Source organism: Agaribacillus sp. DX54 (assembly GCF_056858335.1).
The window spans coordinates 115,343-173,013 of the sequence record NZ_JBXEQE010000005.1; the positions used below are offsets into that span (position 1 = coordinate 115,343).

Consider the following 57,671-nt stretch of genomic DNA (forward strand, 5'->3'; position numbering starts at 1 on the left):
GAAGCCATGAAAAAATCAGGGGCGGTGATTGAAAATGGACTGCTGGGCGCCCTTTGGAGCGAAGATGAGGTAATCGTGGATCCCCGTCAGGCTATTTGCCACCTTGCTGAGCTTTTAGCCCGGAATTATGGCGTCGGCTTTCACTGGAACACTGCTGTCACGGAAGTTACCTACCCGAAAGTGAAAGCAGGTGGACAAACCTATGAGGCGGACCTTATCTATGTTTGCAGTGGAGCGGACTTCGAAACCCTCTTTCCCGAAGAATTCAAAAAGACCGACATCACCAAGTGTAAGCTGCAAATGATGCGCCTGGTATCTCAGCCTGAAGGGTGGAGAATTGGCCCGGCTTTATGTGGAGGCCTTTCATTGGTGCATTACGGTTCATTCCAGGCGATGGATTCACATGCAGCTTTGCAACGGTATTATGAAGAAGAACATCCCACCTACCTTGAATGGGGGCTCAACGTGATGGTATCACAAAACGGCCTCGGGGAATTGACAGTCGGGGATTCGCATGAATACGGATTGAATCTTACGCCCTTCAATCAAAAAGTTATCGACGATATGATCCTGCAGTATCTTTCGACATTTGCGCGGTTCAAAGACTGGACTGTCGGCACACACTGGAACGGGGTATACCCAAAGATGAAAAACGGATCGACTGAAATCATTCTCACTCCGGAAGAAGGGGTGACAATCGTCAACGGACTCGGCGGGGCCGGAATGACCTTGTCATTTGGCCTTGTGGAGGAGGTTACTGCCGCTGTTTAGAGTTGGGAAACAAAAGCAGTTTTAAAACTTATGAAGGAATTATCTAAATGAAAACATGCCTATGTAAAAATATTATCAAAAAAGAAAGAAGTGCCTATCAGGCACTTCACAATCGGCCATTAAAAGCCAGGTAATCTTTGGACGGATGCTATGGCTTTCAATAACCTTAATATTTCACCAAAACATTACGATTTAGTAAAACACGTAAAATTATGAAAAATTGTTTAAAGAGGGTGCTCTGTTCGGGAGTTCTTGCATTTCTGTGCTTGTTATTCACGCAGGTTTTTGGCATTGAAGCCCTCCGGGCTGGGGAAACTCCTTATTCTAAAAAGCACCTTGAAAACTTTACCATAACCGGAAAAGTTACCGACGCCTCTACCGGTCAGCCATTGCCTTTTGTAACTGTAACTGTCAAAAACACTACCATTGGACAGGTCACCGATGTTAACGGTGCTTACAGCCTGACGGTTCCGGATGAGGCGGAAGCACTGATATTCTCTTTTGTCGGATACGTCAACGTCGAGGAAATAATCGGCAACAGAACTGTCATTAACGTGGCCATGAAAGAAAATGTCACCTCCCTCGATGAAATTGTGGTAACAGCCCTGGGCGTTGAAAGAGAGCAAAAGGCATTGGGCTATGCTGTACAGGAAGTGCAGGGTGATGAGTTGACCGAAGCCCGCGAAACCAATGTTGTTAACTCACTTGCCGGCCGGGTAGCTGGTGTACAGGTGGTAGGTGGGAGTTCTGGTGTAGGTTCGACTTCATTGATCACCATCAGGGGTGAAAGCTCATTGATACCGGGCCAAAACTCACCGCTTTTTGTCGTCGATGGTATTCCGATCAGTAACAGGACTACCAGTAACCAGGCCGAAGGAAATCTGGAGACCGACTACGGAAATGGTGCCCAGGATATTAATCCCGATGATATAGCATCGATTTCGGTTTTAAAGGGCCCCAATGCCACAGCTTTGTATGGGTCACGGGGCGCTAACGGTGTTATTCTGATCACCACCAAATCTGGCAAAGACAGTGGGGGGTTCAGGGTAGATATCAATCAAAATGTCACTTTTGAAAGACCCTTGAGAATACCCGGATACCAGAATGAATACGGTCAGGGAGCAGGCGGGGAGTTTGCCTTTGGCGATGGTTTTGGAGCAGGTATTAATGACAATATCGATGAAAGCTGGGGCCCCAGGTTTGAAGGCCAACCGATTGTTCAGCATAATAGCCCTACTTCTTCCGGTTTCAGAGCGGGTGACTTTACACTGCGTCCCAGGGATGAAGAAGGTAACTTTACGGATGAAGCAACGCCTCTGCCCTGGACTGCCAGTCCCGATAACATTGAGGATTTCTTCCGAACAGGATACACCAGTTCCACCAACATAGCGATGAGTGGTTCTAACGAGAATGGCAATTTCAGGACTGCCTATACCAGGCTTACCAGCGAGGGTATTCTTCCCAACACAGATTACAACCGGGATAATTTCGCCCTGAGTGGCTCCTATCATATAGGTGAAAAAGTTAAAGTCACCGCCTCGATGAACTATGTCAACAGTAATAGTGATAACCGCCCTAACAACTCTTATGGTACTGAAAACATTATGTACTTGTGGGTGTGGTTTGGCCGGCAGATCGACATGAGTACCCTGCGCGACTACTGGCAGCCGGGAAAAGAGGGAATTCAGCAGTTTAACTATAATTACAACTGGCATGATAACCCGTATTTTACTATGTATGAAAATACGAATGGCTTCGATAAAGACAGGCTTTTCGGTAACCTCAGGGTAGATTTCCAGCTTACCGATGAATTGTCTTTCATGATAAGGTCAGGGCTTGATTTATTTAATGAATTACGTACGGGAAGAAGGGCTTTTAGCACGCAGCGGTTTCCAAGAGGTCAGTACCGGGAGGATGACATTTACTTCAGAGAGCAAAATACGGACTTCCTGCTTACATACAATAAAGACCTCGATGGCATCTTCCAGGTGGGTGCGTCTATCGGGGGTAACCTGAGACAAGATGAAAACAGGTACAAGCGAGTCAGCGCTAATGCCCTTTCCGTACCGGGTATCTTTAATTTTGGAAATGCGGCTGAACCGCTTGCAAAAAATCAATTTAATGACGAGCGGGAGGTGCAGAGTCTATATGGTTTTTTCAACCTTTCATATAAAAATATCCTCTTTTTGGATATTACAGGTCGAAACGACTGGTCCAGTACCTTGCCTTCGGACAACAATTCCTATTTCTACCCTTCAGTTGGGTTAAGTGCCATAATTTCTGATATGACTGAATTACCCTCGTTCATTTCCTTTGCCAAGTTGAGGGCAGGATGGGCCATTGTGGGTAATGATACTGACCCCTATTCGTTAGTAAATACTTTTCCATTTGAGGAGCCGTTTGGCGACGTAGCACGGGTAAATGCCTCAGAAGTACTAAGAAATTCCAACCTTAAACCCGAAGAGTCTAATTCATTTGAGTTGGGCGCAGATATCCGGTTGTTTAAAGGCAGGATTGGGCTGGATGCTACTTATTATCAGGCTAATACCAAAAACCAGATTCTCGAACTTCCGGTGTCATATACCTCCGGTTATAGATCCAGAATGATTAATGCCGGTGAGATTGAGAATAAGGGAGTAGAGCTGGTTTTGAATGGACAGATACTACAGTCCGAGAATGGATTTAGCTGGATGTCTACGGTGAATTTTACCAGAAACCGGGGCACTGTAAAAGAGTTGATCGACGATCTGGATGTATATACTATTTCAGATAACTACATTGAAGTTCAGGCGAGAGTAGGAGGTAGAGTGGGGGATGTTTACGGAACGGGTTTTAAAACTGTCGAGGATGAAAATAGTCCCTTCTTCGGCCAGGTAATCCACGATGAAAATGGCTTTGCTATAAGGGACCCAACGTTGAAAAACCTCGGTAATTACAACCCGGATTTTATGATGGGCTTCCAGAACACATTCACCTACAAAGGTATCTCCCTGGGTGTCTTATTTGATTGGAGGCATGGCGGTGTGGTGAATTCAAGAACCGTTTTAATTGGAGGTACCTCCGGTATGATGGATTTTACTGCCGAAGGCAGGGAAGAAGGCATTATCTCTGAAGGGGTGGTTGAAAATGCAGACGGCTCCTACAGGCCCAATGATGTGCGGCTAAGTGGCAGGGATTATTACTGGTGGCGTTACAACAGGGGCAATGAAGAAGTGGGTATGTTTGACGCTTCTTTTTTAAAGCTCAGAGAAGTAAAGATATCTTACAGCCTGCCTCAATCAATGCTGCAGGGAACTCCTATACGCACGGTTACTATTTCTGCCGTAGGCCGGAATCTGGCATTATGGACCGAAAACCCTCATTTCGATCCTGAAACCCTATCTTTTAATGGGGGTACTATCGTTCCCGGGGTTGAAGATATGGCAACACCCAGCTCGAGAAGTATTGGATTTAATTTGAATGTTACCTTCTGATGATTTTGACAGTAACCAAAAATATTTTGTAATGAAAAGAATTACTGCTTTAATAACAGTTTGCCTCCTGATTTTGGCAGGCTGTACGGATGATTTCGACGAAATCAACACCAATAACAACGAGCCTGAGTCGGTCACACCTGACTTGTTACTTTCTACCGTAATCTCCAATACACTGACCGATCTGGTTAATACCGGCTGGAACAACGGGAATATTGTCTCCCAACTTACCGCCAAGATTAACTTCACCGGCTTCGACCGCTACAACTGGGGATCTGAAAGCGGTAAATGGAATAACTTCTATGGTGATCTTACGGAAGTTGAAATGATTATAGCGTCAGCCCGTGCTGAGGAAACAAGAAATGCCAGTTATGAGGCAATAGCGCTGGTTATGAAATCCTACATCTATTCAAACCTTACGGATAGCTGGGGCAGTGTACCTTATTTAGATGCTATCAAAGGTGCCACCGATGGAGCGTTTCAACCGGGTTATGATTCACAGGAAACTGTTTATACGGGAATTCTTTCCGATTTGGCGCAGGCCAATGATTTGCTGACCCAGGGTATTCCCATTTTAGGAGGCGATTTGTTGTATGAAGGTAACCTTGTTGCCTGGCGGAAGCTGGCCAACTCTCTTCGGCTCAGATATCTGATGAGAATATCCAACAGGCGTGATGTATCTGCCGAGATGCAGCAGATTATTGACAATGAACCCATTTTTGAAAGCAACGAAGATAACGCTGTTTTGCTCTTTCCGGCGCAGAGTGTGGCCACTTCCTTTCCTATCAGTCGTAGCAGAATCGGAAGTTTCGATGAACACCGCCTGAGCCAGACCAGCGAGGCGGTCCTGAAGCAGTTTGGCGATAACAGGCTCGACACCTGGTTTCAACCCACTGACAACCCTGATGATGACCCCGCCCTGTTTGTGGGCCTGCCAAACGGGCTTAGTGAAAACAACGCCTCCACCTTCAATGGGGGTGCTTCCAATGTATCCAGGCTCAACGAGGCATTGTTTTTCAGGTCTCCCGATGCGGTGGGATCTTCCCTGATGCAATATGCAGAATTACAGTTTATCCTGGCCGAAGCAGCCCAGAGAGGATGGATTACCGGCGACGCAGCAACCTATTATGAGAGCGGTATAACTGCTTCCTTTGCGTATTGGAATACTGAGCAGGACATGGATGCTTATCTTTCCCAGCCGGGTGTGGCCTACGATGGTGCGTTAGAAACCATTATGAGACAAAAATGGCTGGCCTCCTTCATGGTTGGCCTGGAGGCTTGGTACGATTTCAGGAGAACAGGCCTGCCCTCCATCATCGTGCCGGGTCAGGACAACGTAAATAATGACCAGGTACCGGTCAGGTTTTTATATCCCGATCGCGAGCAGTCATTAAATGCGGATAGCTACCGGCAGGCGGTAGATGCCATCGGTGGTGACGATATTAATGCAAAAGGTTGGTGGGAGAATTGAGATAACTTAATGCTTAACCTGGCGCCAGCGTTCTGTGGGTGTTGTACAACTTAAGACCGTGCCTCTGTTTTACAGGTAAAAACCTCTGTGTCTCTTTGTGTCTTGGTGCCTCCGCGGTGAAAAATGGTTAACCACTAAGACACCAAGACACAAAGAGACACAAAGAATTTTGTCGAAAACGTTGTGCAACAGCCACGTCCGCCCGCGCTATACAAGTGCGTGGGCGGCAGGGGGATGTTCAACGCCGATCCTAACACAAATTTTTTTAAATTGCGCAAACTAAACACTGCAAAACACGCGAAATCAAATGAACAAACTAATTATTTTTGCACTCTTTGTATTTATTGCCCTTCAGGGATGCGCCCAAAAAACCCGAACGGAGCATGTCTTTTTGATCACATTGGATGGCCTGCGGTGGCAGGAGGTTTTTGGTGGGGCAGATTCTACATTAATTGGCGACAAAGACTACGTTGAAAATCCGGATGAACTGAAGGAACTGTTCTGGTCAGTTGGTGCAGAAGAGAGAAGGATGCAGCTAATGCCTTTCTTTTGGTCGGTCATTGCTGAAAAAGGTCAGCTATACGGTAACCGGTGGAAGGGGAGTAAGGTGAATACCACTAACCGGATGTGGTTTTCATATCCTGGTTATAACGAGATCCTCTCCGGATTTGCTGACGACTCCAGGATTGACTCTAACCACAAGGTTCCCAATCCGAACGAAACGGTACTGGAGTACATTAACAAACAACAAGATTTTCAGGGAAAGGTAGCCGCTTTTGGTTCATGGGATGTATTTCCTTTCATTATCAATGAAGAAAGAAGTGGTATACCAGTGAATGCTGGTTTTGAAAAATCAGCAGACCAGCCCCTTACCGAAAAGGAGGTTTTTCTGAATAAACTGCAAGATGAAATTCCCAGCCCCTGGGGATCAGTGAGGTTGGATGCCTTTACTCATCACTTTGCCATGGAGTATGTTAAAAAGCACCGACCCCGGCTGCTGTATATAGCCTACGGCGAAACGGACGATTTTGCGCATGATGGTGAGTATGACCAATATCTGAAATCTGCGCATCAAACCGACCAGTTTATCAAAGAGCTTTGGCAGTACATTCAATCCACGGAAGGCTACAAAGATAAAACTACGATGATCATTACTACCGATCACGGCAGAGGCACCGAACCAAAAGATACCTGGAAAAGCCACGGAACAGAAATCAATGATGCAGATCAGATCTGGATCGCCGCATTGGGCCCGGATACTGAACCGCTTGGTGATAACATTAAAGGGCAGTTCTATCAGAATCAAATAGCAGCCACCGTAGCCCGGGCTTTAGGGATTGAGTACAAGCGCGCTAAGTCAGGAAAACGAATTACCATGATCACTGATAAATGAAAAACCGATTGCGCGAATGGTACCGAATAAGTGTTGTAAACCCGATGGCGCAACAATGAATCATCAATAGTTTTACATGTACCGGAAAACCTTTATCATTCATCCCAAGCCATTCAGTTAAAAACCTTTAGCTGAGTGGAACAAATATTTTGTAGTTACGTCAAATTGCTAAGAAACAATCGGTCACAGACTGACTGGATTTGTCATATCGGCACAAAATGGCATTAACAAGCGCAGGAATATTGATGTATCGTTTTAGCGACACTTCCATGGAAGTGTTGCTGCTTCACCCTGGTGGCCCCTTCTTTCGAAAGAAGGACGAAGGGGTCTGGAGTATTCCCAAGGGAATACCGGAAGAAGGTGAACCCCTCTTAGAAGCTGCCATCCGGGAATTTCAAGAGGAAACAGGCATTAACGCACAAGGGGAACTGTTGCCACTTGGTTCAATCAAACAAAAAGGCGGTAAAATAGTCCATGCCTGGGCGATGGAGGGAGACCTGCCGGAAGGATTCATCTTGAAAAGCAATTTTTTTGAGCTGGAATGGCCTCCCCGTTCAGGAAAAAAACAGCAATTTCCCGAGATGGATAAAGGGGAATTCCTGCCGATAGAACTCGCAAAAAAAAAGATTAACTCCGCCCAGGTTCCCCTTATCGAGCGTCTGGAAGAAGCAGTAAAAACACAAGACTGACGAATGCCTCTGATTTAAATTTTAAAAAATATACCTGACTTCAATCTTAGGTTTGCCCTTATGATGTTTCAGGATTTAGCGGTATTACCTTACTTATTACACAAAAGCCCTTCCCAAATTCCCTATAACTTCAAAACAACGTGTTTTATCTTCTCCCTATGCCATGTGTAAGTGATGTGCATCAAACCATCACTTGTTTGGACCATCGCCGGATAACTAAACTCACCACGTTGCTGATCCTCGAGTCGGTAAACATCCCTCCAGCTTTTACCATCACCAGAAATAGCCAGGCTTAATTTTGCCCGGTCATTCGGCCCGTCTTCGGTAGGATTATAGACCAATAGATGCGCACCGTTGAATGTTGTGACAGCATCGATCCCAGCACTTGGATTAGGCAGGGAAGTAGCACTTAATTTTCCCCACGACCTTCCATCATCCTCAGACCAGGCTTCTACAATCCTGTTTTGCTTGCTGCGGCAGAGAATTTGTAACCGCGTATCCGAATGCCGCAGGATCGTAGGTTGAATCACAGCGAATTCAGAATCCCGATCCACCATCATTTTGTCCCAGGAATTGGTTCCAGGCTTGTAAATCTCCATCTGCACCCTCCAGTTGCTATTGGTATACTCAATACTTGACGGGCACAACAAATCACCATTGGACATTTCCATAGGCTTTGCCCGGACAGGCCCCAGTTGATCTTGCGGCAGCTTTTCTAAGGCAGACCAACTTTTCCCATCATCAGAAGAATAACGCATCTCCCCCCACCATTCCCTTGGGTTTGGTCCTACTTTATAAAACAAAAACAGCTTACCGGAGCTATGTTTGAACAGCACCGGATTCCAACAGGGATAACGCAGGCTTTCATTTTGAATACCATCTGCGATTTGACTGATTTCGCCCCATTTTCCATTTTCAAAGACCGATAACCAAATCGTCACGTCCGGATTTTTTTCTTCTGTCCCACCAAACCATGTGGCCATCATTTTTCCGTTACCTAACTCAACAATAGAGGAGGCATGACATTCCGGAAAGGGGGCTTTTTCATATATAAAACTTTCCCGGACTATGGTCACTTTTGTATCGGTGTTTTGGTTCGGGAGTTGTACAGAAGTAGTCTCATCCTCTGAAACCGGTTTGGTACGGTGGCAAGATAGAATAAAAAAGGAAATGCTTAAGAGCAAAGATATCTTTACAAAGGCATATGGCAACAGGTGAAGATTGGTGAAACAGTTGGGCGACATTATCTGAAAATAGTTTGAGTTGCAAAAATCTTTGTATACAAAGTATCTAATAAAAATGATCTTGTCAATGTTATTTCAGAAAAAGCTGATTTGCCCCCATACCATCTGAAGTCAAGTTGCTTGAAAGGTTTTTTAAAGATTCAATGTTTTCTCTATGATTGAATCCACACCGAAAGATTAACCCCACGTTAAGTTTCAAATCTTAATAGTAGATGAGTAGCACATTGTCTGTCTTTTAGATAGCCAACTGATAAAAATAGTAAACTTACAAAAATGTCAGACAGGCTTTGGATGTTAATACCGGACTATTTACCCATTGAAGCTTCCAAGCTGTGGGAGGAAGCCCCACAGACTGAGGCAGTAATTAATAAACAAGCGGAAAGGACTCCCGAAAAAGGAAAGACCATCATTAGCTCTGTATTTGACCAGACAAAAAATCAATTTTAACCATAATTAAAACTATCATGAAGTTAAATTTATTTTTCTCAACCACATTAGCGCTTTTCTTTCTTATGTTATTTTCTTGCGAAGAAGAACGAGTCGAGCCACAAACGGCAGGGAACCAGTTGATCCCTGCAAAAAAAGAACAGTTGACCCCTGTAAATTTCACACTTACCAACTGGATGTCTGCGATCGATGGTAGTCTTAAACTCTCAGCTATTTCGATACCGGGGACGCATGACACCGGGGCAAGATATGATCCGCCACTTTTGTCCGGAACGGCCAAGTGTCAGGATCTTACCATCGGGGAACAACTGAACGCCGGCACGCGGTTTCTCGATATCCGGTGCCGACATATCGATGACGCGTTTACCATCCATCACGGGGCGGTTTATCAATACCTGAATTTTAATGATGTCTTGAATGCCTGTTTTAATTTTTTGTCCGGCCATCCATCGGAATGTATTATTATGTCTGTGAAAGAAGAACATACCCCCCAGAATAACACCCGCTCTTTTGAAGCAACCTTTGATGCTTATGTACAGGCCAATCCCGGAAAATGGGTTTTGGCAGACGCCGTGCCGACACTCGGTTCAGTAAGAGGTAAAATTGTACTTTTCAGGCGTTTTGGGGTAGTAAACACACCTAAAGGGATCAATGCGACGGCCTGGGCCGATAATACTACGTTTGAAATAACCAATACTTATGGAAACATCAAAATTCAGGATAACTATGTGGTGCCTGATAACAATGTAAAGTGGCATGCTATTGAGGGCCTTTTAAATGAGGCTTCTTCTTCCAGTGCAGACAAATTGTTTATTAACTTTACCAGCGGATACAAGCCAGGGATGTTTGGCATTCCAAACATCCCTGCTGTATCCAACACCATGAATCCCCAGGTTGAAAGTTATTTTACCCCCCAAAAATATGGTAGGTTTGGAATTGTGGCCATGGATTTTGCCAATTCTACCAGGAATCAATTGGTTGTCAACTCGAATTTTCCTTGAAATAAAGCGGTTGACTGAAGGTTTTTATAAAGATGAGGGAACCGGGTTTTCCGGTTCCCTCAATTTGTTATTTGTTTTATTTGTAGATACCGGAGTAATCAATAGCTATTCTAGCTAATTGAAGTAATTGCCGTTAAAGCCATCGATTGACCAAATAAGGAGTTTTTTAACGCGATTTTCCATAAAACTACTGTAATCACTTCTTTCCAGTGTTGATTTCATCCATTCCAGCATTTTATCCTCCATGATTTGTTTTAGCATTCCATCCAGCAATATCAGGTTAGAAATTTTATCCGGGTAGAACCGGTAATATTCCTTTGCAAAAATTACTCCATTGCTGTGGGCCACGATGCCAACTTTATCTACACCTTCGCTTTCCAGTATCGAATGAATTCCTTCAATCCAGTTGGTGAGGCTATAGCCACTATCCGGCTTATCACTTTCTCCATAACCCAATAGGTCCACAAATATATTCTTATGGTCTTCCAGTGATATATCATACTGATTTCTCCAAATATTTTTGCTTGAGCTGGCACCATGGATAAATAGTAGCGCATTCTTTCCACTATGAATCACCAGGTACCTCCAGGTACCTTGAGGTGTTTTCAACACTTTTTTTTGCATTTCAATCGGGTTTTGGTTCAATTCCATGTTATAGCCGGTAAGCGGAAGGACAAACAATAATTGGAAAGATGTAATTATTGTTTTTTTCATTGGCAGTAGCGCTGATTAAGCATTTTTTAATTCAACAATGCAAAGGAAAACTATGACGTAACGTTAGTGTCAATTTTTTTTTGCATTTTTTGCACTTTGGCCACTAAAATATGGATAGATGATCCAACCAAAAGTTTAAAATAGCCTGTAAATTCTAAATCAAATGAGAGGAAAGGAAAGGTCGATTGGGAAATTAGATCCTGATTATTGGCTGGAAATATCCCGATTATTTCGCACTTTAAATATTTCTAACTGTATTCCATCAGGATCTTTGAAGTAAGCAAATGTGGCACCCATCACATATTGCGCTTTAAAAATCATCCTAACCCGCCACTCTTGGGAGTGACGGGTTGGTGTAACATGACTAATTGTTAAAATACAGGTCTTATTTTGTATTGAACTGTATGTAGCTTGAGTTATCTTTTAAATAGTGTAACAGATTTCCCAACAATTACCGCCCCCGGATAAATCACATCCGAGGCCGGATCCAATAAGAGCATTTCATTATACTCTGCCGCCGCTTCATAGCTTTTGACAGAGCATTCATACCCATCTCCAACAGCAGGCTCTTCTACTACTTCCAACTCCTTGGGCTCGGTCAATGGCTCAGGTTGGTCCAAAAAAGATAAGCTTCTAACGCTTGCGTCAAAGGTCTGATCAGTTGCGTTGTTATCATCATAAAAGCCGTTTCTTACACAACAGCAAGTATTACGGATAGCTTATCTGGCGAGCTAATTTCCTGCTAAAGAGACCGAAAGATACCTTAAGAGGGGCAATCAAGTCAAGAAACTTCAATGGACAATTGAATGGACAACGTAAAGTTGTATTGTAAATATCTGATATACAAATACTTATTGAATTTGTGCGATAAATTATAGTAGTATGTGTGATTTTTAAAGGCTGTTTTTGTTTTTCTTTGGTGGAAGGTAGCATATCAACTATTAATTTGCACGGAATCATATTCCGATGTATCTGCAAATTCCCTGTTCTTATTAAGGGGGCTAAGTCGTTTATCCTCCATGTACTACCTCCAGGGCGAGGGCTTGGCAGGTGTGTGATACTAACGAATGGATGGTATGGAGAAGTTGGTATCCTGGGTTGGATGCTCATTCTCTTATTCCAAAACCTTGAATGATGGGCGCAAACATTTCTGACATAAGTAAAACTATGAAGCCACGATTCAAATGTTGAATCGTCCAGACCAAAATAATGGGCGATATTTCGTTTGTCCCTTCCAGGGTTTAAATTTTTATATAAATTGGACAAGTTACCAAATGATGAGATTTCCAAAATCATCCAGCTTGGCGGTAGCGGGTCTGCGTATTTTCTTTTAAACGATTTTATAAATTCTTCATCAGATCTGTCGGCCTCTTTCTTGAGTTTTCGAATAGATAAATGCTGTTTTCTTCTATTTAAGAAGATAGAAGGTTTGCTAAACCAAAATGGACTGTGACTATGAGCCAAAATGTAGATCATCTTTGCCCTTACTGCAATTTCAATTTTTTCAAGTTCACCAGATATTAGTTTTCTTAATTCCCGATCGAAGCAATATAACTTAAAGGCTTGATCAAATGAGGCATTTGGCTTAAAGATGTGTGCGCTTTTTGGGTTGGAAAGCATTGGAAACCAATAGGCACTTAATCTTTAGTAGCTAATATTTTCAAGAATATGTAATGCCTTCTGTGTGTTTTCTATTTTGAGCCCTCTATCTTTTAATTGTCGCAGTTGGTCGACATAGTTGAGTGCCGATTTTGTATATGGCACTTTATACATAGCGATAAATAAAAAAAGTCCACTCTGAGCGCCCTGTTCTAATGGGAAGGGGGGTAGACATGTTGCCAAAAGTGATTAATACCTAATAAGTTAAAAATAAATATATTTTCCCGGAATGCAAATTAGTCTTAAGACTAAGTTTGGCCGGCTCAATCCTAATGGATTGCTTATGGGTTTTTAGGGCGTTTTGGAAACAGTTTAAGATTGATGTAAATGACAATTGCTTACTTGTTCGTTAACCAGCAAGGTGAAAAGTGCGATTATGGTTCATTGAAAAATTTTCATTTGATTGATTTTCAGCTACATAGTTAAGCATAGAGGTTGTGTTTAATAGTAGTTTATTAAAAATAGGGATTCCTAACTATCTAATACACAATATGCTTTGGTGTAGGAAAATAGGCAATATCCAAACTTGGGTATTTTATAAATGAATAAGTCCATAATTAAGTAATTCAGCAATTCTTATTCCTTTCTATATAGTATTTGGGATGTAGGAGACCGGAGAAAGCCTTTGCAGTTTCAGATAACTTTGGGGATGGGGTTTTAATGCAGCCAATAATAAGTTGGAAAATATTTATTTAACTTCACAACAATTTCAAGGCCCAGCACATTAATTTCACTTTCAAGGTTAGTTAGCTGTTCAAAATTTCCTTGTCTGAGTCCAACCATTCATGATAGATAATATTGTATTGGCCGGAATGGACTTTCCCAAGTCAGGATTTAAGTAGAAAAATACCCAAGATTGTGTTGTGTATTGACAGCATAAACTATTTTATTCTGTTTTCACAACAGGTGATGGACTTTCAAGCAAATTTTTAGTATGGTCAGACATATATATAAATTTGGATCAACAATATACCAGTTAGATATAATATCAACCCGTAATAAATGAATTTCAATAAAAGGTTAATTTTGTTTTTCAGGTTGCTCCTTAATTCATCTGTAAAATGGCTAGTAATTGGAGTTAAGGAACCACTCTGAACTTTTAGATAAAAATATTTATTGGACATCAAAAGTGTTAAAAAGTAATCTTCGTCTTCATCAATCTTTCCGTCTTCGGTTATTCGCAAAAGCTTATAGTGCAGAAAAATTTTTCTGGCATATAAAGCTAATAAAATGGTGGTGCTAATCAGAAATAGTACGGCCATTTTGATAGCCAAAAATTAGAATAATAACAAACCTCAAACCACCAAATCCCCAATTGACTTCACCCATTCCTTGATGCCATCATCCATCTCCGCTACAAACTCCTGGCCTCTCCCCACAGATTTGATACTATATTTGTCACCGTTCCGCTTCCCAACTTTTTCTTGGTGATGCGTAAGTTTGCACTGACCATCCTCCTCAAAAAAACACTTAGGCAGCAGCCATTGAGAGCGGTTCTCACCATCTTTAGTTAATTGCAGCCTTTTATCAAACTTAAATAATCCGGCCATGCTCTTATAAAAAGTAGGGGTCCCCTTACCAATGAATAGCCCATTTTGACCTACTTGGGAATAGCTGTCTTTTCGTCTATGATGGATGTGTTTTTGTACTCTTAGGTCTTCGTGGGCCTTTCCTTTGTAGGCATCAAAATATTCCCCTACCTCTAAAAAGCCATATATCACATGAAGGTCGGGTTTACCTTTTTTATACCTGAAATTTCCACCTTCCAGTTTTTCAATTTCCCGAAACCAGCCGAAAAATAAAAAGAGATCACCTTCTTCGACTCCCTTTTTAAGTAGGTGGCTTAAGGCGTTATCGGCCTGACCGAATATTGGGAGCTACCCATCTTTACGGTCGTTTAATATTTCCTTATGAAGGTCCGGATCGAGATGGGCTTCGGAGTATTGGGTGATGCCGACATCTTCCATAATATCCCAGTAGGATATATTTTCCTCAATTTGTAAATTTTGGTAACATACCCCTGAATAAGCTTGAGGTATAGGAATACTATATAACCTGTTATTCCAAATAAAGCTAGGTTTCCCTCCGGCGGAGGAGTCGAAGCCTTTGCGGCTTAAGATGATTTTGGGCATGGATTTTTTGTGGTTAATTATGATTACTTAAAATATTGAGATGAAAAAAGACAATAATTTTTCTTTCTCCCTACAAATTTAATAAATTTCTCCTCCTTGCCGCTCTACAAATGTATGGATGTATTCAGTATTTTATCTTTTTCCCATCCTTCTAAAAGCGGCAATGGTTTGGTATATAAGAAATCCGATGATAAATTCCACCTAAGACATTCTTTATGAAATGCCATGATTCAGCTATTATTCGACAAAGATCATTCTATGGAGTCAAGGTATTACCGGATCAAAATCATTCCGGATAATACTTGTCTTGATAATAATATAAGGTATATAACCTGAATTTAAACAGGTTATTAAATCCAATATTGGTTCTTGCCTCTTAAAATTTGTAAATTCGCTCCATGTATTATAGAAGAAAACTTTTGTTGAGTGTGCTGGAGGAATTTGGGGAGTCTTTGACCACCACCAGCCTCCAAAAGATCCTTTTCCTGGTGACAAGAAAGCAGGATAACAAATCGTTTGACTTCGTTCCCTATAAATTCGGTAGCTATTCATTTCAGGCCAACCAGGATTTGATGACATTGTCCAAAAAGGGTTTTCTTAAAGATACCAGTACCAGTAACGGTATTAAATGGATGCTAAAATCAAAGGATAAATTCTTTCAGCAGTTAAAGAAGGAGGAACAGTCGGCCATTAAAAGCACAAAAAGGGAAATTAAAGGCTTGACACAAAAAGAATTGGTTAAATACACCTATATACAATTTCCGTACTGGGCCATTAAAAGCCAGATAGCGGATGATATCCTTGATAAAAAGGAACTTGAAAAAGTGATTTCCCAAAAAAGAAATATAGATAAGCCCGGATTTTTTACTATTGGCTATGAGGGGGTAAGCTTGGAAAGTTATTTGAACAAGCTTATCATCAATGATGTGAAGCTTTTGTGTGATGTGAGGAAGAATCCGCTAAGTATGAAGTATGGCTTTTCAAAGAATCAACTTAAAAATGCCTGTGAGAGTATCGGTATTACCTATAAATATGTTCCGCAATTGGGTATAGATTCTGAAAAGCGTAATGGTCTGAAAACCATGAACGATTATAATAAGCTGTTTGACGAATATGAAAAAACCACGCTTGTTGAAAATCATGATTTTTTAATTCAAATATCCAATTTGGCCACAGAATATAAAAGAATGGCCATTACTTGTTTTGAGAAAGAAGCCTGCATGTGTCATAGAAGCATAGTGGCCAAATCACTGAAGGCATTGCCCTCGTGGAGCATCGAGCAAAAAAACCTATAAATGGCTAAGGAAAAAGTATTGATCACCGTTAAGACTTATCCTTCCATCTCAGGTAAGTACGATGAACTGGTGTGTACCGCCGGATTTAGATAGGATGGTAGCTGGGTAAGGATTTATCCGGTCCAATTCAGAAAAAAGGCATATACCCAACAATATTCCAAATACCAGTGGATAGAAATTGACTTGGTTAAAAATAAAAGCGACTTTAGAAAGGAAAGCTTCCGGCCGAGAACCCACGATACCGAAATCAGGATTATCGGAGAAATAAAACCGGATGGTGATGCTTGGAAAGACCGGCGCGAGATTGTGTTAAAAAAAGTCTACACCAACTTAAAAACACTGATATCAGAAGCTAAAAATGAAGAGATAGGTACTTCACTGGCAGTCTTTAAGCCTGCAGAAATACTTAAATTGGAGATAAAAAATACCAAACGGGAGTGGGATAAAGATAAATTGGAAAGACTAAGTCAGCTAAATTTGTTTGAAACCAAATCAGAGGGTAAATTGGAAGTGTTGAAGAAACTTCCGTATAAGTTTTCGTACAAGCTCAAAGATGAGACAGGAACTGAAAGCTCCATGATGATAGAAGATTGGGAAATTGGACAGCTATATTGGAACTCATTGAAACGGCATAAAGGGGATGAAAAGAAGGCCTGCCAGGATGTGCGCAAAAAATATATCGATGATTTTGCGAAAACCAAAGATAAGGGCGTTGCTTATACCGGACGCTTTGAGTTTTCCTAGCTTTTGTTCAACAAATCCCATATTTGCTTTTTAAACATTGTGGTTGGCTACTCATCTGTATTAACGAGTCAAAACCATGATCTGAAGATATCTATTGGATAGAACTAAAATACCTGCATAATTCCATTATATGACCTGATAATGCTGATCATAAATCGGCATTTATATGTTGTCTCACCCATATACCATCTCCACTCGCATCCATGTACGTTGCTTTTGGGGCCGCCTGGCCAACGCACCCTGCAATTCCCAGGATCGGAAATTGTTCGATTTTTTCATATATCTGGCGCGCAAAAATAATTGGCAAAGTATGGACAGTACTGCAACCATTGTATTAGTAATAGCGCTTTTCATCATCATGATTGGTATGGGATTGTCACTTATCGTGTACGATTTCAAACTTAAATTTCCCCCTGGCAGTATTTGTCGGTTTTCTTAACCAGATCATACTATTACCTGTCATTGGCTATATACTTATTGTCTTGCTGGATGTGGATACCAATATGGCTATGGGCATCATGATTCTGGCTGCGGTATATAGTCTGATTATGTATGCTACGGCCCTATTACCGGTCAGTATCGGTATCAAAAAAGCGAGAAAGCCAGAGGCAGATCTGTTTCAGGCTTGACCATCCTGCCACAAGTTACAAGGGTTGGATGCAGAGGGTACATATTGGCATGGCTCTGTACCCGGTAGCTCCCTTCCAAGCACAGGGGAGGAGATGGGTAGCGAGGCAGCAGGCTTCTCCGACGATAAGTAATGAAATCCGGCTTTTTACTTTGACTCATTGGGCTGAAACCTCACCCTGAGGTACTGTACTTTCGGATCCTGCTCAGAGGTGAGGGTAAAAAAGATGTCAATGTCACCGTTTTCTGCCAGGAGTTTATAACTCCCTCGTAGCTGGTTGAGTGGTTGTATGTCGCCTTCACTTTGAATAGCGCCGGCATTGTTCAGCACCTGTTGTATTTCTTGCCTTCGGTGCTCCCGTGATTGGTCCAGGTAAAAATTTTCTGCCATTATTTGTGCCTCCAGGTCTTTGTCCCAATGTTGGATGAACAAGGTGACCTGTTCCTGTCGCTTCAGCAGGATATCCGAAGGTGGAAGCTGGCGTGGCTGCAGGTTTGCGCTGTCGAACAGCAGGTTGATGACCTCCCTGGTGGGCCAGGGGGAGGTGTAGGTTAGGTTGCCGAAGGCCATAATGCCTACGCCGTAATCAGGGAAAAAGGAGTAGTTGCTGCCGAAGCCCGGGAGGGCACCACCATGGGACACCCGTTTAATACCCTGGCAATCTTCGCTGATGCCCAAACCATAACCGTAGCCAGACATGATCGGGCACGGCTCCCCTTCCATGTCTTTGGCCTCGGCATAGAGACGCGTAAATTGAGGACTGTGCATTTCCCGAAGGGTGCTGCGTTTTACCGGTCCTTGATCGTCATCACTTCTGGGTGGCCAGGCGGACAGGTGCAAGCTGACATATTTGCTGAAGTCCTCGATAGAAGTGATCAGTCCGCCCATGGCGCCAAAGGAGCCATCGTGAAGCATAGGTTCCAGCTTCCATTGGTCTTCTTCCCAACGGTATCCTATAGCTAGTTGGTCTTTGGCCACGCTGTCATATTCCCAGTAAGTGTGGTCCATGCCCAGTGGCTGCAGGAGTTGCTCCCGGATATATTGTTGGTAGGGCATACCGGCAACACGTGAGATAATGCCGCCCAGCAGGGCGTAGCCGGTGTTGCTGTACTCATACTGGTAGGAGGGGGGATTTGAAAAGGATAGACCTTCAGCGATAAGGCCATTCAGCATTTCTTCCGGTTCGTTCAACTGGCGGTCACCCCAGGGATTGTCTTCGGGGAGGCCGGCAGTCATTGTCAGCAGGTTTTCAATGTCAATGGTGGGAGCGTCGGCGGTGGGGTAGGTCAGGCTGTCCATCTCGGGGATGTAGTCGGCCACTGGATCGCTGAGGGACAGTTTTCCTTCATCACGCAATTTCAGGACGGCCATGGCGGTAAAGCTTTTTGTCATGGAGGCAATACGAAAGGCTGACCGGGTAGTGACAGGGCGTTTGTTTTCCAGGTCTGAAAGGCCATTGCCAGAAGCCACCACCAGTTGATCGTCGACAACGATCCCGTAGGCGACGCCGGGTATGTGGGTGGCCTGGATATGCGCTTCTACCATTTGTTTTATTTGAGGTGCCAGGTTTTTGATTCTTTTTATGCGGTCATCCTTTGCAAAGGCATGCGGCTTATAGGTATCTGAAATTACCGGGGAGGATTTTGAAAGATTTCGGTGGGCGGGAGGCTCCTTGGGACTGCAGGAGATCAGGATGCCGGCTATAGCGCAGTAGCCTGTAAGCCAGTTGATAAGTCGCAAGGCTGCTGTCACCCGGATTGGTTGAGGGTAGCTGTCAGAATTTTTATTCATAGTATAACCTGTTAAGATTTCGTTGGAGTTTATAGCAAGGTATTCATAAAGGTAGCGATAAGTTGTTTTGAATCAAACCAGTTCAGCCGGCACATTCCCCTTGCCCACTCCGCTCGTTTATACATGGCTTGTACCTTGTTAATGAATTTTATCAATAAACCAAGACATATAATATGCTAAAATATTTATACAGAATAATAGCTCCAAAACATCCCGGAGGCTGGATTGATGTTTTTCATGAATCCTATGACAACCATGGCGTATACGTTGGGAAAATCTTCACCAACGGAATGAGTCGGTGGAATTTAAATGATTTGGAAATAATCGATGTTCCTAACGAACTGGCAGGTTATGCTCATGGACTTATCTATGAATTTACCGGTTACATGAAGAATCACAAGCCGTTTTTCTTAATTAATGGTAAACAATGGGCATTTAAAGTGGCGGTATTTATATTGCCATTTGATCAATTTCATTAAGCACTGCTTGGACGGACCTGTTTTTTTGTTCAATTTCGCGATCATATTTGTCCGTATCTTCTTGTAGGGCCTGGAGAATCAGGATATAGATCTCTTGCCGCAGTCTTGTGTAGATGAACAGCTTGTTGATATATTCTTCGTAAGGTTCTTCGAGCTCATATTGTTGTATTTCTTCCAGCAGTTGTAAATTTAAATTCCAGTAGAGAATACCTTCATCCTTTACCGCCTTTACCAAATCTTCGGTAGATGTTTGAGGTTCCAGGCCATAAAATTTCAACGCCTTTTCTTCATTTTGGTATATCTGCTCCAATTTTTGCTTGACTTCCCTGTCAGCTTGGCCTGAATCTCCCGGTGCCATAAAGTAGTAAAGTACCACCACAGCCACGATGACAAGCATCCACAACAATCCGATCCCTGTGGCTTTCCAGTTCGACTGGAATTGCCCGCCGGATTCTTTGTGGCTCTTAAGGTTTTTGCCTTGGACTGATTCCACTATGGCATAGATGATAGCGGTATAGATTGCTGGAAGAAGCTGGTTAGGGATTTTGTCGACAATGTTATCAGGAAGCATGAATAACAATGAAAAAATTACCGTTGTAATAACGATTCCGAGGATGATGGAGACCAAACCTTCACGCTCTTTGACTAAGCTTATGAAGTTCTGACGGATAAGATAGCCAGCAGCAAGGGGCCCTCCGAAAAATGTAGCTATGGCAATACCTTTTTGTGAAAAAAGTTTTTTTGAATTTGTTTCCTTCATGAAATGTAAGTATTAATTCTACAGGCAAATTAAAAAACTGATTTTAACCGTCAATTCATATGCCTTTTTCAAATATTTCTTACGGACGTGAGCGGCTGGCTATTTTTCCCTTTAGTAAAGAAACGACATGTGCGTTTACAAATTTCTTGCCTGACGCTGTGAATATTGTGGTATTAATCACACAGACTGTTATGTTTTTTAATGCTGCACGTATTGTATTAAACAGATTTGATCAAATAGAAACAAACAAATAATGTTATGAAAACTCTTATCTTCACCACCATACTGATACTATCCTTTTTTGTTGGCAAAGCCCAAAATACCAATCCGGCGCTTGTGGGTCGTATACATGAAATGTTGAAAGATTGCTCCTACTTTGAAGTCACAGAAGACATGTTTAATACGTTGGCTGAAGATGAGCGATATCAACATGAGGAGGAAATGGCATATTTGAAAAAAATTAAATTCCTGATATTTGTAGAATGCCCACCCGACCGGAAGATGTTTCATGATGACTTCATCTCAAATGCTGAACTTAAGGGTTTCAAAATTATGATGAGATCCAAATCTGCTCATGAGCAGTTTACATTTTACCGCAAAAGCGTGAACGATTTAAAAGAATATCTTCTATTGCATGATAGAGTCCTGTCTTATATTGTTACCAGCTTAAATATATCTACCATAAACGAGCTATCAGGCATTATGAATATGGCAGGAGGTCTTGGGCAAGGATAAAAAACGCTGACTGCTTTTTTGGGCCTTTTCGTCAATGCTTGCCTTCAGCGACTGAAGGCATCTACAAGGATAATCTTTTTTATAACCCACTATCATCAGGATTCGTTCTAAATCGATACCCAATGAAATTTTATTTAGATTTATGCCATATGACCTTGCGGTGTGCTGCACCTTTGAAATTGATATCTTCACCAAAGCGGTGATGCTCGGGCATGCCGATAAAGGAAATAGAATTAACTGATTTATGGACACCTTGTGGTACATACCTGGATATCATCTATAAAGTAAAAGCGCTGCTCAGGAGAGCTTGGCGAATCTATATTTCCTGCCCATTCGTTCTCAGAGTTCCCTGCAATAGCAAAATAATTGATCCCTTCAATCCATGATTCGGCGCTATCCATCTTCCACGGGATATTTGTACGACCACCCAATCTGGTGCCGTCATAGTAAACTTCGAGTACTCCATCACCGACACCCGGGGAGGAATTCATGACCATATGGACTTCAAGCTTATGCCAGTTACCATCTCCAAAATTTGTACTCCAATCTGAAACGTTAGAAGGGGCGTCCGGATTTATTAAATGATCCCATACCTCATCATAAGTACCGCATCTATAAGTAACATTACAACGGGTAGATAGCCTGATACGTGTGGGCTTTGCATCATGATGAACAACATTCATTATAAAGATGCCGTCGGTAGTACGTCCTAAACCATTATTATTCTTTTCATTGCTGTTTTTGACATTGAAAACACTTGTACCGGATACAGGTATGGTTCCTGAGATTTAAGTTTTTCTTTATGATTATTCTTTTTTTTCATTTTCGTAGGCATATCTGCAAACAAGCCACGGCGCCAGCTTACCCGAAAAAATCTTAATGTAAAATTTCATTCCAGGTACTATGTGTTATCTGTATTTTGAATACCATTTAAAACTTTTTTTAAGGATGCCCTTCTTCTCTGTCCTTAAAAAATCCAGGAAAGCGGCCGCTACAGGTGACAGCTTTTTGCTTTTCAGCCAGATCAGCCTCCATTCGGTAGTGATCGGCAGCTTTTTCGATGGAATAATATGAAGTTCTTTCTTCTGAAGCTCATTTTGTATCCCTATCAGGGGCATAATAGAATATCCCAAACCGGCAATTACAGCTTGTTTTACGGCTTCATTGGAAGTGAGTTCTATCCTTTTCCTGTGATGGCCTTTTGCCGTCATAAAATATTTTTCCATCGCCATTCTGGTAGCCGATCCCTTTTCACGGTAGATCAATGGCTTGTTTTGTTGTTTTATGGCATTGTTACCTACAAGGAACAGCTTGTTTTCAATCAGGATTTCCTGTGCCACATCGATATCGTCGGGTAGTATGGAAACAACCGCAAAATCTGTTTCATTCCTTTTCAGGCTCTCCGTTACTGCGGTTTTGTTGGTTACATCCAGCACTAAATCAATACCGGTATGCTTTTCCAGAAACCCTGATAAAAAGTAAGGGATGACGTATTTTCCGGTAGAAGCCGATGAAAGCTTTAATTTGCCGGTCAGCACACCCTGATAAGCATGCGTTTTGTAGTTTATGGCATTGGCTTCATGAATCACCCTTTCTGAAATCCTGGCAATTTCCTGGCCGAATTCAGTGATATATAACTTTTTACCCACCACTTCTGTGAGCGGAGTATCGAACTGGCTCTGGAGGTTTTTTAACTGAATGGAAACAGCCGGTTGTGTCATATAAAGCCCTTCGGCAGCTTTGGTGATGCTGCCGGCCTGTACCACGTTGAGGAATATTTGGAGTTGGTGTAAAGTATAATTCATAAAAAAAGTTTATGTATATAATAGTAAATATAAATAATAATTTATGAATCATCCTGTTTACCTTTGTCCCTAAAAAATAAAGAAAATTATTATGACGAAAATCACGGTTGCAAAGGGAGACGGCATCGGTCCTGAAATCATGGATGCCACGCTCAAGATTTTGAAAGAAGCAGATGCAAAGCTTGATATTGAGCACATTGAGATTGGGGAAAAAGTCTATCTGGAAGGGCATAGTTCAGGCATAGCGCCGGCGTCCTGGGAATCGTTGCGTAGAACCAAAGTGTTTCTGAAAGCGCCCATCACAACCCCGCAGGGAGGTGGTTTCAAGAGCCTTAATGTGACTACACGCAAAACCCTGGGACTATATGCCAACGTCAGGCCTTGTATCTCTTATCACCCCTACGTAGCCACCAAACATCCGGTCATGGATGTGGTAATCATCAGAGAAAACGAAGAAGATCTGTATGCCGGCATAGAGCATCAGCAAACCGATGAAGTCACGCAATGCCTCAAGCTGATCACCAAGCCGGGCACTGAAAAGATCATCCGCTTTGCTTTTGAATATGCGAAGGCTTACGGACGAAAAAAAGTGACCTGCTTCACCAAAGACAATATTATGAAGCTCACTGACGGATTGTTTCACAAAACCTTTGACAAGGTGGCTGAGGAATATCCTGATCTGGAAAGCGAGCACTGGATTGTGGACATAGGGTCGGCCAAGCTGGCTGATACCCCTGAAAATTTCGATGTGATCGTGATGCCGAATTTATACGGAGACATTCTCTCAGATGTTGCCGCCCAGATCACAGGTTCTGTTGGTCTTGGTGGGAGCGCCAATATCGGAGCCGACTATGCCATGTTCGAAGCCATCCATGGTTCAGCACCCCGCAGAGCCGGGCAGGATATGGCCAACCCATCGGGATTGCTCCTGGGAGCCATTCAAATGCTGGTATACATTGGCCAGGCCGATGTAGCGGAAAGAGTACATAATGCCTGGTTGAAAACACTGGAAGATGGTATTCATACTTATGATCTTTTTAAGGAAGGAGTAAGCACACAAAAGGTTGGTACTTCGGGTTTTACTGATGCCATAATCGAGAGACTGGGGCAAAATCCGGAAAACCTCAAACCTGTTAGCTATAGTTCGGGAAGCAACCAACGCATACAGGGAAGCTTCACGACCCCGGTACCAGCCAAAAAAGAATTGGTAGGCGTGGATATTTTTCTGCACTGGAATGGCGAAAGCCGTGATCCCAATGTCCTTGGCGACATCCTGAGCCAGTTCAAATCCGGCCCCTTTGAAATCCGGCTGATTACTAACCGTGGGGTAAAAGTTTACCCGGAGGGATTACCCGAAACCTTCTGCACCGATCACTGGAGATGCCGTTTTACTTCTGAGAAAATGGATAGAGCCGGGGATTACAGCCATGTCATCGAAATAAGCCAAATGATTTCGGATGCAGGACTTGATATCATAAAAACCGAAAACCTTTGCCGGTTTGACGGGGAAATAACTTTTTCCCTGGGGCAGGGGCAGTAAAGTTGTCGCTCTTTGCAATATAAGAGCGACTACATTCTGTTAAAGGCGGAAGGCTGTTTGAAGAATAAGTCAAAAAATAGGCTGATGGTGCGAAAACTTTATCTTTCCTAACGCAAGCGTCCCGTGCGTGTTGCACAACTTAAGCATGTGCCTGTATTTTTATTTTACAGGTGAAAGCCTCTGTGTCTCTTTGTGTCTTGGTGCCTTCGTGGTGAAAAATGGTTAACCACAAAGGCACCAAGACACAAAGAAATTTTGTCTACCGATGTCTGCAGCCTGTCCGAAAATTGCCAGTAGTAAAATACCCGTATCCAACTTGTTTCATATTATAGAAAAAATTGAATCCGGGATGAAGCTTGTTTATGATTTGTATCCAGGGAATATGGTTGAAACTTAAAAAAAATCCTAATTATTTGATTTTCAAATGATTAGGATTTAAAACTGCGGTCCGGACGGGACTCGAACCCGCGACCTCCTGCGTGACAGGCAGGCATTCTAACCAACTGAACTACCGGACCCTAAAAACCGGAAACTGTAACCGCCAAATTTTTGCTACGCATGCCCCACAGTTTCAGCTTAGGAGGTGCAAATTTAGTAGCATTCATATTTATTTCCAAAGCCTTTTGGCAAATATTTCCTGAAAAATATTTTACCCATTTTTTTTTCCGCTTTTTAATCAAAATTGTTTTTACTTTGATCAGCCGGTTGATCGATTAACATCGTCCCCGGGAGGATAAATCATGGATAAACTTCCATAAATGGATTAAAATTTTAAATTTGTAATATAAACCAAACAGGAGATGCTCTTGGATTTTGAGAAACCTATAGCAGAGCTGGAAGAGAAGCTGTTAAGCATGAAGCAACTGGCCGATGAAAACAAGGTGGACGTTACAGAGGCCGTTAAATCACTTGAAGATAAAATCAATAGCCTGAAAAAAGAAACCTTTGATAACCTTACCAGGTGGCAAAGGGTGCAATTATCCAGGCATGCAGACCGCCCCTACACCCTGGACTATATTTATGCTATTACTGACGACTTTATCGAATTGCACGGAGACCGGCATGTGAAGGATGACAAGGCCATGGTAGGGGGATTTGCCACTATCGACAAACAGACTTTCATGTTAATAGGTCAGCAAAAAGGAAGAAATACAAAGCAAAGACAAATGCGAAATTTTGGGATGGCCAATCCCGAAGGCTACAGAAAAGCTTTGCGCCTGATGAAACTGGCAGAAAAATTTGATAAGCCCATTGTTACTTTTATTGATACACCTGGCGCTTATCCGGGTTTGGAGGCAGAGCAGCGGGGGCAGGCTGAGGCCATCGCCAGGAATCTCCGGGAAATGTTTATGTTAAAAGTGCCTGTCATATGCGTGATTATAGGCGAAGGGGCTTCCGGCGGGGCATTGGGTATCGCTATTGGCGACCGGGTACTGATGCTCGAAAATACTTGGTATTCAGTGATTTCCCCGGAGAACTGTTCAACGATATTATGGCGAAACTGGGACCACAAAGAAGCAGCCGCTGAAGCACTTAAGCTTACTGCCAGGGATATGCTTGACTTCAAATTAATAGACGGTATCGTCAAAGAGCCTCTTGGGGGTGCCCATATGGATCCCCAGGCCATGTACCGAATTATGAAAAAGGAAATACTAAAACAGTATAAAGAACTCAGTAAAATCTCTGCAGAGGAACGGATCGCCAAGCGGATTGAAAAGTTTTCTGCCATGGGTGAGGTGAAATAATGGTTGTGGGGCTGTTAGAAAAACCACCTGATTGAATTGATGGTAGCGATTGTCGGTATTTCCATTGCCTTTTTTCTTAACAATTGGCAGGAAGATAACAGGAACAAGTCTTATTCCAGTTACTATTTTTTGGATAAAAAACATAAGTCCTATGTCAAATCCCTCGAAAAGGCACAAGCATTCATCAACAACTTACAAAAGGCATTATCAGACGCATGAATTTATATGTTATCAACACCGGATTTTTCAAACTGGATGGCGGCGCCATGTTTGGCGTAGTGCCCAAAACGCTTTGGCAAAGGACTAACCCGGCCGATGAGAATAATCTTTGTACCTGGGCCATGCGCTGTCTGTTGATTGAAGATGGTGATCGAGCCATCCTGATTGATAATGGAATAGGTGATAAGCAGGATCAGAAATTTTTTAGTCACTACTACCTGCATGGCGATGACAGCCTTGCCAAATCCCTGCGACAGGCAGGTTTTGATCACAAGGACATTACCGATATGTTTCTGACCCATCTGCATTTTGATCATTGCGGTGGAGGGGTCGTATATGACAGGGGGGCTGACAAGTATCAGGTGACTTTTGAGCACGCAAAATACTGGTCTAACCAACAACATTGGGAATGGGCTACCCATCCTAATGCCCGTGAAAAAGCAAGTTTTCTGAAAGAGAACATACTACCGGTACAAGAGCAGGGACATTTGGAGTTCATCGAAGCGAGTCAATTGAGCCCTTTCGATAACCTGGATATTATTTATATGGATGGTCACACAGAGAAACAAATGTTGCCAAAGATCCGGTACAAGGATAAGACCATTGTCTTTGTAGCTGATTTGATTCCCTCTGCCAGTCATGTGCCGATTCCTTATATCATGGGTTTTGATGTACGGCCATTAGAAACAGTGAAAGAGAAAACAGATTTTTTGCAGGAAGCTTATGAAAATGATTACATTTTATTTTTTGAACATGATCCCGTGGTCGAATGTTGTAACCTGAAAATGACAGAAAAAGGCATTCGGGTCAATGAGACTTTTGCATTAAAAGATATTTTATAACAGCATGCGGATAGGACTGGTATTATCAGGCGGCGGTGCCCGTGGCATTGCACATATTGGCATTATTAAAGCACTCAGGGAAAGGGGGGTAAACTTTGCTGCCATTTCAGGTACCAGTGCTGGCGCGGTTGTGGGGGCCATGCACTGTTATGGTTATGACGCTGATGAAATGTTGGAGATCGTTATAAAAACCAGTTTTCTGAAACACATGCGACCGGCTTTGGCCAGGACCGGATTGTTGAGAATTGAAAACCTGAAAGATATTTTTTTAAAATATATGCCGGAAAATGATTTTGAGTCACTAAAAACCCCGTTGACTGTAGCCGCGACAGAGCTCAAAAAAGGGCTGACCACATTTTTTTCAGAAGGGGAACTGATCACTCCGGTGCTGGCCTCATGCTGCGTGCCGGTGCTTTTTAATCCGGTAAAGTACCAGGGTGGTACTTATGTGGATGGTGGTATCCTGAATAACCTGCCCGTGGAGCCTATACGTGATAAAGTGGATTTTATCATAGGGTGTCACAGCAATCCTATCGATGATGATTTTGATGTTAAAAATGTGAAAGTTCTCATTGAAAGAAGCCTTTTGATGGCCATCAACGGCAACACTCAAAAAAGAAAAGAAATGTGTAACTTACTTATCGAACCCCCGGGTCTGAAAAAATATGCTGGCTCCGAATTAAGCAAGGCACGCGAACTATTTGATGTAGGATACCAATTTACCAGGGAGAATTTTGACGAATTTAATATCCCTAAAAGTTAACCCAAATTAAAAAATGACAGTTATTACCGAGAAAAACTTTGCCGAGCTGATTCTCCAGGGTATCCCTGATGAGTTACCTGCTCCCAAAGATTTTGATGAAAAGCTAAACCACGCACCGGTGCGTAAGGATATTCTGGGTGTTCCGGGGAAAAAGCTGGCCGTAAAAAATGCCTTGCGCTATTTCCCTGAAAAACACCATGTGACGCTGGGGCTTGAGTTTGCTGAAGAGCTGGAGAAGTATGGTCGCATCTACATGTATCGCTTCCGGCCTGATTATAACATGCACGCCAGGCCAATCGATGCCTATCCTCATCAATCAAAGAAAGCCGCAGCCATTATGATGATGATCCAGAATAACCTGGATCCGGCAGTGGCACAACACCCGCATGAACTGATTACCTATGGCGGTAACGGCGCGGTTTTTCAGAACTGGGCGCAATACCTGCTTACGATGCAATACCTGGCCACTATGACCGATGAACAAACATTGCATATGTATTCCGGGCACCCAATGGGGCTTTTTCCCGCTGGTAAACATGCCCCCCGGGTGGTGGTGACCAACGGTATGATGATCCCTAACTACTCGAAGCCTGACGATTGGGAAAGATACAATGCCCTTGGCGTGACACAATATGGGCAGATGACGGCCGGTTCGTACATGTATATCGGCCCGCAGGGCATAGTTCATGGAACCACCATCACCTTGTTGAATGCAGGCAGAAAAATTACTACAGATAAGGAGGGACTTGCCGGTAAGTTGTTTGTGTCTTCAGGATTGGGTGGCATGAGCGGGGCACAACCCAAGGCAGGCAATATTGCAGGCTGCATATCGGTTATTGCTGAGGTGAACCCCAAAGCGGTTCATACCAGGCATTCCCAGGGTTGGGTAGATGAGGTAATTGAGGACATCAATCAACTGGTCAAACGTGTCAAACAAGCCAGGACCAAAAAAGAGGTGGTGTCGCTGGCCTATCTGGGAAATGTGGTGGAGGTTTGGGAAAAGTTTGATGAGAAAGGCATTTATGTGGATTTAGGTTCCGACCAGACTTCATTGCATAACCCCTGGGCAGGAGGATATTATCCTGCCGGTATTACTTTTGAGGAGGCCAATGAACTGATGGCTAAAAATCCCGCGCAATTCAAAGTGTCGGTACAGGAATCGTTGCGGAGGCAAACCAATGCCATTAACAAACACACAGAAAAAGGAACCTATTTTTTCGACTATGGCAATGCGTTTTTACTGGAAGCCTCGAGGGCAGGTGCAGAGGTTATGGCAGAGGATGGTATTAATTTCAGATATCCTTCTTACGTGCAGGATATCATGGGGCCGATGTGTTTTGATTATGGATTTGGCCCTTTCCGGTGGATCTGTTGCTCGGGTAAGGCGGCAGATTTGAAAAAAACAGATACCATGGCTGCCCGGGTTTTGCAGGCGATGATCAAGGAGGCGCCGGCGGAAATTCAACAGCAGATGGCTGATAACCTCCGGTGGATCAAGTCGGCCGGGATGAATAAACTGGTAGTGGGTTCGCAAGCGAGAATACTATATGCCGATGCCGAAGGAAGGATTAAGATCGCCCTGGCTTTTAACGAAGCCATCAAATCCGGAAAAATTGCTCCGGTGATTTTAGGCCGTGATCATCATGACGTGTCTGGCACCGATTCTCCATATCGTGAAACCTCAAATATTTATGACGGTTCCAGATTTACTGCCGATATGGCTGTTCATAATGTCATTGGCGATAGTTTCAGAGGCGCCAGTTGGGTGTCAATGCACAATGGGGGTGGTGTTGGTTGGGGTGAAGTGATTAATGGGGGATTTGGTATGTTGCTGGATGGTAGTAAGGAGGCCGAAGAAAACATCCGGAATATGTTGTTTTTCGATGTAAACAACGGTATTGCCAGAAGAAGCTGGGCCAGAAACAATGAAGCTCTTTTTACCGTTCAAAGGGAAATGCAGAAAAATCCCCTGCTTAAAGTCACCTTGCCCAATATTGCAGATGACAATTTGCTAAATAAAATATTTTAACCTAGACTTGGGAAATTTTCTTCTATGTTTAGAGCTTTCAGTAAACTGATGTTTAAGTGGATGGGTTGGGAAATTGAAGGGCACGCACCGCTGGATATTCCAAAATACATTGTAGTTATCGCTCCACACACCAGTAATTGGGACTTCATTATCGGTGTTTTGGCAAGAAGTATCGTGCGGTGGAGCAATGTAAAATACCTGGCCAAGAGGGAACTGTTTGTCTTTCCCTTTGGTATTTTCTTCCGGGCTACGGGCGGTTATCCTGTCAACCGGACAAAACACACCCGGCTGGTAGACAATGTAGTACAGCTTTTCAAAAATAAAGAAAAATTTGCCATTGCCATCACCCCCGAAGGAACCAGGAAGAAAGTTGACCGCCTTAAAACCGGATTTTATTATATCGCTTCCAAGGCCAGTATTCCCATGATCCTGGTGGGGTTTGATTACAAAAAAAAGAAAGTGATTATCACCGAACCCCTTTACGCCACCGGTGACCAGGAGCAAGATCTGGAAAAATTACTCACTTTTTTCAGAAGCATAACCGGCAAAGTTCCCGGAAAAGGCATCACCTGAATTATCTTGTTTAAACTTCGCCCCCGGCTATTTTCATGGTACGTTTCAACCATCCTCAGATGTCGTCTCTACTATCCCTGGCTTTTGTCTTCATTATCCTAAAACCCGGTCTCTACTATCTTCGGGCCCGGCTTCTTCTAGTTACAGACCTGGGTTAAGTTGAGCGAAGCCCGGCTTAAACCTAAAATCCATCGAAGCAAGAAACCAAGGATTTTCCACGCTACTTAAAGCACCGAACAAAACCACCACTATCAAAGTAACCCTTGCACAAATCAAAAATTATCCTTAACTTATTCATGACCGAATCTGCAAAATACCGACAACATGAACTTTATCATTTACAGGACCTCCAACCATGTAGATAAACCATGCGAAGAAGCCATTTTGAAAAAACACATACCGGAAAACCAGGGAGATTCGAGTGAAGGATGGACGGTAGAAATTAACTCCATTGAAGACCTGGTAGATTTTACCGATAAATACGGTAATATCATCATTAAGGGCCGGGATAGCTTCCACCCTGTGTCTTCTATTGAGATCTATGACGATTTCAGGGAATCGTAAGAAGAGTTAGCGGCAACTGCAACAGTTACAATGATGGTACTGCCACTACCGGGTAGCGTTGAATGGGTAGGGAAAGAAATTCAGTAAATAGTGTCAGTAAAGCTGATTTCTTAAAATTCTTCTTATCGTTTGGATCGTACTCCTGCTTACTTTATCCTGGTGTTTTTCAATAATTTGATTGACCGTTAGTCCGGCCTCCATGTCGTTGACCACAAAAACCCAATGGCTCAAAAACTCCGCATTCGGGGTTTGGTAGTCCAGGATTTTTCTTACAGTCTGTACGGTAGTTTTACTCGTTTGGCCCTGGTGGAGTTCAACGATCTCGTCAGTACTTAAACCTATCTTGATATCCTCCACGATCCTGGCGTAATCGCTCAGATATTTGGCATTGGCTTCCATCACCTGCAGCAAGGGATTACCGCTAAACTCGATTTTCCTGTGTTGTTTTTTTTGCTTTTGCAATTTACAAAGTGCATAGTTTCTGGCAATGTTATCACAGACCACCAGATCATCCGGGTTTAACTCAAACCATTCACCTTTTACCCGTTTGTGTTGAAAAACAACGTGTAGCGCTTCTTCCAACTCATCCATATTTAGCGCCATATATTGTCTGACTACCCTGAAAACAGCCGGCAAATGTGTAACGTAACCAGCCATCCGTTTTTGTAGATCCCGTGTTTTCCCTATTTTATATAAACGTTTACTCGTTTTAATAATGTAAACGCATTTACCTTCCTGCATGTCTTTTTAACCGTGGTACCACTTCAAAATTATCATTTTATTATGGTAGTTTATAGCGATCTTCCGGATAATGCCCGGGTTTTGCCGAATTTGGAACAACGCACTGTTAGCGAAGACATGTGATGCGCGTATCTATTCTCCGGTGGACGGAAAGTTTTTGAACAGGCTATCCATTTTTAATTTAAACTTGTTGCCTTTTTTACTTATATTCAACCTGTAAAACCTGAACCTCTTCATCTGAATTAAAAGCCATTTACATAGATCCTATCGCAGGCTCTGACTGGACTATGAAGGAAAAATACATTATAATATCACCGTGTTTTAATGAAGAAAAGGTCATTGCAACTTTTCTTGAAACGCTGGAAAACAAACTATCCTCGACAGAGCGGTTTTTTACGGTGGTTATGGTTGATGATGCATCGACCGATTCAACCCCCGAAATCCTCAGAAAGTTCAAATTTGCCTCTGCAGATTTTCAATTAAAAGTGATCCGCTTGAATTGCAACTCGGGGCATCAAGAGGCAATCCGGCAGGGGTTGATATATGCTCAAAGGATTGTAGACAATGTCAGTGGCATTGTGGTTATGGACTCCGATGGTGAAGATGATCCCAATGCCATTATTGAGCTTATAAAAATGAAAGACTTCGATATTGTTTTTGTTGCCCGTGGAAAGAGGCATGAAGGACTAAAATTTAAGCTGGGATATTTCTTTTACAAGATACTTTTCAAAACAATCATCGGCAGGAACTTTACTTTTGGCAACTATTCCCTGATCAGCCCCAAGGTATTGAATAGCTTATATACTCAAAAATACTTTCATTATGCCGCTTTTTTATCCAAACAGAAATTTGATATACAGCAGATTTTCTTCCAAAGGCAAAAAAGGATAGATGGCAAGTCCAAAATGAGTTACAAAAGCCTGGTCATTCATGGCCTTAAATCCATGATTGAGTATTCAGAGGAAATTCTGTTTTTTCTCATGAAATTCTTCTTGTTAATTTTTCTATTCCTGGTAAGTTTTGGCATATATATATTATATTCAAAATTTATATCTCACAAGGCGATCCTGGGTTGGGCCAGTTCATTGGGTGCTAATTTGGTTAATGCCTGTTTAATTATCATGAGCACCATCATTCTCGGCTTAATACTGTTATCCATCAAAAACTCCCTCCGGCAGGACAGCAACAATTATCACGAAATCAAATAAAACAGTCTTTGTCACCCTTTGTGTCTCCACATCTTGATTTTTAACCACTCCAACCTTCCATCACCCCAACCTGCCCATAACCAACTACACCGCATAAAGCCTCCCTCAGCCAACAAAATGAAAAACATCAAAATTACCCGTACCATCCCATCCCATAAATTTCCAGGAATGAGATCACTTTAAAATTATATAATCACGAAAAACGTTTCCCCTCAAAATACCGGAACAAATAAAAAAAGGATGCCTTCTGGACACCCTTTTTCACAGTGATTTAATAGGGACTAAGATATTATTCTTCTACTGAAGGTCTCGCAATATTTTTGTATTGGTCTCCAACCGGGGCTACTTTCAACCCAAACCTTTCCATTACGGCATTGTAATCAGAGTAATCACTGGCAATCCGGCCATTTTCCTCAAATTGTGCCCGTACCACTACTGCCCTGAGAAGCCAGTCATCGGTGAATTCCGGCCCTAAAATAGATGGCGAATAGTCAGCTTCCAGAAAGACAGAAACATCAGAAATGGTAAAATCAAAGTTGTATTGCAATATACCATTGGCATCTACAATCGTCTGAGGCAATTGCCTCCAGACTTCAAGATCTTCTCCGTTAACATTTTCTACATCCCATAGCGCATAGACCAGTACAACGTCTGAAATCCTCATATTAAAATCATCCGGAAAAGACAAAAACACCTTGTAATCGGGACCTTGGAAAGTTGCCTCCCATTCAAAGGTATAGGCCTCTTCACCATTAATTCCCGGTTCTCCTTGTGGTCCCCTCGGCCCTTCCGGCCCGATAGGCCCCTCGTCATTACAGGCAAAGGTAAATGCGGCCAGTAGCAGTAAGGTAGATATATTGCGTAACATGATTTTTCTATTTTAGAGTAGATAATTTACTTTTTAATTTTCGATAGTCACTTGTCCAAATGCTATGCCAAAATTCAGCTATAGCAGGATTTACGGTTCGGGCGGGCCGTTTGTTTCAACTGAAAAAGTGCCCTGTTTGCCGCTTTTAAAACGATTTTTAAATATTTAATAGCAAGAAATATTTTTTGTTTACAGGCCTTGAAAAAGACAATAAAGGAGGTTTATCCACCAGCAGAAAAAATTTTTTACCGCGATTTTTCCTTGAATACTTTATTGAAATTTCCATTTTCAGTGGCCATCCATTTATCCCAAAAGGTAAAGTATAATCCGTAATTTGTTTTGAAGTCTTTATGGTGCAGACTGTGATGCGTCGCGCCGATAATCCATTTTCCCAGCCAGTGGTTTTCAAAGTTTTTAGGATAAATCTCTATGTCCAGGTGATTTATCACACTGGATAGGGTCATCACAATCAGGTGAAGGAGAATGGCAAGCGGATGCATGGGGATCACAATCAGTATCAACGGTAATATTACAGCTTCCAGCAAAGCCTCCAGGGGATGGAATGAAAAGGCTGTCCAAGGCGAGGAAATGAGGCTTTCGTGATGAACTTTATGCACATATCTGAAAACCCCCGGATGATGCATAGCCTTATGCACCCAATAATAATAGGTTTCATGCAAAAACATAGCCACCCCCAGACTCACCGGTATATATATGATATCCAGCCAGCCCAGCTCTTCATAAATTTGTGTTTTCCCTTGCTGCCACAGCCACACGGTTAGTGTACCCGCTACAGCAAAAATCAGGGAAGAAACAATTGACCATTTAATTTCTTTTTGAAATTGCCCCTTTTTATAAGCTTGTTGATTGACCTTCCGGCTATTCCATTTGCTTGACTTACTGGTATAAAAGAGTAAATGAAATACACCAGCGGCTATAAAATACCTCACTACCACAACTGTAAATATGGCTGCAGTAATCACTGTGAATGAGGTGATGTCATTTATTTTGGGCATGTAAATCAAGCGTTTTGGTAATTTTGGTTTGCCAGTTTGAAGATACCTCAAAAGATTAAATTTGAAAATGATTTTGGGGGGAATTAATGAATAATTAAAGGTTAGGGGGGAAGTGATGAGGTAAGTGGTGGTGGAATTATGTTTTGTAATTGACAATTGAAAATGGACAATTGACAATTTGGGTGGGTGGTTTGGTTTGGGAGGGGGAATGGGTGATATGGTGGAATATTGGAGAGGAGGGAGGTTTTGGTAGGTATGAAATCATAGAGATGGGGTCAGTTAATGAATTTCAGGACAACTGGCCAATATGAAAGGACTTGTCGGTATCATTTTTATGTACTTATTGATTGAATATGATTAACTATTTACGGCATGTTTCATTGATCATATATCTCTGCATCCTCCAGGATATAATTACAATGGTTAATGTCATCCTGATTTAATTTCAAATTGCCTTTGATGGTCACCACCTGGTCCATCCTGAACCGGGGATGATCTGGCTTAAGCTTCAACTCTACGATAGATTCCGGACCGCTATTGCCGCAAAAAAAGCAAGAAGCAAAGGGAAAACGGGAAAGAATGTAAATATCTTCTTCTGGTTCAATAGCCAGCATATAGCCTTTCAGGTACACTTCTTTACCCTCTAGTCCTTTTACCGATGAACCGAAGTGCGGATAAAACAGGAATTCGTCCACCTCTTCAAAGTATTTTCTGGTGAAACTCACATCGCTGAGCGTCTCCCAGGTGATCTTGGTTTGCGAAAATCCCGGAGCAGAGGTAAAAAGCAAGAATATAATTGTCAATCTAAGCATTGGCCAATGTTTTGGAAATGTTGATATGAAATGCCCGGATAGCCGGGAGCAGGGATGCCAGCAGCCCAATGGCTAAGGCGGTAGCCAGCAGCCACCATTCTTCCTGCAGCCATGTCCATCCGATAAATGTATAATGATAACCAGCCTCCATCAGACCGGATATTAGCCACAATCCGATGCGGCTGAAAAGGATACCCAACAGAAAACCGGTCAGCGTCAGCAACAAGCCTTCCTGCAGCACCAATGCTACAAGCTGCCAGCGGGTAGCCCCGTAGGTACGCATCAGGGCCATTTCATACTGCCTGTCTTTCAGCGCATTGTAAAGGCTTATGAAAACGCTCAGTCCGGATACAGCCATGATCACCAGTGCAATGGCGCTGATCGTATCCACACCTACACCCATAAGGCTGAACAGGCGATTGATCTCGTAAATAGGTACTGCTGCCTGCATGTTGGTGCTTTCATTGACCATCCTTGGAACCTGTACCATGCCCATCGGGTTTCTGAATTTCACCAGCATAGCGGTGATTTCCTGTTCTGTTTCGTGTTCGCCTGTTTCATGATTTGCTTCCATATGACCTTCTTCATGCCCATGGTTTTCGTTCCTGGTTGGGGTTTCTGTCTCCTCTTCGTGAAGGTGAACCTCCCAAACGCTTTCGGTTGCCGTTAGAATGAGTTGATCCAGTACGGAATTAGTATATTCCAATTTCCCCACTATCTTGTAGGCATGTTCTTCATGGGCTTCGCCCCCTTCGGCCAGCCCATGCGTACCGGCGAAACTGTCACCAATTTTTAAATTCAGGTTTTTGGCTACCGTGGCACCAATGGTCACCTCAAAGGGGGCATGCCACAGCCGACCATTGTCCACCGATGCTCCATACAATTTCGGGTATTGATGATTAGTGCCTACAATCCGGTAACCTTCGTAACTGTCCCCGTAAGAAAGTGGGATAACTGCAGCCACCAGCCGATTGTTTTGGAGTTGTTCAGCCTCATGCAACGAAATGTTGCCGGTAGGGGCATCAATGTGGTACACAGCCGAGAGAATGAGCTGCAAGGGGCTTCCTTTAGCCCCGACTACCATATCGATGCCCCGTATGTTGTTTTCCATCTGTTGTTGAATGTGGCGGTTGACTTGCAAAAGTAAAGCGATCATGCCCACACCCAAAATCAGGAGTACTAGGCTTAAGGTAGTACTGAGTGGACGGCTGGACATGTTTCGGAAGCTTAACCTGAAAATGTTCATAGGGTAAGAGTGTTTTGAAACTGTGCTTTTAATCGTTGATCATGGGTAATGATGATAAGCTGTGCCCCCGTGATTTCAGCATGCTTCATCAGTAAATTTGCTACTTTTTCACAGTTTTGATCATCCAGGCTACTTGTGGGTTCGTCCGCCAGTATTAGCTTTGGGTGGTTCACCATGGCTAGTGCTATCGCCGCCCTTTGTTGCTCTCCCTGGCTCATGTAATTAGGTCTTTCAGAAAATTTGTGCGCAATCCCCAAGCAATCGAGTACTTCCATAATGCGCTCTTTATTTGCTTTTGCTCCTGCTAAGTATTGTACCAGAGCCAAATTTTCTTGTAACGAAAGGGTTTTAACAAAATATGGCCGTTGGAATATTAATCCGATTTGATTTCCACGAAACTTATCGAGTTTTTTATTGGATAGACTGTTAATGACTATACCGGTAAGTGTTATACTACCTGATTCCGGACGAATCAAGCCGGCTATTAAATGCAGCAAGGTAGTTTTACCAACGCCTGACTTACCTAATATTAGCAATTGCTGTCCGGAATCCAGATCTATATCCGGAAATTGGAATCTTGTTCGATTATCATAAGCAAAACACAATGATCGCGTCGTTAACATACTTTCAATCTTTGACTCAAAATTATCAATAAGAGATAAATAATGCAACATTGTTGCATTTAAATAATACGTTGATAATTTTGCAATATTGTTGCGCTAAACATATTTATATGAAATATCGGTTTGTTAGTAAAAATTTGGACTTCGTGGGATTCTGCCTCTCTTTTTTCTGCGCCGTGCATTGTGCTATACGCCCTTTTATACTCAGTTTGGCGCCATTAGCAGAATTACGGAAATTCAATAATCCTATGGTTGAATTTGGTGTCATGATGGTAAGTTTCTTAATTGCCTCATATATCGGCATAGGGGTATGCTGCCTTGACCAAGTCTTCTACGCCTGACATCCCCATGGATTTTGTTTTTTGTTCCTTATCATTCATCATACATTGACTTAAGTGGGTAAACAGTTTGAACATATCCCATCCATAAGAAAATACATCTCCTTTATCTCATGTTTTACGAGCTGGTTCATATATTCACTGGGCAAACAAGGTAGGCAGACCACCTTTTCACATGCTTTGCAGCGTAAATGGGGGTGCACGTGGCTATTGCTGTGGGCTTCATGGTTGTACATGTATATGCAGATGCCCTTGTGATCGACCATTTTTGTCACCAAACCCATCATTTCATAACAATGAAGCGTACGGTAGATGGTAACCCGGTCTATGGGAATGGTGAGCCGCTCTTCTATCTTTGATAGTGTGAACGCTTTAGAGCTATCCATCAGTATTTCCAATAGCGCCACCCGCTTTTCGGTAGCACGTTTTGCATGCTGCTTCAAGATTTCTTCTGCCCTTTGCCTGCTCATGACTTTGAACTTTAAATCAGTTGGTAAAACTCATTCCTCAGTTGCGTCTCGGTAAATTTTCCTACGTATTCCAGGGTGGTGGTTCGGCTGGTCTTATCATTCACACCGCGAGTGGATACGCACAGGTGCTCAGCTTCTATGACAACAATGATATCCTCCGTTTGCAGTGCATTTTTGAGCTCGTTTAATATTTGTAGTGTCATCCGCTCCTGTACTTGCGGCCTTCTGCCATAGTACGCTACGATTCGGTTGAGCTTGGATAAGCCTATCACTTTGCCCGAAGAGATATAACCAATATGAGCCTTTCCGACGATAGGCAGAAAATGATGCTCACAAGCCGAAGAAAAAGTGATATCTTTTTCTACTAGCATCTTATTGTACTGATATTTATTATCAAATACAGACAGAGAAGGCTTATTTTTAGGGTCAAGCCCCTGAAAAAGCTCCTTTACATACATTTTAGCCACACGATAAGGTGTTCCTTTGAGACTATCATCGCTCAGGTCAAGCCCCAGCTCTTCCATAATGCCCCCAAACAGCTTTTCGATATTGGCCATTTTCTCCTCATCCGTTTTCACAAAGGCATCTTTCCTCAAAGGGGTATCTACCGATGTCATTACATGATGATCGCCATTGTGTTCATGATGGTTCCTCTCCATCAATTCTTTGTCTATCTCCATATGATCGTGTATTTTCAATACGTTGAAGTTTTGTTAGTACCATCACCAGGTATCCTGTGTTTTTCCTGCTTTGCTGCGATTTTTGCTCGTTCAAAGAGGCTCGTATCGGAAACTGGCCAATAGCTGATGCTTGTACCGTTGTGTGTTGATTCAGCGTTCCTAAGTTTTAATGTGTTAATTCTTTTTTTAAAAAAAGTATAAACTCCCGCAAAGTAACCGTAAAATGCAGGAGCAAATTTATATAAAAAATTCTTAAATGCAACTTAGTTGCATTTAAGAATTAACAGACCATTTAACCCCGGGGATCGGCAAAATTCATCCCTGCTTTGCCACTTTCCTCCCAAGCTTTGATATGGACGAACATTTCTTTGCGTTTTTCTTTTATTTTCATAACACAAAGAAAACACCTGGAAATTTGGGTGATGGCTCACCTTATAACCGGTAATATGGATTACCTCTTCTCCTCCAATAGCTTTTCTAACAAGGCTATCCTCTTCCGCCCGCTTTCAAGGAGTGCCTCATATAACTTTTTGTTTTCCTCCATGGCCTCCGCCCATTTATCAAATGGATTAAATGTGCAGTTATAATTTTGTACAGATTTGTCCTGTTTTACTCTTCTGCAGATGAATTATTCAGAAATTTTTTCTATGAAACAAATAATCATTTGACTATTATTAGGGGTATTACCCATTCGTAAACGTTTGTAAGCATTTGCAAGGCACTTTTTATATGTTGGCAGCAAAATATGACAAATGGATCGAAAGACTCCAATTATAAGCATCTTCACATATGATTTGCCTTACAAACTTGCAAATCAGCTCTATAATGAATTTGATTCTAGATTAAGAGAAGCGAAATACATTATAAATGTTCACCAGCAGGAATTCACTCTAAATACTCCTATTTCTCAGCTATTAAGAAAGTAGGTAAGCATGAATACAAGTTCGAAATTCAACATAATCTTGCAGTTCAATCATCATTTGACTCTGAAATTTTTACAAATCCAGATATAGTAGTTATTAAGGAAGGAACCTCGAAAACCACGACTGAATATTATGAAACGAAAAGAAGGTTTTCATACGTAGAAAATAAGAATACAATAACCTTCTTCGAGGTGAAACATTTTAATCCATTTCCAGAACTAATTTTTAATTTCATCGGTGTAGTAAATGAGATCAGAAAAGATATAATAACCAACAATTCCAGAGCCAAAAGACCAATTCACTTGGCGCCAAGCTTGATGATTTCAGGGAAACCAAATAAACAAACAGAAAGGATCAGGTACTCATTAGAAGAGAGGTATTGCATTAACATTATTTATGACCTTTTTGATTCCGGCTCTCAAACTTTCTCAGGATTTGGAGTTTCTTCGTTAAAGACAACCGGGAAAAATCAACCGTTAACAAACAAAGCTCAATGAGCAAACTTAGTTATTCGACAATTTCAATGCAGAGAAGCTATCTCTAGTACTAGTAAAACCAGATATGCTCGCTGAGCTTATTTGAAACATATCTAAAAGTCAAAACTACCATCTATCGGAAAATGATTACAGTTCTTTGATGATTTGTAAAAATTGGTCGACTGAAATTCCCAAGGTTTTAAGACTAGTTCGTATATGGAAAGGCTCGATCTCCTTTTTGGTATTGCGGAATGTGATCGGCCTTGTTAAATCTTTTCTTCCCCAAATTTCATGGGAAGCCCGGACGCGATAGAATTTACAACCTACCTGTTCCGGGAATTTGCGGAATGTGGTTATTTTGATGGATGTTAATTTGCCCATATTTAGGCAGGGATAGCAAAATGATGCTCAAACATCTCATATGTATCCGTGGCAATATCCACTACTATATCTTCCGTACTGTAAGGAGGTGGGATGAACAGAAAGTCTGGCTTTTTTTTAATCGTCCATCCAAGGTTCAATAAATCTTCAATCAAGGTATTTTTGCTGGTGGCGTAATCCATGAATATAGCAATGTTTTCACCTAGGGCATTTTCAGCATCTTGTTTGGTCTCTCCGTATGAAGAAATCTGTAAAGCTGGAGAATAGGCAACTATTTGGCTTTCTCCCTGAAAGGTGATTACATTGACATCAACAATGTACTGGCCTGATTTTTTAATAATCCTTTCTTGCATGAAGCACTAATTTAATTATGCAAAAGTAATAATTCGGTTTGTCATTATCAATATCAGTGATAGCCATTTCAACTGAGAGTTGCTTCCGGACAATAACATTGATAACACATCTAGTCCAGCTTTAAGCTAGCCACTTTCGCACAAATATGGATGCTAGCTATACTGAAGTGAACTAATAACTTCCTGATCGTTGCCAAATCCACATCATTGCTTTTGAATAAACAAACTGAGTAGTGCTATTCATTTCATGGTTGACTCGGATGAAGTGCTAAGAAACAAATCACAAAAAATGGGAATTAAAACAAAATGAAAATAAAAGAGAAACCGCTTGTTTATCGAATTATTTAGAAGATTAAAGAAAGTTGAAAGCGTAATTTAAGGGTTAAGCCCACTCAAATGTTTAACCATCTCCTCCCAGCCAACAAAAAAAGGCAGCCACTTTATTGTGACTTACTGATTATCATTATATAGGAGATAGAACTCAAACCTACAACCTTCGGGTTACGAGGTTTTGGGGGGTGCCGTGGATGAATGATTTTATATTATTTACTACGATATCCATCAGGCGTTGTCTGGATTCTTTGGTGGCCCAGGCGTGGTGGGGGGTGATGAGGCAGTTTTTGATAGCGGTCAAGGGGTGGTTGGGGAGGGGAGGTTCCTGGCTGAGGACGTCGAGGCCGGCGCCTTTGATTTTTTCGGAAACAAGCGCTTCCTTCAGGTCGCTTTCGTTGATCAATGGGCCCCGGCTGGTGTTGATCAGAAAGGCTGAAGGTTTCATAAGGGCAAGGTTTTGTGCGTTGATAAATCCTTTGTTTTCATTTGTAAGGGGACAGTGCAGGCTTACGATATCACTTTTTGTCAACAGCTCATCCAGGGATACGAAGGCCACGCCTGGCCGTTGGTCTCTTTCCGGATGTTTGTGATTGGCGAGCACTTTCATGCCAAATCCCTGGGCGATGCCGGCTACCTGCTGACCGATGTTGCCAAAACCCACGATGCCTAATGTTTTTCCTGCCAACCCAACCATAGGGCGTAAATGATAACTCCAATCTTTAGATTGCGACCATGCCCCGTTTTTCACACTGTTGCTATGCAACCCGCATTGATTGGTCAATTCCAAAATTAAAGCAAAAGTATGTTGGGCCACCGATGCCGAGCCGTATTTGCTGGCATTACAGACCAAAATTCCCAGTTCGCTGGCGGCGGTAACATCGATATTGTTAAAGCCGGTAGCCGTGACAGCAATTAATTTCAGGTTTTGCAGCTTTTCCAAAACCGGCCTGTCCAAAACGGCCTTGTTACTTAGCACTATATCGGCATCCGCGCTTCTCTCTAAAATCTCCTCCCTTGTGCTCCTGCGAAAAATTTTGGTCTCCCCCAGACGCTGTAACGGTGACCAGTCCAAATCCCCGGGATTCAAGGTATGGCCGTCCAGTACTACTATTTTCATAAATGTTTGCTTCTATGTTAAGATAGCAATATACAAAGTTGCGTGGATTCCGAAGTTAATTCGACAGATATTTTGTAGAGGGATCAGGGGAGAGGAGTCAACCTGACCCCTGACTCCTCTCCCCTGACCCCTGTCTAACGCAGTTTCAACATTTATTTTGTATATTTTCCAAACGAAACTTTGACGCTGCCTGGAAACGCTAGGAAAACAGCGACTTTAAAGCCAGTTTTGTGCTGAACACCATAGACCTTTGGCGACATCATGGAAGGCAATGGGAAATAATTCATAAATTCAATCCCTGTCAGCCAAGCTTTTAAATTAATGGTAGACAATTTAACCCCTGGACAAATCAAGCAGGACGCAAACAAATATCTTTCAGGAGAAAACAAGGTAAAGATTGTCTTAATGCCGGAGGAATGAATGGCCACTAACCAAAGGTTTTCACCTTGGATGATACCGACAAGTGCTTCTTTGAAAAGTTATAGATTAGATCATCGAATCATATGATTTGTTCGTCTAACATAAACAGGTGATCGAAGAAATGATTTTTTTTTGATTAACTTTGAATTTAGAATTGCGGAAAATAGCTGGTTGTATCACAAATTTAGCCTTTTTTCAAAGATCAAAAAAAATGGTTAAATTAATGTAAATCAATGGGGCAGAACCCAGGCTTATTCACAGATTGCTTTATAAAATGCGCTTAATTTTATCAGGACATTTATCCTTTGCATTCCTTTTGCTATTCATGTTCCACGTACTGAAAGCCCAGGATAAAACACCAGGATTAAGCCCTGACAAGGTGCTTACGCAGTACAATCATGATTATTGGGACCTGGATAAAGGAATGCCCAGTAACACAGTCCTGGACAACCTGCTGTCTTCTGACGGTTATATGTGGTTTGCCACTTTTGATGGTTTGGTAAAGTTCGATGGTGTCAATTTTCAGATGTTTAATGAGAAAAACCATCCGGCTTTCAAAAGGAACGGGGTTTTAAGCCTGTATGAGGACGAAAACCATGTTTTATGGATTGGCACTAATGGCGGGGGACTGATCAAAATGCAAAACAATGATTTTATTTTATTTCAGGATGACACCCTGCAGCAAAGTAATATCATCACCGATATCGATCTCGACAAGGAGGGTTTTTTGTGGCTCGCGACCAGAAATGGTGTGATGAAGTTTAAAGATGGGAGCTTTACATCTGATCCGAGGCTTCGGTCACTTTCCAACAGTGCCATACTATCACTGATGATCGATAGTAAAAATAACATCTGGATCGGTACCCTGGGGGAGGGGTTATTTATGCTTTCCGGAGAAAAGCTCACATATTTTGACCGTAGCTCAGGGTTGGACAATAATTCCGTCAGAAGCTTGCTGGAAGATTCAGAAGGAAATATCTGGATCGGTACCACCCTGGGGGTTAACCTTTACAGTAACGGTACATTTTCAAAGCCCGGGATTACCGATAAAAACCTGGGTTTTTTTGTGAACGATATGATTGAAGATCTATTTGGTGCATTATGGATCGCTTCAGACATCGGCCTTATAAAATCCTTTAGGGACCAGATTGAGATTCTGGATCAAACCACAGGACTGGTGGACAACAACGTACAAAGCCTCGCTTTTGACAATGAAGGAAGCTTATGGATGGTAATTACAGGAGAGGTATAAGCCGCCTGAAAGACGGAAAATTCAAAAACTACGGGGTTCTTGAAGGGTTGTCCAATGAAATAATCAACATTGCCTACCATGAAAATGAGGTTATCTGGATAGGTACCGACTATGGCCTCTCAAAACTTGAAAATGAAGAAATTACATCCTACTCACTTGGCCGGGGCTATCAGAAAAACCGGGTACGGGACATATTGCGGGATAGTAAAGGCAACTTGTGGATTTGTACCTATGATGGACTGGTACTTTTTAAAAATGGACGGGTTGTAAGACGATATTATCAAAAAAACGGATTAAGCAACAATAAGCTGAGGGTTATTGAAGAGGATGCCAATGGTAATATTTGGATTGGTACCGGCAAAGGATTGAACCGGTTTAAAGATGGAAAATTTGTTCAATACGGAAAGGAGGCGGGGCTGAAAAATGAATTTATCATGTCAATTTTTGAAGACAGTAAACAAAGGCTATGGGTGGGCACGGATGGTGGGGGAATCCACCGGTTGGAAAATGGGAAGTTCAGGAGTTATAATGAAAAACATGGGTTAGCCTCCAATGTGGTTTTTCAAATAATTGAACATAAGGATGGACAATTGTGGATCGGAACAAACGGAGGCATCAGCCGGTATGATGGCACTGCTTTCAAATCCATCACCTTCAGACAAGGGTTATACAGCAATTCGGTGTTCCAGATAATTATAGATTCCGGCAATCGTTGCTGGCTTATGACCAACAAAGGTATACAGCAAATTGATTATCAGATCCTGGATGATATCGCTAGCGGAAAGATCAGTGAAATTGAAGAGACGATAACCTATGATCACTCAGAAGGTATGCGCAGTAGTGTGGTAACCGGTGCTTCCATTGGCGATTTAGGTAAAAACGGGGAGATACTGGTGCCAACCTTTAAGGGGCTAACCATTATCGATCCTGATGAAATTCCAATCAATACGGTCAAACCACCTGTTCTGATCACAGATATCAGGTTAAATCACCGGCAGCTTTCCGGAACGGGGGATATTACCCTGCCTGCCGGTTCGGAAAGCCTTGAAATACATTATACGGGACTTAGTCTGTATGCACCTGATGAGGTACTTTTCCATTACAAACTCGAAGGTTTTGATAATGACTGGGTAGATGCAGGTAACAGAAGGGTAGCCTATTATACAAACCTGCCACCCGGCGACTATACTTTCAAGATAAAAGCCGCCAACAATGACGGAATTTGGAATGAGGAAGGCACCAGTATACAATTTGTCAAAAAGGCCTTCTTTTATCAGACCAGATGGTTTCCCGTATTGGTACTGACCGTGCTTTTCCTGATTGCTTTTTCGATTTATTATTTGAGAACCCGCCAGCTTAAAAATAAAAACCAGGAACTGCAGGAGCTTATAGAAATACATACGAGAGATATTCAAAGACAGAATCTGGAAATAACCGGACAGAAGGAAGCGTTGAAGCACCTGAATACCATCAAAGATAAGCTGTTCTCCATTGTTTCACATGATCTGCGTGGCCCGATTAATTCCTTTTCCGGAATTCTGGAACTCATGAGGTCCGAAAGTATGACAAAAGAGGAAATCGCCATGTTGTGTGAAAACCTGCAAGGAGATTTGGGAAGGCTGAAAAGTCTCCTGGATAACCTCCTCAACTGGGCGAAAACACAAATGCAGGGTATTAAATCCAACCAGGTCCCGATTTTTCTGAATGAAGTAGTGAAAGAAAACATCGATCTGTTGGGGCCGGAAGCTAGCAAAAAACACATAACACTGGTGAACAAAGTAGAAAAAGATACCAGGATCCTGGCTGATTTGGATATGGCCAAACTTATCTTAAGGAATTTAATTAATAATGCCATAAAATTCACCCCTGACAACGGAAAGGTTATAGTCGATGCCAGAAGCCAGGCCGATCATGTCGAAATCTCTGTGGCAGATAATGGGGTAGGTATTCCTGAAGATATTGCAGGGAAGCTCTTCAGCAATGATTATCATTATTCAAAGTTAGGCACCTCTAAAGAAGACGGCTCGGGGCTCGGATTGCTGTTATGCCGTGAGTTCATTGAAGAAAACGGTGGTAAAATCTGGGTTGAAAGCGAGGAAGGAAAAGGCAGCATTTTTAAATTCATATTAAAAAATGCCGCCAAAATGCAAAAAAACTAATTCTCTAAAACTTTAAACTCCACCCTGCGGTTTATTTGTCTTCCCTCGTCCGTATCATTACCGGTTTCCGGTGCGCTTTCACCATAGCCGTTGGCAAGGATACGTTTTCCTGATATCCATTTGCCGATCAGGTAACTTCTTACCGCCTCTGCTCTTCCCTGTGACAGTTTTTTGTTGTATACATCAGACCCCTTGTTGTCAGTATGTCCGGCTATTTCGATTTTTAACCCTGGATTTTGCTCCATCAGTTTTGCGACCATATCCAACTGATCAAATGACTCTTTTCTTAAAGTAGTTTTGTCAAAATCAAAATAAATTTTATCAAGTCTTACCTTCAAACCTACTTCAAGTGGTTTGAGATAAAAGTTTTTTTCTATGGTGGTGTCCTTTTCGGCCTTGAAGGCAATGAGGCTTTCCGAAGCATTTATAAAGCCGGTAGTGGTAATATCGAAGGTATACTTTCCACCTTCAGCTACCTCAAATTCATAGAATCCATCTTCCGGACTGGCCGTTATGAATTTGGCAGGCCCCTCGTCCAGTCTGTATTCGATATTTGCTTCAATGGGCTCCTTTGTTTTTTCGTTATAAACAAAACCCGATACAAATGTTTTTACAACCGGCTTGGGTTTTGGAACCACTCCCAGGATGTCCATACTTCCACCGTCTGCTGTGATATAGGTTCTGGTGGTAAACCCGTGGTTACCGGTAGAGTCGACAGAATAGTAAGCGTCAAACCCACTGGTATTAATCGGTTCGCCTATGTTAACAGGATCGGACCATTTGAGCCAACTATTGTCAAGACGAGCAGTTTTATATATGTCCATACTGCCGAATCCTCCCCCCCTGTTACTGGCAAAGTACATCGTTTTATCATCGGTGGTCAGGTAAGGGCCGAATTCATCTAACCGGGTGTTTATATTGGATGGCAGCGGCTGCGGTTTGCTAAATGTATACCCCTCTTTTTTAAAGCTGACATAAAGATCACTGTATTTAGCCCGTTCACTTTGGCTAAAGTACATGACCAATACGTTTCCGTCATACGACAGAAAACCACCTGAAAACCGGCCGATATTCATTTTATTATAATCCTTTACCTGTAATGGGATTGGCTTTTGCCACTGACCGTTCACCCTCTTTACAATAGAAAACCCCTTTTTGGTTTTCCCATTTCCTCCCCTGATCAACAACCGGTTACCATCCTTGGAAATGCTCATTACCTGGTTGAACCTGTTTTTATTAAAAGGGGCTTCCATCCGCCTGGCTTGGGTCCATTGACCACTGCCGTCTTTTTCGCAAAACCAAATGTCCTGGCTGTTGTCGGTGCCAAAAGTATTTTCAGGGTGATTGGCGATGAAAAAATACAGTGTTTGCCCATCCGGTGAAATCACCGGCGCTGTATCATGATACCTCGAATTTACTTTTCTATCCAGTTTAACCAGTTCGTATTCCTTTTCTGTGTTTTGGGCAGCCACAGAAACAGATAGTGAAAAAAGAATATATATTATGCTAGGTTTCATAATTTCAAATTTACAGCCTTCTGCAAAGCCTTATGGCTGAAATCAAATGGAAATATTACGCAGGTGGACAAAAGAAATTTGTTTACCAAAGGCCACCATATTTTGTTATCCTCCAATATTGAATGGTATTTTGCCAAGATTCAGATATCCGCAAACACTTTTAATTCCTGAATTCTATCACTATATTAGCCTGTAACCGACAAAAAAATATTGAAATTCATGGGTTATCTTGCGACAAAAATACCGGCCAAAGCCGGCTACCACCACCTGCTGCTGCTGTTTTTATTAATGCCGGTGATACATCTCCAAGCGCAAACCGGCCCTAAACACTTTTTACTGGTCATCAGTAAAAGCAACCCGGAACTTATCCTTAACAACACCCGGGAGAATGACATATACAACAGGCACCGGGAAACCCTACAGCAACTCTTAAATGACGGCTACCTTACCCTGATTGGCGTGCTGGAACAAGGCGGGGGTGTTTTTTCGGGTAATGAAATTAATCGTTTACATGTGCAGAACGTACTGGATAAAGACCGTATCATTGACTCCGGGATTTATGTTTACCAGATAAAAGCACTTGACCATGAAAGGGGGCTTATTTGTCCTTATAAAAAGGGGTGTGAGGAGGAAAACTATCAACTTATAAAATTTTTATCAAATTTGAACAAAGAAACTGTTAAGATAGCCGCCGACATGGAATACAAACACCAGCTATACCTGGCAAAAGCACACAAAAATGATCAGATACTACTTTCCGGCCGGTTCAAAGACAAAGACGGAAGTTTTGTAATTTACCGGGGAAAGGATTTTAGAAATTTTGCTTACGGCAACCCGGCTGTAATCAATAATTATTTTGTTCCGGAATTTTTTTCCTTCACCGGATGCTCCGGGACAGGCTGTATAGCGCCTTAAATGAAACATTTTATGGCTTTTTTTCGCCAAGACTTGCTCATCAGGGGTATCCGGATTTTTGTGATGGTGATTATATTGAAAATTTACTATTAAATTGAACAATTACAAGTTATATTCGTAAATAATTGGTAAGGTTATCAAAAGCAAATTAATAGATATGGGTGATGCACAACAAGTTCCGAGGGATCTGCAATCATTACTGGGCAATCCTGAAAATTTAAATTTCAGCCTGCTGGAATTTCCGTTTGCCACAAAATTAAGTTTTGAGCCACTGTATACCCGGTATAAAGAACAATTGTCAAAAAGTAAGCATTCTTTTTTGTACCTGCAGGAAGACATCGTAAAAACGTTGGAACAGGTACCTGAATTGCTGCACCCTGTTGAAGATTACAGTATTCTCAAAAAATATAAACAGACAGTGGACCTTATCATGGCCACACTCTTCCCCATTGCGGAGTTAGAAACTACCATTGCAGCGGCCGCGAAACCGTATGATACCCAACCAATATTCAGCACACCCAAATTTGATGCGCTAATCAGATTCGATCAGTTTGAGCAGTGTGATAAACATGCCATGGACCTGGGCAAAACCTATAATGCCTACAAAAGAATTCTCCAGGAGTTTTATAACAGAACGGTGGAAATTCAAAAACCTATGGTATTCACTTTTATTGATGAAAAAACCAAACTCAAAAAATACTATAAACTATCTATTAATGATAAGCTTTTCAAAATCGTAAAAAAAGGCCCTTTGAAACCATTGTCAGAAGAAGAGTTGGATCATTTGATGGATAATTTCACGGACCTGAATTTATGGATGGAAAAAATACCACCGGAGAATTTTGAATTCCACGGGCTGGCCTCATTTGATTTTACGGACGTTACCGAACAGGAGGCGATGTCTGAATTGCGGTATCAGCTATTGGATCGATCTGCGGTAATCACATCGGCGGGTTTTAATAAGCTTCAGGCCAATCTGCGTGACCTTTTTGAGATCAACCGGTTGAAACTGGGCCTGATTTCTTTCTCTGCTGAGAATCAGGGAGAGTTTGAAACAGGCAGAAAAATATGGAACAGCATTGTACACAATATTGAAGACATGGAGTGCAGCGACTATACCGATAGTCCCTATGATCAGGTCTGCTCTCAAAGAAAACCCATTGTTGTCAGCGATACAAAGTACATACAGGGAACTGAAAGGTTTAAAGAGATTATAAAACAACAGAAAATCAGGAGCCTGATCATCGCCCCGTTGATATTTGATGAAAAATTTATCGGCATACTGGAGCTGGCCTCAGACAAGATCAATGATCTCAATTCGTTTTCCTTAATCAAAGTGAAACAACTGGTTTCCCTTTTTTCACTGGCCGCTCAACGCAGCCTCGATGAACTGGAAAGTCAGATTGAAACCATTATCAGGGAGGAATATACAGCCATCCATCCTACAGTAGCGTGGAAATTTGAAAATGCTGCCAACAAGATTTTGGACAGCAGATTGATAGGAGAGGAGATAGCGTCAGAACCTATTGTTTTTGAGAATGTATATCCCCTGTTTGGGTTGTCAGATATAAGAGGGTCTTCCACCCAAAGAAACAACGCGATTAAAGACGATTTGGCAGAACATCTGAATCTTGCAAAAAAAGTGGTCAATCAGGCTATGTTCCAGCAAGCCTTACCCATTTTGGACCAATTGAAGTTCAGGATAAATCAACGTATTCAAAAAGTGAAGAAAGGGCTGAACTCCGGAGATGAGGTAGGTATCCTGGAATTTATCAAAAATGATGTAGAGCCTGTGTTTAACTACCTTGTAAGAAATGGTTTTTATTTAGGTGATACTTTGCACCGTTACAATACGGCTTTAAATGCCGACTATGGTACACTTTATAAGAAAAGAAAGGAATTTGAAGATAGCCTTACCAAAATAAATCTGGCCGTGTCTAACTATCTGGAAGCAGAAGACGAGAAAGCCCAGGGCATGTTCCCTCATTACTTTGAAAAGTATAAAACGGATGGGGTAGAGTATAATATTTATGTGGGTGATTCTATTGTTCAGGGCAAGGAATTTCATGAGTTGCATCTGAAAAACCTCAGATTGTGGCAACTAAAAACAATGTGCGAGTTGGCCAGGCTTACAAACGGCCTTAAGGGAGAAATTAAAATGCCGTTGGAAACAACACATCTGATCCTGGTACAAAGCAATCCTTTGTCTATCAGATTTCGTCAGGATGAAAAGAAATTTGATGTGGATGGAGCGTATAACATCCGTTATGAGATCGTTAAAAAACGAATTGATAAGGCCCTCATTAAAGATAGCAATGAGCGTTTAACCCAGCCCGGCATGATTGCTATCGTTTATGCGCAGAATAAAGAGGCCCGGGAATATGGTTATTACATTGAATATCTTCAATCAAAAGGGTATCTGCAGCAAAAAGTAGAGCGCCTAGAGTTGGAGGAATTGCAGGGGGCCAGCGGTCTTAAAGCGCTGCGGGTACATGTGAATTTGGGTTCACAGGACGCCAGCTCTAAGATAGATGACAAAAACATCAAACTGGCCGTCTCCAAAATGGTAAGCTAGTCAGCCGGAGCATTAGCGCTTTGGTGGAATTTTTCATTTGTAGATCGTAACTGTTTTTCACGAGAACAATTCCTTTATCATCATTTTTCGAGAGATGATAAGTATTTCGTACATTATAAACCACTTGTTCCCATCCCGGCTCAGCGATCAATTGTAACAGAAAAACACCGGCGATATAACACTGAACAATGGCAGGTATTTACAAAAAGGCAGGAAATCAGGTGGTAACTCCCCCGCAGCTTGAGCCGGCACCGGCGGTGCAGCCATAGCAGTGATTGCCGGTAACTATCTTCCTTTTACCGATTGCCTGGCTGTCAAAATTACCGATATGGTGGGCGCCGGGGCTGTCGATCTTTAAATCCAGCATTTGATTGAAATCGCAGTCATAAATATACCCGTCCCACCCGATCGAAAGCGTATTCCGGCACATTACACCTGCCGCTGCCGAGGGATTAAATGCATTTACCAATTTTTCCATATAACTTTCATAATTCCCTGATTTTATCAGGTAATCCAGGAACCTGCTGATAGGCAAATTAGTGATGGCAAATAAACTGTTAAATTCGATCCCGTAATCCTTCATTAATGCCTGTTTAAAATCGGCCTCTAACTGTGTTTGGGACGCAGGCAGAAACGCGCCCGAAGGATTGTAAACCAGATTCAGAACAAGGCCGGAGCCTTCCTTTCCATACCCTGCTGCATTGAGCATTTGTAAGGCTTTGATGGATTTGTCAAAGACGCCATTTCCCCTTTGACGATCTGTTCTTTGCGCGTTGTAAAAAGGCAGCGATGAAACGATTTCAACGTTGTGTTTTTTGAAGAACTCCGGCAGATCGTGAAACCTGGGATTTGCTAAAATAATGGTAAGATTACAGCGGACCATCACATGCCTGCCCAGTTTTTTTATTTCTTCCACAAACCAACGGAAATCCGGGTTCATTTCAGGGGCCCCACCGGTTAAATCTACCGTTTTAAAATCGTGCTCCCGGATGACTTCCAGGCATGTTTGCATGGTTTCACGGGTCATGATTTCCTTCCGGTCAGGGCCAGCGTCCACATGACAATGTGCGCAGGTCTGATTGCACATTTTACCTACGTTAACCTGAAACACATCAAATCCTGTAGGTTTCAGCGGATAAAGACCTATCGCTTCAAGTTTATCCGCGAATTTTGGAATATTCGAAACCTCCGTCCCTTCTTCCAGTATCGCTACCTGATGTGAGTAGTCGGCTATCGGGTGGTTAGTCGCCTTAAGTGTTTTCATAAGTGTTACATAGTAATCTCCTTCACCTTATTCATCATTTGCACACCGTGTACCAATGATGCTCCTCCTCTTATAGCCGTGGCTACATGCACTGCCTCCATCATCTGCCCTTCGGTGGCTCCATGCTCGATAGAGCCTTCTGTGTAAGCATCGATGCAATAGGGGCACTGAATGGTGTGAGCAACCGCTAACGCAATTAAGGCTTTTTCTTTAGCGCTTAATTCCCCTTCTTTAAAAACTTCTCCATAATAACTGAAAAACTTGTCAGCGAGTTCCTTTTGAAATTCAGAAACATTTCCGAATTTTTTCAAATCTTCCGGGTTATAGTATGTATTGTTCATAATATAAGTTTAACGATTTAAAGGAAAAATAGATCTCTATAATACTGTCAATTGTCTGGTATTTGACAAATATATTTTACTATTTCCTAAAATTAAGCCATATGCCGGCTCTTATGGGCAAATTCGATGAATTTTTAATTGGAGTCACATCCTCCGTTCGGTAGCATACGATCCATTGAAGTCATACTATGGCTTTGAGCCATAGTATGACTAGCGCGCAATAGTACTCAAAGCCATAATGCCCCCTACGCAATATAACCGCCACATAAACGCCACACAATACGATACGTTCAATCCACAATTGTCAAAATGTTTAACACACGGCTCGATAAGAAATACTCCCTTAATTTCCAATTATCACAAAAAATGTTTAAATTCAAGGTTACAATCTTTTTTTAACCCTAAATTAACCCTTAAAGCAGTGTTTAAAACTAACCTATTATATAATAAGGATGTTTTCTTCCGAAACATTTTTATAACTATTTTACTTTTTATTTGTATTAAATCAGGTGCTTACACTTTCGATCCCAGTGTCATCGACTTTCCAACCAGTGGAAAACCTGAAGCCCAGGAACACTTTATTAAAGGTGTATGGCTTTTACACAATTTTGACTACAACCGGGCAGAAGAAGAATTCAGGGCGGCCCAGGATATCGACCCGGATTTTGTGATGGCCTATTGGGGCGAAGCGATGACCTACAATTATCCGCTGTGGTTCAGGCAGGACAAAGACGAGGCATTGATCGCACTTAGCTTCATTGATACGGATGCCAGAAAACGCGTTAAGAAGGCTGCCACACCTTTGGAAAAAGACCTGATTCGAGCCGCCAATATTTTATTCGGGGATTTAAAGAAAAACCTGCGGGATGTTACCTATGCCAATTTTATGAGCGTACTTTATAAAAAGTATCCAGGCAATCATGAAATAGCCTGTTTTTACGCTTTGTCTTTAATGGGAACCAGTCATGGTCGCAGAAACACCGATACTTATTTGAAAGCCGGTGAAATTCTGAGTGAGATTTTGGAAGAAAATCCCCATCATCCGGGCGCTTTACTTTATACAATTTATGCCTATGATGAACCGGGCTACTCACATTTAGCGCTTGAAGCGGCTGAAACATATGCAGAAATTGCCCCGGAATCATCCCATGCCCTCCATATGCCTTCTCACATTTACGTGGCCTTTGGCATGTGGGACAAAATGATAATATCCAACGAAAAATCGTGGCAGGCAAGAGAGGAAATTTTCCAGACCGAAGGATTAAAACACGAAGACCGGGCCTACCATTCGCTTTTGTGGCTGGCTTATGGTTATCTGCAGCAAGGCCGCTTTGATAAGGCAAGAGAGCAATTGGAGATCATCCGGGAAGATGCTGAAAACCATACTTCGTACCGGGCCAGGATGCATTTTACTGCAATGAGAGCAGCCTATCTTATACATACCAGAGACTGGGATGATCCTGTTGCGGCCTGCAAACTCAACGTTTCATCATTGGAGCCTGTGTATCTCGCAACGGCTTACTACATCGAAGGCCTGGTAGCAATCAAGCAGGGAGAATACGACCTAGCCGAAAGACTGATAAAGAAGTTAAAAAATAAACGAAAAAAGACCCGGATCCTGGATGCCGTGGAAGATATAATGCTTATATCACCTGAATATGCCAAAAAAGTGGAAGAAAGCCTGACCGTCCTCATATTTGAAAAAGAGTTGACAGCGCACCTGATGATGGAAAAGGGAGCCTACAAATCGGCTGAGCCGCTGATCAAAGAGGCCATAGCCCTGGAAGATAAACTGCCTTTCAGTTTTGGTCCACCCGTAATTGTCAAACCCCCGCATGAATTGTATGGGGATTTTTTGTTGTTGAATAACAGGCCATCTGAAGCACTGGAAGAATACGAGAAGGTATTTGAAAGGTCACCCAGAAGAACTTTGGCGATCCAGGGGGTATTGGAAGCTGCCGCAAAAGTAAATAATCGGGAAAAAATCGAGGAAGCCAACCGGGCTTTGCAGGCAATTACCATGTTTGAATAGCTGACCTGCACCGGGTCAGTCTTTTTGGCGGGGTATAAATTGTTGGTTTTCATGATCATAATCCTCATAAAAATAACCGTCTGAAAACTTTTTATCTGATGGAATTCCGTCTTTCAAAATGCTGAGTACCATCCATATCATTACAAATGGCGACATACAAAACAATATCATCGGAACAGCCAACGGTACGCTTAGATGATGGGATATGATGTAAAGAACCAAAAAGATCGTAGCTAACGAAATGGTTGTTTTTATCTTTTTCATATATTAATTAAACCTTGTCCGTTTTATATTGTTTGTTCCACTGGCTGATCCATTTGAAAATTGACAGTACGAGGACTTTATCGGTTATTTTGGCACTAAATCCCCTCTATGTGAGCCAGTTTGGTTTTTTGGTATTTGTCCTGTTTTACAAAATCCTTTAGCTTAACAAAGCTATGAAAGGGGCCTGAGTAACTTACAAGGTTGACCAACCAGCCTGGCAAAAGACCTCCCGGATCAAGTTTTACCAGATAGGTGACGTCAACCAGATTGTTACCCTTTGGAACGAGAAGATACCGGCCGTCAAACTTGGGTATTCTTATAATACCTTCCGTGTTTGGCCTGTACCCCGGAATGCCTTCTCCCTTGAAAATAACGGTTTTAGTAGTAGTATCTTGTTTCAGCACCGAATGTACGATAAGGTCCCTGTGTTTTACAGGCCAGGGTGCATCGAACTTTGCATAGTAGTATTCTTCGTATGTACTGTTTTCATACAGATAAGCATCGGTACACATATAGACCCATTCAGGGTAGGCGGGTACATCTTTTAGCGCGGCTATCAGGCCTGATAGCGTGCTTTCAACCTGCATGGTGACTTTTAATTCCTGATAGGCCCAACCGGGCACTTTTCTGGCATATATCTGAACGCCGTTTTTTTCTTTCTTGAGTTCCCAGTCAAATGTTGTTTTCTCCCTGTTAGTGTTAATACCCATTAACAGTACAAGCCATGTTGTTAGTATCACCTTCATGCTGACAAGAGCTACTTCTTTAAGATATTTTAGGTTTTTTCTTTTTTAAACTGCTGCCACTGTCATTATTAACATGGGTCATTGAAAAATTGTTTCACTTTTCTTACGTTATTCAGATAACATTTTGTTTTTAATTTTTTAACATTATGATAATACTTATATTTATAGATACCACGCTCATCTGTTGAAACCACAATCCTTTAAACTACCTGTGATAGTTAATTTTTAGGAAAATGATACATATCAGAAGCAAAACTATTTTGAAAACCATGTTGGGTTTTGTGCTGTTTATCGTGCTGTTAAACATCGCCGGCTATTTTTTGATGCGGAATAATATGATTAGTGAGGCACAATTCCAGATGGTTTACCTTGACAGCGAAAAGAATTTGCCAACCTTTTTTTCATCGATTTTACTTTTGACAGCATCTGTCATCCTTTTTCTGATCGGTTGGCAGGGAAAACAAAAAGTTTATTGGTATTTGCTGGGTGGTATATTTTGTTTTCTGGCCCTGGATGAAAATATAAGTATCCATGAAAACCTCACAGGAGTTACCAGATCCATGCTGAATACCGAAACACTGGGAGTATTTTATTTTGCCTGGGTAATTCCTTATGGAATCGCTACCCTGATGCTGGTGGTTATTTTGTATAATTTCTTCCGGAGGTTACCAAAAAAGACAAAAGTTTTGTTTTTGATTTCCGGGCTGATTTTTGTCTTAGGGGCCATAGGCATGGAAATGCTTGCCGGGCGTTATGCAGAGCAGACGGGATTTACTTCGCGGACTTACAGGGTTTTAGCCTTTTTGGAGGAAATTATGGAAATGATAGGGGGCTGCCTGTTTATTTTTGCACTGTTAGATTATATTGAAGAAAACCTTGGAAAGTTGGTCGTTTCAATACAGAAATGAATTGTAAAATGCCTTTCCATCTATTCTTTCAGCAAAACCAGCGGTACCATATTTTCTTTTTGTCAAGAAAATTACCGATATGCTCTTTTTCCCTGGCAGATACCGCTATTAATATCTGCCATGGACCGGATGAATCTAATATTTCCGGGCCATACACGGGTATGTTGTAAATAGCGTGTCCGATTTT

The 57,671-nt window shown here is 42.1% G+C and carries 53 protein-coding genes, 1 tRNA gene and 2 pseudogenes (2 of these 56 running past the window's edge); 29 read left to right on the forward strand and 27 right to left on the reverse strand.

Annotation, left to right across the window (positions count from 1 at the left end):
• From AC04NP_RS08005 to AC04NP_RS08025, 5 genes are all read left to right on the forward strand, one after another.
• Positions 1-771, forward strand: partial view of a TIGR03364 family FAD-dependent oxidoreductase gene (locus AC04NP_RS08005; RefSeq protein ID WP_482859039.1) — the 3' portion only. Its footprint begins 345 nt before the window's first position; the window shows 771 of its 1,116 coding nt (coding positions 346-1,116); its start codon lies off the left edge, out of view; the stop codon is at positions 769-771.
• 212 nt (positions 772-983) lie between these two features.
• Positions 984-4,244 (forward strand): SusC/RagA family TonB-linked outer membrane protein, encoded by a 3,261-nt coding sequence (locus tag AC04NP_RS08010; RefSeq protein ID WP_482859040.1) that lies wholly within the window; start codon positions 984-986, stop codon positions 4,242-4,244.
• Between the two features lie 31 nt (positions 4,245-4,275).
• A complete protein-coding gene (locus AC04NP_RS08015; RefSeq protein ID WP_482859041.1) occupies positions 4,276-5,715 on the forward strand; it encodes a SusD/RagB family nutrient-binding outer membrane lipoprotein in 1,440 nt (479 codons plus the stop codon).
• 307 nt (positions 5,716-6,022) lie between these two features.
• Positions 6,023-7,108: an alkaline phosphatase family protein gene (locus tag AC04NP_RS08020; protein ID WP_482859042.1), complete on the forward strand. Its 1,086-nt coding sequence runs from the start codon at positions 6,023-6,025 to the stop codon at positions 7,106-7,108.
• A 218-nt stretch (positions 7,109-7,326) separates the two neighbouring features.
• Complete coding sequence (locus AC04NP_RS08025; protein WP_482859043.1) at positions 7,327-7,797, forward strand: NUDIX hydrolase; 471 nt, start codon at positions 7,327-7,329, stop codon at positions 7,795-7,797.
• Positions 7,798-7,919: 122 nt separating this feature from the next.
• Here AC04NP_RS08025 and AC04NP_RS08030 read toward each other — a convergent pair whose 3' ends face one another.
• The gene (locus tag AC04NP_RS08030; RefSeq protein WP_482859044.1) at positions 7,920-9,041 is read right to left on the reverse strand and encodes a sialidase family protein; all 1,122 of its coding nucleotides are present in this window, start codon (positions 9,039-9,041) and stop codon (positions 7,920-7,922) included.
• Positions 9,042-9,314: 273 nt separating this feature from the next.
• On the opposite strand from AC04NP_RS08030, the gene AC04NP_RS08035 reads away from it, so the two are divergent.
• Both AC04NP_RS08035 and AC04NP_RS08040 read left to right on the forward strand, forming a co-directional pair.
• A complete protein-coding gene (locus AC04NP_RS08035) occupies positions 9,315-9,488 on the forward strand; it encodes a hypothetical protein (protein ID WP_482859045.1) in 174 nt (57 codons plus the stop codon).
• Between the two features lie 17 nt (positions 9,489-9,505).
• Entirely contained in the window at positions 9,506-10,489 is a 984-nt protein-coding gene (locus tag AC04NP_RS08040; protein ID WP_482859046.1) for a phosphatidylinositol-specific phospholipase C, read from the forward strand.
• Positions 10,490-10,603: 114 nt separating this feature from the next.
• Here the strand turns inward: AC04NP_RS08040 and AC04NP_RS08045 are convergent, their stop codons facing one another.
• From AC04NP_RS08045 to AC04NP_RS08060, 4 genes and pseudogenes are all read right to left on the reverse strand, one after another.
• On the reverse strand, positions 10,604-11,203 hold the full coding sequence (locus AC04NP_RS08045) for an alpha/beta fold hydrolase (protein WP_482859047.1): 600 nt from the start codon (positions 11,201-11,203) through the stop codon (positions 10,604-10,606).
• A 416-nt stretch (positions 11,204-11,619) separates the two neighbouring features.
• Positions 11,620-11,823 carry a hypothetical protein gene (locus AC04NP_RS08050; protein ID WP_482859048.1) on the reverse strand — a complete coding sequence of 68 codons (204 nt, stop codon included), beginning with the start codon at positions 11,821-11,823 and terminating at the stop codon, positions 11,620-11,622.
• An 88-nt stretch (positions 11,824-11,911) separates the two neighbouring features.
• Positions 11,912-12,835, reverse strand: a pseudogene (locus AC04NP_RS08055) (Abi family protein); the annotation flags it as partial.
• A 1,322-nt stretch (positions 12,836-14,157) separates the two neighbouring features.
• Positions 14,158-14,994: pseudogene (locus AC04NP_RS08060) on the reverse strand (Nmad3 family putative nucleotide modification protein).
• 398 nt (positions 14,995-15,392) lie between these two features.
• Between AC04NP_RS08060 and AC04NP_RS08065 the strand changes: the two are divergent.
• From AC04NP_RS08065 to AC04NP_RS08075, 3 genes are all read left to right on the forward strand, one after another.
• Positions 15,393-16,289: a DUF488 domain-containing protein gene (locus AC04NP_RS08065; RefSeq protein ID WP_482859049.1), complete on the forward strand. Its 897-nt coding sequence runs from the start codon at positions 15,393-15,395 to the stop codon at positions 16,287-16,289.
• A gap of 183 nt (positions 16,290-16,472) precedes the next feature.
• Complete coding sequence (locus AC04NP_RS08070; protein ID WP_482859051.1) at positions 16,473-17,033, forward strand: hypothetical protein; 561 nt, start codon at positions 16,473-16,475, stop codon at positions 17,031-17,033.
• 362 nt (positions 17,034-17,395) lie between these two features.
• Positions 17,396-17,662 (forward strand): hypothetical protein, encoded by a 267-nt coding sequence (locus AC04NP_RS08075; RefSeq protein ID WP_482859052.1) that lies wholly within the window; start codon positions 17,396-17,398, stop codon positions 17,660-17,662.
• Between the two features lie 146 nt (positions 17,663-17,808).
• On the opposite strand, the gene AC04NP_RS08080 is transcribed toward AC04NP_RS08075, so the two are convergent.
• Positions 17,809-19,452 (reverse strand): serine hydrolase domain-containing protein, encoded by a 1,644-nt coding sequence (locus tag AC04NP_RS08080; RefSeq protein ID WP_482859053.1) that lies wholly within the window; start codon positions 19,450-19,452, stop codon positions 17,809-17,811.
• A gap of 173 nt (positions 19,453-19,625) precedes the next feature.
• On the opposite strand from AC04NP_RS08080, the gene AC04NP_RS08085 reads away from it, so the two are divergent.
• Positions 19,626-19,931 (forward strand): hypothetical protein, encoded by a 306-nt coding sequence (locus tag AC04NP_RS08085; protein ID WP_482859054.1) that lies wholly within the window; start codon positions 19,626-19,628, stop codon positions 19,929-19,931.
• On the opposite strand, the gene AC04NP_RS08090 is transcribed toward AC04NP_RS08085, so the two are convergent.
• A complete protein-coding gene (locus tag AC04NP_RS08090) occupies positions 19,903-20,691 on the reverse strand; it encodes a hypothetical protein (protein ID WP_482859055.1) in 789 nt (262 codons plus the stop codon). The genes AC04NP_RS08085 and AC04NP_RS08090 overlap by 29 nt on opposite strands.
• A gap of 258 nt (positions 20,692-20,949) precedes the next feature.
• Here AC04NP_RS08090 and AC04NP_RS08095 point away from each other — a divergent pair, with 258 nt between their 5' ends.
• On the forward strand, positions 20,950-21,426 hold the full coding sequence (locus AC04NP_RS08095; protein WP_482859056.1) for a hypothetical protein: 477 nt from the start codon (positions 20,950-20,952) through the stop codon (positions 21,424-21,426).
• A 242-nt stretch (positions 21,427-21,668) separates the two neighbouring features.
• Here AC04NP_RS08095 and AC04NP_RS08100 read toward each other — a convergent pair whose 3' ends face one another.
• Both AC04NP_RS08100 and AC04NP_RS08105 read right to left on the reverse strand, forming a co-directional pair.
• Positions 21,669-22,109, reverse strand: coding sequence for a hypothetical protein (locus tag AC04NP_RS08100; protein ID WP_482859057.1), 441 nt, complete (start codon positions 22,107-22,109; stop codon positions 21,669-21,671).
• Between the two features lie 225 nt (positions 22,110-22,334).
• Positions 22,335-23,231, reverse strand: a complete 897-nt coding sequence (locus AC04NP_RS08105) for a LysR family transcriptional regulator (RefSeq protein ID WP_482859059.1) — start codon at positions 23,229-23,231, stop codon at positions 22,335-22,337.
• 91 nt (positions 23,232-23,322) lie between these two features.
• Between AC04NP_RS08105 and AC04NP_RS08110 the strand changes: the two genes are divergently transcribed.
• Positions 23,323-24,771 (forward strand): NADP-dependent isocitrate dehydrogenase, encoded by a 1,449-nt coding sequence (locus AC04NP_RS08110; RefSeq protein WP_482859060.1) that lies wholly within the window; start codon positions 23,323-23,325, stop codon positions 24,769-24,771.
• Positions 24,772-25,215: 444 nt separating this feature from the next.
• Here AC04NP_RS08110 and AC04NP_RS08115 read toward each other — a convergent pair.
• Positions 25,216-25,289, reverse strand: a tRNA-Asp gene (locus tag AC04NP_RS08115).
• 282 nt (positions 25,290-25,571) lie between these two features.
• Here AC04NP_RS08115 and AC04NP_RS08120 point away from each other — a divergent pair.
• From AC04NP_RS08120 to AC04NP_RS08150, 7 genes are all read left to right on the forward strand, one after another.
• The gene (locus AC04NP_RS08120) at positions 25,572-26,516 is read left to right on the forward strand and encodes an acetyl-CoA carboxylase carboxyltransferase subunit alpha (RefSeq protein WP_482859061.1); all 945 of its coding nucleotides are present in this window, start codon (positions 25,572-25,574) and stop codon (positions 26,514-26,516) included.
• A 39-nt stretch (positions 26,517-26,555) separates the two neighbouring features.
• Complete coding sequence (locus AC04NP_RS08125; RefSeq protein ID WP_482859063.1) at positions 26,556-26,735, forward strand: hypothetical protein; 180 nt, start codon at positions 26,556-26,558, stop codon at positions 26,733-26,735.
• A complete protein-coding gene (locus AC04NP_RS08130; protein ID WP_482859064.1) occupies positions 26,732-27,577 on the forward strand; it encodes an MBL fold metallo-hydrolase in 846 nt (281 codons plus the stop codon). The genes AC04NP_RS08125 and AC04NP_RS08130 overlap by 4 nt, the downstream gene beginning before the upstream one ends.
• Before the next feature lie 4 nt (positions 27,578-27,581).
• Positions 27,582-28,340, forward strand: a complete 759-nt coding sequence (locus tag AC04NP_RS08135; protein ID WP_482859066.1) for a patatin-like phospholipase family protein — start codon at positions 27,582-27,584, stop codon at positions 28,338-28,340.
• 13 nt (positions 28,341-28,353) lie between these two features.
• A complete protein-coding gene (locus AC04NP_RS08140; protein WP_482859067.1) occupies positions 28,354-30,369 on the forward strand; it encodes a urocanate hydratase in 2,016 nt (671 codons plus the stop codon).
• A gap of 24 nt (positions 30,370-30,393) precedes the next feature.
• Entirely contained in the window at positions 30,394-30,942 is a 549-nt protein-coding gene (locus AC04NP_RS08145; protein WP_482859069.1) for a 1-acyl-sn-glycerol-3-phosphate acyltransferase, read from the forward strand.
• 324 nt (positions 30,943-31,266) lie between these two features.
• Complete coding sequence (locus AC04NP_RS08150) at positions 31,267-31,506, forward strand: hypothetical protein (protein WP_482859071.1); 240 nt, start codon at positions 31,267-31,269, stop codon at positions 31,504-31,506.
• Positions 31,507-31,599: 93 nt separating this feature from the next.
• Here AC04NP_RS08150 and AC04NP_RS08155 read toward each other — a convergent pair whose 3' ends face one another.
• Entirely contained in the window at positions 31,600-32,247 is a 648-nt protein-coding gene (locus AC04NP_RS08155; RefSeq protein WP_482859072.1) for a GIY-YIG nuclease family protein, read from the reverse strand.
• A gap of 287 nt (positions 32,248-32,534) precedes the next feature.
• Here AC04NP_RS08155 and AC04NP_RS08160 point away from each other — a divergent pair, with 287 nt between their 5' ends.
• Positions 32,535-33,455: a glycosyltransferase gene (locus AC04NP_RS08160; RefSeq protein ID WP_482859073.1), complete on the forward strand. Its 921-nt coding sequence runs from the start codon at positions 32,535-32,537 to the stop codon at positions 33,453-33,455.
• Between the two features lie 289 nt (positions 33,456-33,744).
• Here the strand turns inward: AC04NP_RS08160 and AC04NP_RS08165 are convergent, their stop codons facing one another.
• The 5 genes from AC04NP_RS08165 to AC04NP_RS08185 form a co-directional block, all read right to left on the reverse strand.
• A complete protein-coding gene (locus AC04NP_RS08165; RefSeq protein ID WP_482859074.1) occupies positions 33,745-34,323 on the reverse strand; it encodes a collagen-like triple helix repeat-containing protein in 579 nt (192 codons plus the stop codon).
• A 245-nt stretch (positions 34,324-34,568) separates the two neighbouring features.
• On the reverse strand, positions 34,569-35,339 hold the full coding sequence (locus AC04NP_RS08170) for a sterol desaturase family protein (RefSeq protein WP_482859075.1): 771 nt from the start codon (positions 35,337-35,339) through the stop codon (positions 34,569-34,571).
• Positions 35,340-35,716: 377 nt separating this feature from the next.
• A complete protein-coding gene (locus AC04NP_RS08175) occupies positions 35,717-36,151 on the reverse strand; it encodes a DUF3299 domain-containing protein (RefSeq protein WP_482859076.1) in 435 nt (144 codons plus the stop codon).
• Positions 36,144-37,397 carry an ABC transporter permease gene (locus AC04NP_RS08180; RefSeq protein WP_482859077.1) on the reverse strand — a complete coding sequence of 418 codons (1,254 nt, stop codon included), beginning with the start codon at positions 37,395-37,397 and terminating at the stop codon, positions 36,144-36,146. The genes AC04NP_RS08175 and AC04NP_RS08180 overlap by 8 nt, the downstream gene beginning before the upstream one ends.
• Positions 37,394-38,071: an ABC transporter ATP-binding protein gene (locus tag AC04NP_RS08185; protein ID WP_482859078.1), complete on the reverse strand. Its 678-nt coding sequence runs from the start codon at positions 38,069-38,071 to the stop codon at positions 37,394-37,396. Before AC04NP_RS08185 ends, AC04NP_RS08180 begins: the two co-directional genes overlap by 4 nt.
• Before the next feature lie 59 nt (positions 38,072-38,130).
• On the opposite strand from AC04NP_RS08185, the gene AC04NP_RS08190 reads away from it, so the two are divergent.
• The gene (locus AC04NP_RS08190) at positions 38,131-38,361 is read left to right on the forward strand and encodes a MerC domain-containing protein (RefSeq protein WP_482859079.1); all 231 of its coding nucleotides are present in this window, start codon (positions 38,131-38,133) and stop codon (positions 38,359-38,361) included.
• Positions 38,362-38,411: 50 nt separating this feature from the next.
• Here the strand turns inward: AC04NP_RS08190 and AC04NP_RS08195 are convergent, their stop codons facing one another.
• Positions 38,412-38,828: a Fur family transcriptional regulator gene (locus tag AC04NP_RS08195; protein WP_482859081.1), complete on the reverse strand. Its 417-nt coding sequence runs from the start codon at positions 38,826-38,828 to the stop codon at positions 38,412-38,414.
• A gap of 11 nt (positions 38,829-38,839) precedes the next feature.
• A complete protein-coding gene (gene folE, locus AC04NP_RS08200; protein ID WP_482859221.1) occupies positions 38,840-39,487 on the reverse strand; it encodes a GTP cyclohydrolase I FolE in 648 nt (215 codons plus the stop codon).
• 1,135 nt (positions 39,488-40,622) lie between these two features.
• Here folE and AC04NP_RS08205 point away from each other — a divergent pair.
• Positions 40,623-40,928 (forward strand): hypothetical protein, encoded by a 306-nt coding sequence (locus AC04NP_RS08205; protein ID WP_482859082.1) that lies wholly within the window; start codon positions 40,623-40,625, stop codon positions 40,926-40,928.
• Positions 40,929-41,290: 362 nt separating this feature from the next.
• Here AC04NP_RS08205 and AC04NP_RS08210 read toward each other — a convergent pair whose 3' ends face one another.
• From AC04NP_RS08210 to AC04NP_RS08220, 3 genes are all read right to left on the reverse strand, one after another.
• Positions 41,291-41,641, reverse strand: coding sequence for a hypothetical protein (locus AC04NP_RS08210; protein ID WP_482859083.1), 351 nt, complete (start codon positions 41,639-41,641; stop codon positions 41,291-41,293).
• A 487-nt stretch (positions 41,642-42,128) separates the two neighbouring features.
• Positions 42,129-43,091 carry a D-2-hydroxyacid dehydrogenase gene (locus AC04NP_RS08215; protein ID WP_482859084.1) on the reverse strand — a complete coding sequence of 321 codons (963 nt, stop codon included), beginning with the start codon at positions 43,089-43,091 and terminating at the stop codon, positions 42,129-42,131.
• 152 nt (positions 43,092-43,243) lie between these two features.
• Complete coding sequence (locus AC04NP_RS08220) at positions 43,244-43,519, reverse strand: hypothetical protein (RefSeq protein WP_482859086.1); 276 nt, start codon at positions 43,517-43,519, stop codon at positions 43,244-43,246.
• Between the two features lie 266 nt (positions 43,520-43,785).
• Between AC04NP_RS08220 and AC04NP_RS08225 the strand changes: the two genes are divergently transcribed.
• Positions 43,786-44,763, forward strand: coding sequence for a ligand-binding sensor domain-containing protein (locus tag AC04NP_RS08225; protein WP_482859087.1), 978 nt, complete (start codon positions 43,786-43,788; stop codon positions 44,761-44,763).
• The gene (locus tag AC04NP_RS08230; RefSeq protein WP_482859088.1) at positions 44,736-46,922 is read left to right on the forward strand and encodes a sensor histidine kinase; all 2,187 of its coding nucleotides are present in this window, start codon (positions 44,736-44,738) and stop codon (positions 46,920-46,922) included. The genes AC04NP_RS08225 and AC04NP_RS08230 overlap by 28 nt, the downstream gene beginning before the upstream one ends.
• Here the strand turns inward: AC04NP_RS08230 and AC04NP_RS08235 are convergent.
• Complete coding sequence (locus AC04NP_RS08235) at positions 46,919-48,439, reverse strand: OmpA family protein (protein WP_482859089.1); 1,521 nt, start codon at positions 48,437-48,439, stop codon at positions 46,919-46,921. The genes AC04NP_RS08230 and AC04NP_RS08235 overlap by 4 nt on opposite strands.
• Before the next feature lie 219 nt (positions 48,440-48,658).
• On the opposite strand from AC04NP_RS08235, the gene AC04NP_RS08240 reads away from it, so the two are divergent.
• Positions 48,659-49,354, forward strand: a complete 696-nt coding sequence (locus AC04NP_RS08240) for a YciI family protein (protein WP_482859090.1) — start codon at positions 48,659-48,661, stop codon at positions 49,352-49,354.
• A 157-nt stretch (positions 49,355-49,511) separates the two neighbouring features.
• Complete coding sequence (locus AC04NP_RS08245; RefSeq protein WP_482859091.1) at positions 49,512-51,929, forward strand: GAF domain-containing protein; 2,418 nt, start codon at positions 49,512-49,514, stop codon at positions 51,927-51,929.
• A gap of 217 nt (positions 51,930-52,146) precedes the next feature.
• On the opposite strand, the gene arsS is transcribed toward AC04NP_RS08245, so the two are convergent.
• Positions 52,147-53,193 carry an arsenosugar biosynthesis radical SAM (seleno)protein ArsS gene (gene arsS / locus AC04NP_RS08250; protein ID WP_482859092.1) on the reverse strand — a complete coding sequence of 349 codons (1,047 nt, stop codon included), beginning with the start codon at positions 53,191-53,193 and terminating at the stop codon, positions 52,147-52,149.
• A gap of 5 nt (positions 53,194-53,198) precedes the next feature.
• Positions 53,199-53,534, reverse strand: coding sequence for an arsenosugar biosynthesis-associated peroxidase-like protein (locus AC04NP_RS08255; protein ID WP_482859094.1), 336 nt, complete (start codon positions 53,532-53,534; stop codon positions 53,199-53,201).
• Positions 53,535-53,955: 421 nt separating this feature from the next.
• Here AC04NP_RS08255 and AC04NP_RS08260 point away from each other — a divergent pair, with 421 nt between their 5' ends.
• Positions 53,956-55,566 carry a tetratricopeptide repeat protein gene (locus tag AC04NP_RS08260; RefSeq protein ID WP_482859095.1) on the forward strand — a complete coding sequence of 537 codons (1,611 nt, stop codon included), beginning with the start codon at positions 53,956-53,958 and terminating at the stop codon, positions 55,564-55,566.
• 15 nt (positions 55,567-55,581) lie between these two features.
• Here AC04NP_RS08260 and AC04NP_RS08265 read toward each other — a convergent pair whose 3' ends face one another.
• A complete protein-coding gene (locus tag AC04NP_RS08265; RefSeq protein ID WP_482859096.1) occupies positions 55,582-55,830 on the reverse strand; it encodes a hypothetical protein in 249 nt (82 codons plus the stop codon).
• A 95-nt stretch (positions 55,831-55,925) separates the two neighbouring features.
• The gene (locus AC04NP_RS08270) at positions 55,926-56,576 is read right to left on the reverse strand and encodes an START domain-containing protein (protein WP_482859097.1); all 651 of its coding nucleotides are present in this window, start codon (positions 56,574-56,576) and stop codon (positions 55,926-55,928) included.
• A gap of 233 nt (positions 56,577-56,809) precedes the next feature.
• On the opposite strand from AC04NP_RS08270, the gene AC04NP_RS08275 reads away from it, so the two are divergent.
• A complete protein-coding gene (locus AC04NP_RS08275) occupies positions 56,810-57,484 on the forward strand; it encodes a multidrug transporter (RefSeq protein WP_482859098.1) in 675 nt (224 codons plus the stop codon).
• A gap of 28 nt (positions 57,485-57,512) precedes the next feature.
• On the opposite strand, the gene AC04NP_RS08280 is transcribed toward AC04NP_RS08275, so the two are convergent.
• A protein-coding gene (locus AC04NP_RS08280) for a glycosyltransferase (RefSeq protein ID WP_482859099.1) crosses the window boundary here: on the reverse strand, positions 57,513-57,671 show its final stretch. 852 nt of this gene lie beyond the right edge of the window; 159 of the gene's 1,011 nt are visible here — the last part of the coding sequence; its start codon lies off the right edge, out of view; its stop codon occupies positions 57,513-57,515.

Coding starts and splice junctions, on each gene's coding strand:
- AC04NP_RS08010 (WP_482859040.1), top strand. CDS start 984: ATGAAAAATTGTTTAAAGAGGGTGCTCTGTTCGGGAGTTCTTGCATTT.
- AC04NP_RS08015 (WP_482859041.1), top strand. CDS start 4,276: ATGAAAAGAATTACTGCTTTAATAACAGTTTGCCTCCTGATTTTGGCA.
- AC04NP_RS08020 (WP_482859042.1), top strand. CDS start 6,023: ATGAACAAACTAATTATTTTTGCACTCTTTGTATTTATTGCCCTTCAG.
- AC04NP_RS08025 (WP_482859043.1), top strand. CDS start 7,327: ATGGCATTAACAAGCGCAGGAATATTGATGTATCGTTTTAGCGACACT.
- AC04NP_RS08030 (WP_482859044.1), bottom strand. CDS start 9,041: ATGTCGCCCAACTGTTTCACCAATCTTCACCTGTTGCCATATGCCTTT.
- AC04NP_RS08035 (WP_482859045.1), top strand. CDS start 9,315: ATGTCAGACAGGCTTTGGATGTTAATACCGGACTATTTACCCATTGAA.
- AC04NP_RS08040 (WP_482859046.1), top strand. CDS start 9,506: ATGAAGTTAAATTTATTTTTCTCAACCACATTAGCGCTTTTCTTTCTT.
- AC04NP_RS08045 (WP_482859047.1), bottom strand. CDS start 11,203: ATGAAAAAAACAATAATTACATCTTTCCAATTATTGTTTGTCCTTCCG.
- AC04NP_RS08065 (WP_482859049.1), top strand. CDS start 15,393: ATGTATTATAGAAGAAAACTTTTGTTGAGTGTGCTGGAGGAATTTGGG.
- AC04NP_RS08080 (WP_482859053.1), bottom strand. CDS start 19,452: ATGAATAAAAATTCTGACAGCTACCCTCAACCAATCCGGGTGACAGCA.
- AC04NP_RS08085 (WP_482859054.1), top strand. CDS start 19,626: ATGCTAAAATATTTATACAGAATAATAGCTCCAAAACATCCCGGAGGC.
- AC04NP_RS08090 (WP_482859055.1), bottom strand. CDS start 20,691: ATGAAGGAAACAAATTCAAAAAAACTTTTTTCACAAAAAGGTATTGCC.
- AC04NP_RS08095 (WP_482859056.1), top strand. CDS start 20,950: ATGAAAACTCTTATCTTCACCACCATACTGATACTATCCTTTTTTGTT.
- AC04NP_RS08100 (WP_482859057.1), bottom strand. CDS start 22,109: ATGAATGTTGTTCATCATGATGCAAAGCCCACACGTATCAGGCTATCT.
- AC04NP_RS08105 (WP_482859059.1), bottom strand. CDS start 23,231: ATGAATTATACTTTACACCAACTCCAAATATTCCTCAACGTGGTACAG.
- AC04NP_RS08110 (WP_482859060.1), top strand. CDS start 23,323: ATGACGAAAATCACGGTTGCAAAGGGAGACGGCATCGGTCCTGAAATC.
- AC04NP_RS08120 (WP_482859061.1), top strand. CDS start 25,572: ATGCTCTTGGATTTTGAGAAACCTATAGCAGAGCTGGAAGAGAAGCTG.
- AC04NP_RS08125 (WP_482859063.1), top strand. CDS start 26,556: ATGGTAGCGATTGTCGGTATTTCCATTGCCTTTTTTCTTAACAATTGG.
- AC04NP_RS08130 (WP_482859064.1), top strand. CDS start 26,732: ATGAATTTATATGTTATCAACACCGGATTTTTCAAACTGGATGGCGGC.
- AC04NP_RS08135 (WP_482859066.1), top strand. CDS start 27,582: ATGCGGATAGGACTGGTATTATCAGGCGGCGGTGCCCGTGGCATTGCA.
- AC04NP_RS08140 (WP_482859067.1), top strand. CDS start 28,354: ATGACAGTTATTACCGAGAAAAACTTTGCCGAGCTGATTCTCCAGGGT.
- AC04NP_RS08145 (WP_482859069.1), top strand. CDS start 30,394: ATGTTTAGAGCTTTCAGTAAACTGATGTTTAAGTGGATGGGTTGGGAA.
- AC04NP_RS08150 (WP_482859071.1), top strand. CDS start 31,267: ATGAACTTTATCATTTACAGGACCTCCAACCATGTAGATAAACCATGC.
- AC04NP_RS08155 (WP_482859072.1), bottom strand. CDS start 32,247: ATGCAGGAAGGTAAATGCGTTTACATTATTAAAACGAGTAAACGTTTA.
- AC04NP_RS08160 (WP_482859073.1), top strand. CDS start 32,535: ATGAAGGAAAAATACATTATAATATCACCGTGTTTTAATGAAGAAAAG.
- AC04NP_RS08165 (WP_482859074.1), bottom strand. CDS start 34,323: ATGTTACGCAATATATCTACCTTACTGCTACTGGCCGCATTTACCTTT.
- AC04NP_RS08170 (WP_482859075.1), bottom strand. CDS start 35,339: ATGCCCAAAATAAATGACATCACCTCATTCACAGTGATTACTGCAGCC.
- AC04NP_RS08175 (WP_482859076.1), bottom strand. CDS start 36,151: ATGCTTAGATTGACAATTATATTCTTGCTTTTTACCTCTGCTCCGGGA.
- AC04NP_RS08180 (WP_482859077.1), bottom strand. CDS start 37,397: ATGAACATTTTCAGGTTAAGCTTCCGAAACATGTCCAGCCGTCCACTC.
- AC04NP_RS08185 (WP_482859078.1), bottom strand. CDS start 38,071: ATGTTGCATTATTTATCTCTTATTGATAATTTTGAGTCAAAGATTGAA.
- AC04NP_RS08190 (WP_482859079.1), top strand. CDS start 38,131: ATGAAATATCGGTTTGTTAGTAAAAATTTGGACTTCGTGGGATTCTGC.
- AC04NP_RS08195 (WP_482859081.1), bottom strand. CDS start 38,828: ATGAGCAGGCAAAGGGCAGAAGAAATCTTGAAGCAGCATGCAAAACGT.
- folE (WP_482859221.1), bottom strand. CDS start 39,487: ATGGAGAGGAACCATCATGAACACAATGGCGATCATCATGTAATGACA.
- AC04NP_RS08210 (WP_482859083.1), bottom strand. CDS start 41,641: ATGCAAGAAAGGATTATTAAAAAATCAGGCCAGTACATTGTTGATGTC.
- AC04NP_RS08215 (WP_482859084.1), bottom strand. CDS start 43,091: ATGAAAATAGTAGTACTGGACGGCCATACCTTGAATCCCGGGGATTTG.
- AC04NP_RS08225 (WP_482859087.1), top strand. CDS start 43,786: ATGCGCTTAATTTTATCAGGACATTTATCCTTTGCATTCCTTTTGCTA.
- AC04NP_RS08230 (WP_482859088.1), top strand. CDS start 44,736: ATGGATGGTAATTACAGGAGAGGTATAAGCCGCCTGAAAGACGGAAAA.
- AC04NP_RS08235 (WP_482859089.1), bottom strand. CDS start 48,439: ATGAAACCTAGCATAATATATATTCTTTTTTCACTATCTGTTTCTGTG.
- AC04NP_RS08240 (WP_482859090.1), top strand. CDS start 48,659: ATGGGTTATCTTGCGACAAAAATACCGGCCAAAGCCGGCTACCACCAC.
- AC04NP_RS08245 (WP_482859091.1), top strand. CDS start 49,512: ATGGGTGATGCACAACAAGTTCCGAGGGATCTGCAATCATTACTGGGC.
- arsS (WP_482859092.1), bottom strand. CDS start 53,193: ATGAAAACACTTAAGGCGACTAACCACCCGATAGCCGACTACTCACAT.
- AC04NP_RS08255 (WP_482859094.1), bottom strand. CDS start 53,534: ATGAACAATACATACTATAACCCGGAAGATTTGAAAAAATTCGGAAAT.
- AC04NP_RS08265 (WP_482859096.1), bottom strand. CDS start 55,830: ATGAAAAAGATAAAAACAACCATTTCGTTAGCTACGATCTTTTTGGTT.
- AC04NP_RS08270 (WP_482859097.1), bottom strand. CDS start 56,576: ATGAAGGTGATACTAACAACATGGCTTGTACTGTTAATGGGTATTAAC.
- AC04NP_RS08275 (WP_482859098.1), top strand. CDS start 56,810: ATGATACATATCAGAAGCAAAACTATTTTGAAAACCATGTTGGGTTTT.